The following is a 56548-nucleotide window of genomic DNA, read 5'->3' on the forward strand; positions in this document are numbered from 1 at the left end:
CAACGACAGCGCCCAGGTACAGCTCTTTAGCGATATCAGTGCACGATTCAACCAGGATCTTGGTGACTGGCTGGCCATTGGCGTCAGTCTGGTAAGTCACCAGGCGCTTGCCCAGCCACTGCTGTGCGAATGCCTTGGCGTCTTCTTTGCTGCGAACCAGCTTTACGCCGCCCGCTTTACCGCGACCACCAGCGTGGACCTGGGCTTTGACAACCCACTCGGTGCCGCCGATTTTGTCGCAAGCTTCTGCTGCTGCTTCCGGGGTGTCTACTGCGAAACCCTGGGATACTGGCAGGCCGTACTCAGCGAACAGCTGCTTACCCTGATACTCGTGAAGATTCATGCTTATTACCGTCTTCGTTAGGTACTGCGCATTCGGTGCTGCACTTGTTCAAGTGCCGCACCACCTGTGACTGCTGCTTGCGTAGCCTTTCCGGACAACCGGTGCAGCTACGCAAGACTGCGTCCAGCGGATATTCCGCGGTGAGTCTTGCATGCAAGGCTCACGACGGGCCATACCGCCGTGGTTTCTTATTGTCTTAACGCTTCTTGCGGTTGGCGATGTGGATGGCGCCGCCATTCACAGCCAGAGCAGCTTCGTGCAAGGCTTCAGACAGGGTCGGATGGGAGAAAACCATCATGCCCAGGTCTTCAGCGCTGGTGCCGAACTCCATGCCGATCGCGCCCTGCTGAACCAGTTCTGCAGCGCTCGGGCCAATCACGTGGACGCCCAATACGCGGTCAGTCTTGGCATCAGCAATGACTTTCACGAAACCGCCGGTGTCGTTGGCTGCCATGGCACGGCCACTGGCTGCGAACGGGAAGGTGCCAACGTTAACTTCAACGCCTTCAGCCTTCAATACCTGCTCGGTCTTGCCGACCCACGCGATTTCCGGGTGAGTATAAATAACAGACGGGATCAGGTCATAGTTGATTTGGGCTTTGTGGCCCTTGATGCGCTCAACCACCATGATGCCTTCTTCGGACGCCTTGTGCGCCAGCATCATGCCGCGAACCACGTCACCGATCGCGTAAACGCCCGGTACGCTGGTGGCGCACTGGTCGTCAACGAATACGAAACCGCGCTCGTCGATGTTCACACCGCTGTCGGCAGCCAACAGTTCGGTGGTCACTGGACGGCGACCAACGGCAACGATCAGCTTGTCGAAGGTGATGTTCTGTTCGCCGTTGGCATCGGTGTAGTTCACCACGACTTCGTCGCCGTTCACTTTGGAACCGGTAACGCGAGCGCCCAGCTTGATGTCCAGACCTTGTTTGGTCAGGGTCTTGAAGGCTTCTTTGGAAACGGCTTCGTCAGCGGCTGGCAGGAACTTTTCCAGCGCTTCCAGGACAACCACTTGCGAACCCAGACGCGACCAGACCGAACCCAGTTCCAGACCGATGACGCCAGCGCCGATCACGCCCAGACGCTTGGGAACGGATTGGAATTCCAGCGCGCCGGTCGAATCGACGATGACGTTCTGGTCAACCGGAGCCGGTGGAATGTCGATCGGACGCGAGCCCGAAGCCAGAATCACGTTCTCGGCTTCGATGATTTCAACGGTGCCGTCTGGCTTGGTCAGCTCGACTTTCTTGCCAGCCAGCAGCTTGCCGTGGCCTTGCAGGGAAGTGACGCCGTTCGCCTTGAACAGGGTGGCAACGCCAGAGGTCAGGCCTTTGACGATGTTGGCTTTACGGCCAACCATTGCCGCCACGTCCATGGTCACGCCAGCGTGATTGATGCCGTGGATCGCGAAGCCTTCTTTGGCTTCCTTGTACTTCCAGGAGCTGTCCAGCAGCGCCTTGGATGGAATGCAGCCGACGTTCAGGCAAGTACCGCCGAGGGCCAGTTTGCCTTCCTTGTCGGTGTATTTCTCGATGCAGGCAGTGGAGAGGCCCAGCTGCGCTGCTTTAATGGCAGCCACGTAGCCGCCAGGGCCCGCGCCAATCACTACCACGTCGAATTTCTGAGTCATAAAAAAGGTTCCCTTTTAGCAGCAAGCTTCAAGCCGCGAGCTGCAAGTTGAAGCCCATTCGCATGTTTTGCGCTTGAGGCTTGCAGCTTGCAGCTTGCAGCTGCTTTTTAGATATCCAGCAGCAAACGAGCCGGGTCTTCCAGCAGGTTCTTGATGGTAACCAGGAAGGTCACAGCTTCTTTGCCATCGATCAGACGGTGATCGTAGGACAGAGCGAGGTACATCATCGGACGGATCACGACCTGACCGTTGATCGCCATAGGACGCTGCAGAATGTTGTGCATGCCCAGGATGGCCGCTTGCGGCGGGTTGACGATCGGAGTCGACATCATCGAACCGAAGGTACCACCGTTGGTGATGGTGAACGTACCGCCGGTCATTTCGTCCATCGACAGTTTGCCGTCGCGAGCCTTCTTGCCGAAGGTGGCGATGCCGCCTTCGATTTCAGCCAGGCTCATCAGTTCGGCGTTACGCAGAACCGGTACAACCAGGCCGCGGTCGCTGGAAACAGCCACGCCGACGTCGGCATAACCGTGGTAAACGATGTCGGCACCGTCGATCGACGCGTTGACAGCCGGGAAGCGTTTCAGCGCTTCAGTGGCAGCCTTGACGAAGAACGACATGAAGCCCAGGCGCACGCCGTTGTGGGACTTCTCGAACAGGTCCTTGTACTTCGAACGCAGGGCCATGACTTCAGTCATGTCGACTTCGTTGAAGGTGGTCAGCATCGCCATGTTCGACTGGGCTTCTACCAGGCGCTTGGCCACAGTAGCGCGAACGCGGGTCATCGGAACGCGCTTCTCGATGCGGTCGCCAGCGGCGAACACAGGAGCAGCGGCAGCCGGAGCAGCAGCCTTGGCAGGCGCGGCAGCCGGAGCGGCTTTCTTGGCAGCAACGGCTGCAACCACGTCTTCCTTGGTCACACGACCGCCTTTGCCAGTGCCGGCAACGGAAGCGATGTTGATGCCGTTTTCTTCAGCCAGCTTGCGAGCAGCCGGTGCAGCAACAGGATCGTCTTCGCCTTCGGCGGCTGGCGCAGCAGCTTGTGCAGCAGCCGGAGCCGCGGCAGCAGCTGGAGCGGCAGCAGCGCCGCCCGCTTCGATGGAGCCCAGCACTTCGTCGGACAGAACGGTGTCGCCTTCGTTCTTGACGATAGCGCCCAGCACGCCGTCAGCGGTAGCCAACACTTCCAGCACAACCTTGTCGGTTTCGATGTCGACGATCAGGTCGTCACGCTTTACAGCGTCGCCCGGTTTTTTGTGCCAGGTGGCAACGGTGCCATCGGCAACCGATTCCGGGAAAGTGGGGGCTTTGATTTCGATAGCCATTATCTGTGGGTCCTTAAATTCGGTTTCAGGTGCGCGAAGGCGTTAAACAGTAAAGGCGTCTTGCAGCAGTTTTTCCTGCTGCTCAGCGTGCATCGATGCATAACCACAAGCAGGTGCAGCAGAAGCATCACGGCCGGCGTACTCGAGAACGAGTGCCTTGTTGTGATTGCCCACGATGCGGCGCATGTGGTGCTGGCTGCAGTACCAGGCACCCTGGTTCATCGGCTCTTCCTGACACCAAACGATATGTTTGAGGTTGGTGTACGGAGCCAGGACTTCATTCAAGTCGTCCTCAGGGAACGGGTACAGCTGCTCGATACGCACGATGGCGATGTCATCACGACCTTCGGCACGGCGTTTTTCCAGCAGGTCGTAGTAGACCTTGCCGCTACACAGAACAATGCGCTCGACCTTTTTCGGGTCTTGAACATCGATTTCCGGGATCACGGTCTGGAACGAACCTTCGGCCAGATCTTCCAGGGTCGATATGGCCAGTTTGTGACGCAGCAGCGACTTCGGAGTCAGAACGATCAATGGCTTGCGCAGCGGGCGAATCACCTGACGACGCAGCAAGTGGTAGATCTGGGCCGGCGTGGTCGGTACGGCTACCTGAATGTTGTGCTCGGCGCACAGTTGCAGGTAACGCTCCAGACGCGCCGACGAGTGCTCCGGCCCCTGACCTTCATAACCGTGCGGCAGCAGCATGGTCAGACCGCAAAGACGGCCCCACTTGTGCTCGCCACTGGTGATGAACTGGTCGATAACCACCTGGGCACCGTTGGCGAAGTCACCGAACTGGGCTTCCCAGATCACCAGCGCCTCAGGCGTGGTGGTCGAGTAACCGTATTCGAACGCCAGCACGGCTTCTTCGGACAGGAACGAATCGTACAGGTCGAAACGTGGCTGGCCCTTGTACAGGTTTTGCAGCGGGACGTAGGTCCCCGCGTCTTTCTGGTTGTGCAAGACAGCGTGACGGTGCGAGAACGTGCCGCGACCGATGTCCTGACCCGTCATGCGAATCGGGTGACCTTCGAACGCCAGGGTCGCGTACGCCATGGTTTCGGCGTAACCCCAGTTGATCGGCAGGCCGCCGGCTTGCATCTTCTGACGGTCTTCGTAGATTTTCGAGACCTGGCGCTGAACCACGAAGCCTTCCGGGATTTCCAGCAGCTTGGCGGACAGTTCCTGCAAGGTTTTCAGATCGAAACGCGTGTCGTGACGCGCGGTCCAGGCGTGGCCCAGATACGGACGCCAGTCCACGAACAACTCTTTGTTCGGCTCTTTGACCAGGCTTTTTACAACATGCAGGCCGTTGTCCAGCGCGTTGCGGTATTCGTCGACTTTCGCCTGAACACGCTCTGCGTCGAGTACACCGCCCTGGGTCAGACGATCGGCGTACAGCTCACGGGTGGTGCGCTGCTTGGTGATCTGCTGATACATGATCGGCTGGGTGCCACTTGGCTCGTCGGCCTCGTTGTGGCCACGACGACGGTAGCAGACCAGGTCGATTACCACGTCACGCTTGAACTGCATGCGGTAGTCGATGGCCAACTGGGTCACGAACAATACGGCTTCCGGATCATCACCATTCACATGGAGGATCGGCGCCTGGATCATTTTCGCAACGTCGGTCGCGTACTCGGTGGAACGCGAGTCCAGCGGGTTGCTGATGGTGAAACCGACCTGGTTGTTGATCACGATGTGCACGGTGCCGCCGGTCTTGAAACCGCGGGTTTGCGACATCTGGAAGGTTTCCATCACCACGCCCTGACCGGCGAATGCCGCGTCACCGTGGATGGAGATCGGCAGAACCTTCTCGCCGGTAGGGTCGTTACGACGATCCTGACGGGCGCGAACCGAACCTTCGACCACTGGAGATACGATTTCCAGGTGGGACGGGTTGAAGGCCATCGCCAGGTGAACTTCACCGCCGGTGGTCATGACGTTGGACGAGAAGCCCTGGTGATACTTAACGTCACCGGAACCCAGCTCGACCTTCTTCTTGCCTTCGAACTCGTCGAACAGCTCGCGCGGGTTCTTGCCGAAGGTGTTGACCAGCACGTTCAGACGGCCACGGTGGGCCATGCCGATAACGATTTCCTTGGTGCCGTAGGAACCGGAACGCTGGATCAACTCGTCGAGCATCGGAATCAGGCTCTCGCCGCCTTCCAGGCCGAAACGCTTGGTACCCGGGTATTTGGTGCCCAGGTATTTTTCCAGGCCTTCGCCGGCGGTGACGCGCTCGAGCAGGTGGCTCTTGATGTCGGCGGAGTACGTCGGACGACCACGCACGCTTTCCAGACGCTGCTGGAACCACTGGCGCTGCTCGGAATCGGTGATATGCGTAAATTCAGCGCCGATGGTGCGGCAATATGTCTGCTGCAACGCTTCGTGAATTTCGCGTAGGCTCGCCTCCTCTTTGCCGATGAACAGGTCGCCGGCACGGAAGGTCGTATCAAGATCGGCATTGGTCAAGCCGTAATGATTGATCGACAGGTCTGCAGGTGCAGGACGCTGCCACAGCCCCAGCGGGTCAAGCTGGGCTGCCTGGTGGCCACGCATACGGTAGGCCTGGATCAATCGCAGCACTTCAACTTGCTTCTTCTCGTGCTCACTGCTCACGCTGCCGGCGGAAACCGGTTGGGCGCGGCGCTGGTTCTTTGCCAGCAAGACGAAATGATCGCGAATTGTGGAGTGCGAAACATCGGTGGCAGAGCTGCCGTCAATAGGCAGCTTCTGAAAGTAGGTGCGCCACTCTTCTGGCACAGCGTTAGGGTCGTGCAGGTAGAGCTCATAAAGCTCTTCCACATAGGCAGCGTTTCCACCTGAAAGGTAGGCGCTGTTCCACATGCGCTGCATCACGCTTTCTTGCATGCTTGGTCACCCTCGGTTAGGGGAACACCACCGGCGTCGACACCGAGCAAACTTGCAGAAGTCCGAATGCAGCGACCAAAACAAGCCACTTAGGATCACGCTGATAGTCCGGGTACCAGCCCGGATGCCCCTGCTTGTCTCATTTCTTCAAAATAAGAGCCGCAGCCTTGTAAGCTGCTGCCCAGGTTAAAACTACGGCGCCGGTTGAAGCCTGCGCCGTAGCATCTACGGGTACAGCGGTCTTGCAGTTACAGCTGAATCACACGCCGCTTTGCAGCAGCATGTTACGCACGTGACCGATGGCCTTAGTCGGGTTCAGGCCTTTCGGACAGACGTTGACGCAGTTCATGATCCCGCGGCAGCGGAATACGCTGAACGGGTCATCCAGCGAAGCCAGACGCTCGGCAGTCTTGGTGTCGCGGCTGTCTGCCAGGAAGCGGTACGCTTGCAGCAGTGCAGCCGGGCCCAGGAACTTGTCCGGGTTCCACCAGAAGGACGGGCAAGAGGTCGAGCAGCAAGCGCACAGGATGCACTCGTACAGACCGTCGAGCTTTTCACGCTCTTCCGGGGTCTGCAGACGTTCGATGGCCGGAGCCGGCGTGTCGTTCTGCAGGTATGGCTTAACCTTCTCGTATTGCTTGTAGAAGATGCTCATATCGACGACCAGGTCACGGATAACCGGCAAACCTGGCAGCGGACGAACAATCAGCTTGTTACCTTTTACGACAGAAGACAGCGGCGTGACGCAGGCCAGGCCGTTTTTGCCGTTGATGTTCATGCCGTCGGAACCGCAAACACCTTCACGGCAAGAGCGACGATAGGAGAAACCTTCGTCCTGCTCTTTGATCAGGGCCAGCACGTCCAGCACCATCAGGTCTTTACCACCGGTGTCGACCTGGAATTCCTGCATGAACGGCGCAGCGTCCTGATCAGGGTTGTAGCGATAAACACTGACTTGCAACATGGCGGCCACCCTTAATAAGTCCGAATCTTAGGTTCAAAAGTCGGAACAGTTTTCGGCGAGAAGTTCACGGCACGCTTGGTCACGCGCTTGTCACCCGGGAAGTACAGGGTGTGGCACAGCCAGTTTTCGTCGTCGCGATCTTCGTAGTCTTCACGGGCGTGAGCGCCGCGGGACTCTTTGCGGATCTCTGCAGCGATGGCGGTGGCTTCGGCCACTTCCAGCAGGTTTTGCAGTTCCAGGGCTTCGATTCGAGCGGTGTTGAACGCCTGGCTCTTGTCGTTGATCTTGACGTTGGCGATACGGCCACGCAGGTCAGCCAGCTGGGCAATACCCTTCTGCATGTATTCACCGGTACGGAATACACCGAAGTAGTTCTGCATGCAGCTTTGCAGTTCTTTACGCAGAGTGGCGACGTCTTCGCCTTCTGTACGCGAGTTCAGGCCATCGAGACGAGCCAGGGCTGCATCGATGTCGGACTGGCGAGGACGGGCGTAATCAACGCCTTCTTTCAGGGTCTGCTCCAGGAACAGACCGGCCGCACGGCCGAATACCACCAGGTCGAGCAGCGAGTTGCCACCCAGACGGTTGGCACCGTGAACCGATACGCAGGCCACTTCGCCCACTGCGAACAGACCAGGAATGATCTGGTCGACGCCGTCTGCGTCCTGGGTGATTGCCTGGCCATGAATGTTGGTGGCAACGCCGCCCATCATATAGTGGCAGGTTGGAACGACCGGAATCGGCGCCACGGCTGGATCGACGTGGGCGAAAGTCTTGGACAGTTCCATGATGCCTGGCAGACGACTGTGCAGAACTTCTTCACCGAGGTGATCGAGTTTCAGCATTACGTGGTCGCCATCCGGACCGCAACCGTTGCCGGCGATGATTTCTTTAACCATCGAACGGGCAACAACGTCACGACCTGCAAGGTCTTTGGCGTTCGGAGCATAACGCTCCATGAAACGCTCGCCGTGCTTGTTGATCAGGTAACCGCCTTCACCGCGGCAACCTTCAGTCACCAATACACCGGCGCCGGCGATGCCGGTCGGGTGGAACTGCCACATTTCAATGTCTTGTACCGGCACGCCAGCACGCAGAGCCATGCCGACGCCGTCACCGGTGTTGATCAGGGCATTGGTGGTGGACGAGTAGATACGACCTGCACCGCCAGTCGCCAATACGGTGGCGTTAGCGCGAACGTAGGAAGTTTCGCCGGTTTCGATGCAGATGACGATCATGCCGACAAAGGCACCGTCTTCGTTCTTCACCAGATCCACACCGTAGTATTCGTTGAGGAATACGGTGCCAGCCTTGAGGTTGGCCTGGTACAGGGTGTGCAGCAGTGCGTGACCGGTACGGTCGGCAGCGGCGCATGTACGTGCAGCCTGGCCACCTTTACCGAAGTCTTTCGACTGACCGCCGAACGGACGCTGATAGATGCGGCCCTGTTCGGTACGGGAGAACGGCAAACCCATGTGCTCGAGTTCGAAAACAGCTTCCGGGCCTACGGAACACATGTATTCGATAGCGTCCTGGTCACCGATGTAGTCGGAACCCTTGACGGTATCGTACATGTGCCAACGCCAGTCATCGTTCGGATCTGCCGAGGCGATGGCGCAGGTGATGCCACCCTGGGCGGATACAGTGTGCGAACGAGTAGGGAAAACCTTGGTAACTACGGCAGTCTTGTGACCACCTTGTGCCAGTTGCAGCGCAGCGCGCATGCCAGCACCGCCGCCGCCAATGATGATGGCGTCGAACGAAAGCGTATTAACTGTAGTAGACATGAATCAGATACCCCAGAGAATCTGCACACCCCAGACGAAGTAAGCGAACATCGCAACGCCGCATACCGCCTGAAAAAGGAAACGTATTGCAGTTGCGGACTTGCCGAACGCCATTGGCGTCAGGTAGTCGGTCGCGATGGTCCACATGCCGACCCAGGCGTGAGCGCCGAGGGCAACGAGGGCCAGGAGACTGAAAATACGCATCCAGTTGCTTGCGAACAGTTCATGCCATTGGGCGTAGCCGATGCCAGGGTTGGCGACGACGTATCCGATCAGGAAAATGAAATAAGCCGCGAGAACGACCGCAGACACACGTTGTGCCATCCAGTCATAGAGGCCCGAACGGGACAGGTTCGTGACGTTAGTTACCATATCCAAACTCCTGCCAGAACGATTACCACCACGGAAACGGCGATAACGATTTTCGAGCCCAGTTTGCCGCCTTCAAGCGACTCGCCGATGCCCATGTCCATGATCAAATGGCGCACACCGGCAACCAGGTGATACAGCAAGGCGGACAGGATGCCCCAAATCACTAGCTTGGCTAGCGGACTGGTCAGACACGCTTTCACCTGACCGAAGCCTTCTTCCGAGTCGAGCGACTTGTCCAATGCATAAAGCATGATGGCCAGGCTGACAAAGAGGATGATTCCGGAGATTCGGTGAAGAATGGACGTGTAAGCAGTGACTGGGAGTTTGATGGTCCTTAGGTCTAGGTTTACAGGTCGTTGGCTATTCACGGCTTTTTTTCACACTGAAGAGCCCCTAACAATCAGGGCAAAGTTGTTGGGGAGTGCACTGGTCAGGTACCCACCACCCAGGGAGTGCGACCCCCAGTAAAGCAGGCCCAAAAGCCCCTGGCGGTCGGAGGCCGAGTATAGACAGTTAGGCTACTAATGACAACGCGTTCACCTTCCCCTAATAGCTCATTGCACAAGTTGGATAAAAGGCGTAAATGGCAGTCAATTTCGAGGAAAAAGTCCGGTTAAAGCCTTCTGGAGCAAGACTTTAGGCAAATTGACATTCGAATTTATCTCACTATAGTGGTGCGGGCCCTGCGTGGGGGGTCTGTCTGATGATTTCAAGCATAAATAGGAGGCCACATGGCTGACAAAAAAGCGCAGTTGATCATCGAGGGCGCAGCCCCCGTCGAGCTGCCCATTTTAACCGGCACCGTTGGTCCCGATGTAATCGACGTTCGGGGCCTGACGGCCACGGGCCGTTTCACCTTTGACCCTGGTTTCATGTCGACAGCTTCCTGCGAGTCGAAGATCACCTATATCGACGGCGACAACGGCATTCTGCTGCACCGCGGTTACCCGATCGAACAGCTCGCTGAAAAATCGGACTACCTGGAAACCTGTTATCTGCTGCTCAACGGCGAATTGCCGACCGCAGAACAGAAGGCCCAGTTCGTCAGCACCGTGAAGAACCACACCATGGTTCACGAGCAGCTGAAGACCTTCTTCAACGGCTTCCGTCGCGACGCTCACCCAATGGCCGTCATGTGCGGCGTAGTCGGCGCCCTCTCGGCCTTCTACCACGACTCCCTCGACATCAATAACCCGCAGCATCGCGAAATTTCCGCGATCCGCCTGGTTGCCAAGATGCCGACCCTGGCAGCGATGGTTTACAAGTACTCCATGGGCCAACCCATGATGTACCCGCGCAACGACCTGACGTACGCGGAAAACTTCCTGCACATGATGTTCAACACCCCGTGCGAGATCAAACCGATCAGCCCGGTACTCGCCAAGGCCATGGACCGGATCTTCATCCTCCATGCCGACCACGAGCAGAACGCATCGACTTCCACTGTACGCCTGGCCGGTTCTTCGGGTGCCAACCCGTTCGCCTGTATCGCCGCCGGCATCGCTGCACTGTGGGGCCCTGCCCACGGCGGCGCGAACGAAGCTGTTCTGACCATGCTCGATGAAATTGGCGATGTGTCGAACATCGACAAGTACATTGCCAAGGCCAAGGACAAGAACGATCCGTTCAAGCTGATGGGCTTCGGTCACCGGGTTTACAAAAACCGCGACCCACGCGCTACCGTCATGAAGCAGACTTGCGACGAAGTGCTGAAGGAACTGGGTATCAAGCACGACAAGCAACTCGAACTGGCCATGCGCCTGGAAGAGATCGCGCTGACCGACCCGTACTTCATCGAACGCTCGCTGTACCCGAACGTCGACTTCTACTCGGGGATCATCCTCAAGGCGATCGGCATTCCAACCAGCATGTTCACCGTGATCTTCGCCCTGGCGCGGACTGTCGGCTGGATCTCCCACTGGAAAGAAATGCTCTCCAGCCCGTACAAGATTGGCCGTCCTCGCCAGCTGTACACCGGCTACGAGTCGCGTGACATCACCAAGCTGGAAGACCGCAAATAAGACCTGTCTTGCGATAACGTCTTAAGTTGTACAGGGAACGGCCTCTATTTATATAGAGGCCGTTTTTGTTTGTGCGGTCTCAGCGGCCTTGGGGCCGACTGGGTTTTTGGTTGTGTACATATCCGTTTCTGCGGTAACGGCTACTTATGGTTTCGCTCTTACAGCGAGTCCCTTTTTCAAACGCCAAAAAGAAAACAAAAGGCTTCGCCCCGGCGTACGGCGCCTCGCTGAGGCTCCGCGATCCCTCGCTACGGCGTCCATCAGGGGGCATCGCCTAAGGTCTGCCGAAGGGGCGAGAGAACAAGATCAAGATCAAGATCAACGTCAAAAGCCAAAGCCAAAGCCAAAGCCAAAGCCAAAAGGATCACTGCCTTTGGAAAGCTTGCGTACATCCGCAAGAACAGGTCGGCTGTCAGGCTGCCTTCGCGGGCAAGCCGCGCTCCTACAAGGGGTTCGCTGTACACGCTTCGCTCTTCACCATTCATCAGGCCGAGCGTTAGCTCGCCTGCAGCTTGGCCGTCATCGCTGGCAGGCCAGCTCCCACAGGGTCAGGTGTTCACCTGCAAGTCATTGGTCGGCTGTCAGGCCGCCTTCGCGGGCAAGCCTCGCTCCTACAAGGGGTTCGGTGTAAACGCTTCGCTCTTCACCACTCATCAGGCCGAGCGTTAGCTCGCCTGCAGCTTTTGATCTTGATCCACCCGCCCCTTTCGGGAGGCTGAGTGGAGGTGTTCATACGGGGAGTGGCGCGCAGCGCCGTTCGACGCAGTCGAACACGCTGCATGTAGGTCGTCGCGAAGCAGACCGGAGGGCAGTGTCCCCGGATGGATACCGGAGCGAAGGTACGCCGAGCCTTAGCGAGGGGCCGGACGCTTGGGGCGAGACTTTTTGGTTCCTTTTGTGGCGTTTGACAAAAGGGACTCGCCGTAAGGGCGAAACCATAAGTGGCCGTTACCGCAGGAATGGATATGTACACCCGAGAGAGACAGGCCGCCTTCGCGGGCAAGCCTCGCTCCTACACCAAATACCATCGCCAACAAAAAAAATGCCCCGATCTCTCGACCAGGGCATTTTTCGTTTAACGCAACTTACACAGACAAGCCCGAAGCCTTAGTGAGAAACCGCCCCACTCGCCCCCAAACCGGTCTGCGAACGAACAAACTGCGGGAAGAACAGCGCACGCTCATTAACGCCAGCCGCCGACTTGTCAGTGATCGAGAAGAACCAGATCCCGATAAACGCAATGGCCATCGAGAACAGCGCCGGGTACTCATACGGGAAGATAGCCTTCTCGTGATGCAGGATCTGCACCCAGATGGTTGGACCCAGCACCATCAAACCAACCGCACTCACCAGACCCAACCAGCCGCCGATCATTGCACCGCGAGTGGTCAGCTTCTTCCAGTACATGGAAAGCAACAGCACCGGGAAGTTACAGCTCGCTGCGATGGAGAACGCCAGGCCCACCATGAACGCGATGTTCTGGCTTTCGAACAGAATGCCCAAGCCGATCGCCAGCACTGCCAAAGCGATGGTGGTGATTTTCGAGACACGGATCTCGTCCTTCTCGTTGGCCTTGCCTTTCTTGATCACGCTGGCATACAGGTCGTGAGACACCGCCGAAGCACCGGCCAGGGTCAAACCGGCAACCACCGCCAGAATGGTCGCAAACGCTACCGCCGAGATAAAGCCCAGGAAAATACTGCCACCCACCGCGTTGGCCAAGTGCACCGCCGCCATGTTGTTGCCGCCCAACAGCGCGCCAGCAGCATCTTTAAAGGCCGGGTTGGTGCTGACCAGCAGGATCGCGCCGAAGCCGATGATGAAAGTCAGGATGTAGAAGTAGCCAATGAAGCCGGTTGCATACAGCACGCTCTTGCGAGCTTCTTTTGCGTCACTCACGGTGAAGAAGCGCATCAGGATGTGCGGCAGGCCAGCGGTACCAAACATCAGTGCCAAGCCAAGGGAGAATGCAGACACCGGATCTTTCACCAGACCGCCCGGGCTCATGATCGCTTCGCCTTTGGCGTGAACCTTGATTGCCTCGGAGAACAGTGTGCTGAAGTCAAAGTTGACGTGCTTCATCACCATCAGCGCCATGAACGAGGCACCGGACAGCAACAGCACAGCCTTGATGATCTGCACCCAAGTGGTCGCCAGCATGCCGCCAAACAGCACGTACATGCACATCAGGACGCCGACCAGGATCACTGCTACGTGGTAATCCAGACCGAACAGCAACTGGATCAGCTTGCCGGCCCCGACCATTTGCGCGATCAGGTAGAACGCCACCACCACCAGCGAACCGCAAGCGGACAGCGAGCGAATCTGGGTTTGCCCAAGGCGGTAGGACGCCACATCGGCAAAGGTGTACTTACCCAGGTTACGCAGGCGCTCGGCGATCAGAAACAGAATGATCGGCCAGCCCACCAGGAAGCCGATCGAGTAGATCAGGCCATCGTAGCCGGAAGTGAACACCAGGGCGGAAATACCCAGGAAGGACGCCGCGGACATGTAGTCACCGGCAATCGCCAGACCATTCTGGAAACCGGTGATCTTGCCGCCCGCCGCATAGTAGTCGGCCGCCGAGTTATTTTTCTTGGAGGCCCAGTAGGTGATATACAAAGTCGCGCCGACGAACGCCACGAACATCAGGATCGCGGCGACGTTCAGCGGTTGTTTCTGAACCGCGCCGGTCAGGGCTTCAGCCGCCCAGGCACCCGGTGCGAATGCTGCAACGCTCAATAGAGCCAATAGACGCCGGATCATTGCTGAGCCTCCTTGAGAATCAGATTGTTCAGGTCGTCGAATTCGCCATTGGCGCGTCGTACATAGATCGCTGTCAGGATAAAGGCCGAGAGAATCAGCCCGACACCAATCGGTATGCCCCAGGTAATCGAAGAATCGGGGCTGATTTTCGCTCCCAGAATATGCGGCCCGTAAGCAATCAAAAGGATGAATCCGGAGTAAAGCCCAAGCATGATCGCCGAAAGAATCCAGGCGAACCTTTCTCGCTTACTAACCAGCTCCTTGAAGCGCGGGCTGTTTTGAATCGAGAGGTAAATGCTGTCGTTCATTGTTTTTATCCTCGCAGCACAGATTAAAGTTGGAACGTTATCCACTCTATGCGGCTGCGGGGCAGGTTCCAGACGACCTTAGTATTAGAACGACATGACAGAATCGCCATTTTCTGGTGTGACGCAACTTTTGTAGGAGCCAGGCTTGCCGGCGAAGGCGTCCTCACGATCGCTTTCGCCGGCAAGCCTGGCTCCTACAAAAAAAAACAAAAGGCCCGTTGGCAATATGCCAAGGGGCCTTGAGAGGTGCTGACTAGAGCCGTCAGCTCAAATCACTTGATCCAGTCTGCAACGCGCTCAGGGTGTTTTGCCACCCAATCTTTCGCCGCGGCGTCAGGCTTGGCGCCGTCTTGAATCGCCAACATGACTTCGCCGATTTCGTCTTTCGAGGCCCACTGGAAGTTCTTCAGGAACTTGGCAACTTCCGGCGCCTTGGTGGCCAGTTCTTTGCTGCCGATGTTGTTCACGGTTTCAGCCGCGCCATAAACGCCTTTCGGGTCGTCCAGGAAGCGCAGTTTCCACTTGGCGAACATCCAGTGCGGTACCCAACCGGTCACAGCGATGGATTCGTTTTTCTTCTCGGCACGGGTCAGCTCGGCAATCATGCCGGCGCCGGAACTGGCCTTGAGTTGATACCCGGTCAGATCGTAATCCTTGATCGCCTGCTCGGTTTTAAGCATCACGCCCGAACCGGCGTCGATGCCGACGATGCGTTTTTTGAAGGTGTCGTCAGTTTTCAGGTCATCGATGGTTTTAGCCTTGACGTACTCCGGCACGATCAAGCCGATTTTTGCATCCTTGAAGTTCGGACCGTAATCGACGACTTGATCCTTGTTCTTGGTCCAGTATTCGCCGTGAGTCACCGGCAGCCAGGCGGACAACATGGCGTCGAGTTTGCCGGTGGCCACACCCTGCCACATGATCCCGGTGGCGACGGCTTGCAGTTTCACGTCATAACCCAGCTTTTGCTTGATCACTTCGGCGGCCACATGCGTGGTCGCGACGCTGTCGGACCAACCGTCAACGTAACCGATGCTCAGGGTTTTGCTCTCGGCATTGGCCATTGTGGAGCCAATCGCGAGCACCAGAGCGGCACCTGCGCCTAAAAGTCGTCGCATCTTCATCGTTACTTCCCCGAAAGTGCTGCGCTCGACGGGTGCCGAGTCGCGTCAACGTATTGTTATGGTGCACAGCGCCCCCATCACGCCCACCGCAAACTCGTTCGAACATCAGCGTGATTTTCCATGGGAGCACTGATGCCTCGATAATCAACCTGACGACAACCGGAACCTGTGCTGTCAGCGACCTCAAGGCATCGAGAAACGACATCAGAACGCCATTAATCACGACCGCCTGGAGTGCGCCGACCAATCCGCCCGAACTTTGCATGTCAAAATCATGCAAGCCCCCTAGCGCGGGGCAAATGAAGGTAACATGCGCGGCTTTGCTCCCAGACGGCCTGACCATGCCCGCGACCTCCCGCTTTCCTTTTCTGGCTTATCTCTTCGCTTGCCTGCTGGGGCTGTTTGCCCTTGGCGGCTTTTGGTACGGCCTTGGCAAACCGGTGATTCTGCCGGACGTGGCCAGCGCGACGCACAAGCTGCAATGCGCCTCCTACACCCCGTTCGACAAGGACCAGTCGCCGTTCGACGTGCCGTTCAAGTTGCGCCCCGAGCGCATGGACGCCGACCTCGCGCTGCTGGCCAAAAGCTTCGAGTGCATCCGCACCTATTCCATGACCGGCCTCGAGGCGTTGCCCGACCTGGCGCGCAAGCATGGTCTGAAACTGATGATTGGCGCCTGGGTCAACAGCAACCCGGTGGACACCGAGAAAGAAGTCGACCTGCTGATCGCCTCGGCCAACGCCAACGCGGACGTGGTGACCTCGGTGATCGTCGGCAACGAAACCCTGCTGCGCAAGGAAGTCACGGGTGCGCAGCTGGCAAAGCTGATCAATAAAGTCAAAAGCCAGGTCAAGCAACCGGTGACTTACGCCGATGTCTGGGAGTTTTGGCTCAAGCACCCGGAAATCGCCCCGGCAGTGGATTTCCTGACCATCCATTTGCTGCCGTACTGGGAAGATGATCCCTCGAACATCGATGCCGCGCTGCAGCATGTGGCCGAAGTGCGTCAGGTGTTCGGCAACAAATTCGCGCCCAAGGACGTGGTGATTGGCGAAACCGGCTGGCCGAGCGAAGGCCGTCAGCGCGAAACCGCCCTGCCGAGCCGGGTTAACGAAGCCAAGTTCATTCGCGGTTTTGTCATCATGGCCGAGCAGCAAGGCTGGCATTACAACCTGATCGAAGCTTTCGACCAGCCCTGGAAGCGCGCCAGCGAAGGTGCGGTCGGTGGTTACTGGGGGCTGTTCGATGCCGATCGCCAGGACAAGGGCGTGCTGGCCGGTCCCGTGTCGAACGTGCCGTACTGGTCGCAGTGGCTGGCCGTTGGCGGTTTGATTTTTCTTGGCACGCTGATCCTTGGCGGGCGTGTACGCACCACCCGCGCTGCACTGGTGCTGCCGCTGCTCGGCGCACTGGCGGCGTGCTCGATTGGCGCCTGGGGTGATCTGGCGCGGGTCACGACGCGCTTTGCCAGTGAATGGTTGTGGGTGGCGTTGCTGACGGGGTTGAATCTGTTGGTGCTGGCGCATGCCGCATTGACGCTGAGCGCTCGTACCGGTTGGCGTGAGCGGGCGTTCAATGCACTGGAGCGTCGAGCAGGCTGGCTGGTCGCCGGAGCAGGTTTTGCGGCGGCGGTGATGATGCTTGAACTGGTGATCGACCCGCGTTATCGCAGCTTTCCAAGTGTCGCCTTCATACTGCCGGCGCTGGTTTACCTGTGCCGCCCGGTGAGCGCGGCGCGCCGTGAAATCGCCCTGCTGACCTTCATCATTGGCGCCGGCATTGCACCGCAGCTGTTCCGTGAAGGGTTGCAGAACCAGCAAGCCTGGGGTTGGGCGCTGGTGAGTGTTTTGATGGTGGCGATGTTGTGGCGCTGCTTGCGGGTTCGCAAGGCGTAATCTTCAGCGCAGCTAGGTGGCCTCTTCGCGCGCAAGCCACGCTCCCACAGGATTATTCGGCGAATACAGATGTTGTGTACGACGAAGATCCTGCAGGAGCGAGGCTTGCCCGCGAAGACGGACTATCAGGCGCTACGGGAGGCCCGGACCAGCCGCAACCCGGCAATCACCACCGCAAAAACGGCCAAGGTCGTGTTGTACAACGCCAGCGCCGGAAACCCGAACACCAGCGCCAGCACTGCCAGCCACCACCCTGCCCGGCCCGGCACCACAAACCCGATGATCGCAGCGGCCAGTGCAGCAAAGCCCAACACCTTGAAGTGAATCATCAAGCCCAGGTTCGAACGAATCTGGCATTCCCAGCGGCTCGCCTCGTCCACGCAGATGCCAACCCACTGCGCATCCTCCATAAAGCCATAACGCGCGCCATAACTGGCGGCCAGCCATAATGGCAGCAGAACGAGTAGCAGAATCACGGGCAGACGGCGGGACATGAAGCACTCCAATAAACGAAAACGGCGGCCAGCTTAATCCTCCGGCAGCGCTAAGCAAACGCGCGTAACAGATAATTAGTCACGAAATAGCTGCAAAGTGTATCGTCCAGCTACTATTGATCCGAAATTCGCCCAGATTGGTGCCGCAGCATGGCACTTTGGCGCAAACCCCGTGGTCATAGCCTGCGAACTTCATTCGGCACCTTCCTCTAAGGGATCTAGTCATGCTCCGTTCCTTGCGCTTCGCCGCCCTGTTTGGCGGCCTTATTTTGAGTGCGTCCGCACTGGCGGTCGATATCGACGCCGCCAGTTATGGCTACCCCTTGACCAACCCGTTCGAGGCGACCATTGCCACGACTCCGCCGGACCTGCGCCCGGAGTTACCGCTGGACGACGACATCGATCAGCAGACTCGCAGCGTGACTCTGCGCCCGGAGCGTGCATTCGAACTGCCAGACAATTTTTGGCCGGTCAAAAAGCTGACCTATCGTATTGCCACCCAGGACAAGGCTGCGCCGCTGATCTTCCTGATCGCCGGCACCGGTGCGCGTTATGACAGCAGCCTCAATGAATACCTGAAAAAGCTCTACTACAAGGCCGGTTATCACGTGGTGCAACTGTCGTCGCCCACCAGTTTCGACTTTATGAGCGCGGCCTCACGCTTTGCCACACCGGGTATCACCAAGGAAGACGCCGAAGACATGTACCGGGTGATGCAGGCCGTCCGGGCGCAAAACCCGCACGTCGCTGTCACCGATTACTACCTGACCGGTTACAGCCTGGGCGCGCTGGACGCGGCCTTCGTCGCGCACCTGGACGAAACCCGTCGCAGCTTCAACTTCAAGAAAGTCTTGCTGCTCAACCCGCCGGTCAACCTCTACACCTCGATCACCAACCTGGACAAGCTGGTCCAGACCGAGGTCAAGGGCATCAACAACAGCACCACATTTTATGAACTGGTGCTGAACAAACTGACTCGCTACTTCCAGCAAAAAGGCTACATCGACCTCAACGATGCCCTGCTCTACGACTTCCAGCAGTCCAAGCAGCACCTGACCAACGAGCAGATGGCCATGCTGATCGGCACTTCGTTCCGCTTTTCGGCGGCCGACATTGCCTTCACCTCGGACCTGATCAACCGTCGCGGCCTGATCACCCCACCGAAATACCCGATCACCGAAGGCACCAGCCTCACGCCGTTCCTCAAGCGTGCGCTGCAATGCGACTTCGACTGCTACATCACCGAGCAAGTGATCCCGATGTGGCGCGCCCGCACCGACGGCGGCAGCCTGCTGCAACTGATCGACCAAGTCAGCCTGTATGCCCTCAAGGATTACCTGCACGACAGCCCGAAAATCGCCGTCATGCACAACGCCGACGACGTGATCCTCGGCCCTGGCGACCTCGGTTTCCTGCGCAAGACCTTTGGCGACCGTTTGACCGTTTATCCACTGGGCGGCCATTGCGGCAACCTAAATTACCGCGTCAACAGCGACGCTATGCTGGAGTTCTTCCGTGGCTAAATACCTCCTGCTTATCGCTGCGTTACTCTGTGCAGGCGTCGCCAATGCCGACAACAGCAAAGCCAACGCACCTGTCGTGGTCGACAGTGACGGTTTCAAGGAACCGCTGAGCAAACTCAAGTTCAACCCGGGGCTGGATCAGCGCGAGTTCGAACGTTCCACGCTCAATGCGCTGAACGTCTACGACCCGCTGGAAGAGTGGAACCGCCGGGTTTATCACTTCAACTACCGCTTCGACCAATGGGTGTTCCTGCCGGTAGTCGACGGTTATCGCTACATCACCCCGAGTTTCCTGCGCACCGGAGTGAGCAACTTCTTCAATAACATCGGCGATGTGCCGAACCTGATGAACAGCCTGCTGCAGTTCAAGGGCAAGCGTTCGATGGAAACCACCGCACGCCTGTTGCTCAACACCACCATCGGCATCGCCGGCCTGTGGGACCCGGCCACGGCCATGGGCCTGCCGCGCCAGAGCGAAGACTTCGGCCAGACCCTGGGCTTCTACGGTGTACCGGGCGGCGCTTATTTCGTGTTGCCGATCCTCGGCCCGTCGAACATCCGCGACACCGGCGGCCTGGTGGTGGACTTCAGCGCCGAATCGGCGATCAATTTCCTGAACGTCTCGGAAGTCAGCTCCAACCATCCTGAGGTCTGGGCCCTGCGCGGCGTCGACAAGCGCTACCAGAACAGCTTCCGCTACGGCCAGCTGAACTCGCCGTTCGAGTATGAGAAGGTGCGCTACGTGTACACCGAGTCACGCAAGTTGCAGATCGCCGAGTAATTTCATCGGCAACAAAAAAGGCCATTCGATTCGCGTCGAATGGCCTTTTTTATGAGGTCTCTCAAGCACCAAAAAACCAATGTGGGAGCGAGCCTGCTCGCGATGGGGCCAGCACAGTCAACATCTATGCTGACTGAAACACCGCTATCGCGAGCAGGCTCGCTCCCACACTTGGAAAGTGCCCAGCTTCTAGCCTTTCAGTGTTTTCCAGATTTTGCTCGCTGCCATGACACCCGCCAGCACCACAGCTCCGGCCACAATACCCGCCACCGCATTCAGCAACGTCGGCACGATAAACCCGGCACCGCCCGCCCCTGCACTGACGCTCTCAATCCAGTGATGAACCACCGGCACGCCATGGGTCAGAATCCCGCCGCCCACCAGGAACATTGCTGCCGTGCCGATCACCGACAGGCCTTTCATCATGTACGGCGCTGCGCGCAGAATCCCGCCGCCGATGCTTTTGGCCATCTGCCCGGGCTTCTGGGTCAGCCACAGGCCGAGATCATCAAGCTTGACGATACCCGCCACCAGGCCATAGACACCGATAGTCATGACGATGGCAATACCCGACAGCACGATAACCTGCTGAGTCAACGACGCATCTGCCACGGTGCCGAGGGTGATGGCGATGATTTCCGCCGACAGGATGAAGTCGGTGCGGATAGCGCCCTTGATCTTGTCTTTCTCGAACGCCACCAGATCAACAGCAGGATCGGCCACGGCTTCGACCAGCTCGGCATGTTCGGCCTGATCTTCAGCCTTGCTGTGCAGGAATTTGTGGGCGAGTTTCTCGAAACCTTCGAAACACAGGTAGGCGCCACCGACCATCAACAGTGGGGTGACCAGCCACGGGATGAACACGCTGATCGCCAGCGCCGACGGCACCAGGATCAGTTTGTTGAGAAACGAGCCCTTGGCCACGGCCCAAACGACCGGTATTTCCCGTTCGGCACGCACGCCGCTGACCTGCTGGGCATTGAGCGCCAGATCGTCGCCGAGCACGCCGGCGGTCTTCTTGGCGGCCATTTTGGTCATCAACGCCACATCGTCGAGAACGGCGGCGATGTCGTCGATCAGCATCAGCAAACTGCTTCCTGCCATAAATCAGGTTTCCTTCTTGAATGAATGCCGCGCAGCATAGCGCGACCGAGCGCCACACGGGGCATTCTTGAGCGCCGCGCGAGGCCGGTGATACCATGCGCAACCGCCAGAACAGGCAAGGAACCCCCTGGTTTATGAGCACTATCCGCGAGCGCAACAAAGAACTGATCCTGCGTGCCGCCAGTGAAGAATTTGCCGACAAGGGCTTCGCAGCGACCAAAACCAGTGATATCGCAGCCAAGGCGGGATTGCCCAAGCCCAACGTCTATTACTACTTCAAATCCAAGGAAAACCTCTACCGCGAGGTCCTGGAAAGCATCATCGAGCCGATTCTGCAGGCGTCGACGCCGTTCAACGCCGACGGTGTGCCCAGCGAAGTGCTGAGTGGCTACATTCGCTCGAAAATCCGCATCTCCCGCGACTTGCCTTTCGCCTCCAAGGTATTCGCCAGCGAAATCATGCACGGCGCCCCGCACCTGAGTGCCGACCTGGTCGAACAGCTCAACGGCCAGGCCAAGCACAACATCGACTGCATCCAGACCTGGATCGACCGCGGCCAGATCGCCCCGATCGACCCTAACCACCTGATGTTCAGCATCTGGGCCGCGACGCAGACCTATGCTGACTTTGACTGGCAGATCACGGCCATTACTGGCAAGGCCAAGCTGGATGAAGAGGACTATGAAGCGGCGGCGCAGACGATAATTCGGCTGGTGCTGAAGGGGTGTGAGCCGGATCAGTGAGACTGCGCTGCGGCTTATCGTCAGCAGTCTCACTCCTGCATTTGGAATGCATTCCCCTGTAGGAGTGAGCCTGCTCGCGATCGAGGCGATTCGGTCCCAACTCAAACCCAAATCGCATCCCACAACGGATAATCGCCCAGTTTCTCCACCAGTCCAGCCCGCAACGGGTTGGCCACGACATACCTCGCCAACTTCACCAAATCCTCCTCCCGCCGAAGTGCCCGATCATGGAATCCTCTCTGCCAGAGGCTAATATTTCGACCGGTACGCTGCTTCACCGCTTTGGTACTCATCGACTTGGTCTTTTGCATCAACTCGCTCAAAGAGCCCTGCTGTAATTCAATCAACCAATGAAAATGATCGGGCATGACTACCCACGCCAGTGAGTTCGCCAAGCCTAGATTCTGCGCATTTCGAAATTGATCGACGACCAGCCTGCCCAAGGCAAAATCCTTGAAAACCGGGATCCTGTGAAGTGTATTGCTGGTTAACAAATAAATCCGGCTGGCTTCGGCATAGCGCCCGACTCGCAATCGGTGTGCAGCAGGTAAATCCGGCATTCCTTGCCTCCCATGATCAGGTCAGGAAAAGGCTAGTCCTGTGGATTAAGGAAGACGGGGCAAACTTTTGGCTGGATGTGTCTGGTAGATAGCTATCGCGAGCAGGCTCACTCCTACAGGGGATTTGTGGTGTTCAGACATTTTGTGTCCAACCCCGATCCTTGTAGGAGTGAGCCTGCTCGCGATAGCAATTAATCAGTCACCCCAAATCAAGCCGTAACCCCCGCATCCGCCCTCAACCCCACCGCCTCGATCGCACTGATCGCGCACTGCTCGTCAACATCCGACAGATCCCCGCTGATCCCCACCGCCCCCAGCACATTCCCGTCCTGATCCCGAATCAACACGCCGCCCGGTGCCGGCACGACGCTGCCTTGCCCCAGGCTGTTCAGCGCGGCAAAGAACGCCGGTCGTTGTTGGGCGTCCAGCGCCAGCAGGCGTGAGCCTTTGCCGAGGGCGATGGCGCCCCAGGCTTTGCCGATGGCGACTTGCGGGCGCAGCAGGCTGGCGCCGTCTTCGCGCTGCAAGGTAATCAAGTGCCCGCCGGCATCCAGCACCGCGACGGTCAGTGGAGCCGCGGAGATAGTACGCCCAGCGGTGATGGCCTGATCGATCAGGTTGACTGCAACTTTCAAGGTTAAAGCGCTCATGGTGCCGTCCTCATTTTGTTATAGGGAAAGCCAGTGGACTGCGCGCTTGCGTCGCAGTCCGATGCAACAAATAGAACACAATGAGTTATTTTTTTGTATACAATAATTATCGAAAAGCTCCACATGCGACGAAAAGCCACAGCAGAACGGGCTTCCGACGAATGAAACAGTCGCTTGAGAAAATGGATTGACCTGCGCCGTCCGCCGTGAATACACTCTGCGCAAAGCCACTTGTATACAATTACAAAACGTAAGAGGCACAAAACCATGAGCAAAATGAGAGCAATCGAAGCCGCCGTTCTGGTGATGCGCCGTGAAGGGGTTGATACCGCTTTTGGCATCCCGGGCGCCGCGATCAACCCGCTGTACTCCGCCTTGCAGAAGGTTGGTGGCATCGATCACGTCCTCGCGCGCCACGTTGAAGGTGCCTCGCACATGGCCGAGGGCTACACCCGCACCAAGGCCGGCAACATCGGCGTGTGCATCGGCACCTCCGGCCCGGCCGGCACCGACATGGTCACCGGGCTCTACAGCGCCTCGGCCGACTCGATCCCGATTCTTTGCATTACCGGCCAGGCCCCCCGCGCCCGTATGCACAAGGAAGACTTCCAGGCTGTCGACATCACCGCGATCGTCAAACCAGTGACCAAGTGGGCAACCACCGTCATGGAACCGGGCCAGGTGCCGTATGCGTTCCAGAAAGCCTTCTATGAAATGCGCTCCGGCCGTCCAGGCCCGGTGCTGATCGACTTGCCGTTCGACGTGCAGATGGCTGAAATCGAATTCGACATCGATGCCTACCAACCACTGCCGCTGGCCAAGCCAACCGCTAACCGTGTGCAAATCGAGAAGGCCCTGGCCATGCTCGATCAGGCCGAGCGTCCATTGCTGGTGGCCGGTGGCGGCATCATCAATGCCGATGCCAGCGAGTTGCTGGTGGAATTCGCCGAGCTGACCGGTATCCCGGTGATCCCGACCCTGATGGGCTGGGGCACCATCCCGGACGATCACCCGCTGATGGTCGGCATGGTCGGTTTGCAGACGTCGCACCGTTACGGCAACGCCACCCTGCTCAAGTCCGACGTGGTGTTGGGCGTCGGTAACCGTTGGGCCAACCGCCACACCGGTTCGATCGATGTGTACACCGAAGGCCGCAAGTTCATTCACGTCGACATCGAGCCGACGCAAATCGGCCGCGTATTCAACCCGGACCTGGGCATCGTCTCCGACGCCGCGGCCGCGTTGACCGTGTTCATCGAAGTCGCTCGCGAATGGCAAGCCGCCGGCAAGCTGAAAAACCGCAGCGCCTGGCTGCAAGACTGCCAGCAGCGCAAAGCCAGCCTGCAGCGCAAGACTCACTTCGACAACGTGCCGGTCAAGCCGCAACGGGTTTACGAAGAGATGAACCAGGTGTTCGGCAAAGACACCTGTTACGTCAGCACCATCGGTCTGTCGCAGATTGCCGGCGCGCAGTTCCTGCACGTCTACAAGCCTCGTCACTGGATCAACTGCGGCCAGGCCGGCCCGTTGGGCTGGACCATTCCGGCAGCACTGGGCGTGGTCAAGGCCGATCCGACCCGCAAGGTCGTGGCGCTGTCGGGCGACTATGATTTCCAGTTCATGATCGAGGAATTGGCGGTGGGCGCGCAGTTCAAGCTGCCGTACATCCACGTTGTGGTCAACAATTCGTACCTGGGGCTGATTCGTCAGGCCCAGCGCGGTTTCGACATGGACTACTGCGTACAGCTGTCCTTCGATAACCTGAACGCCCCGGAACTCAACGGTTACGGTGTCGACCACGTCGCGGTGGCCGAGGGCCTCGGTTGCAAGGCGCTGCGGGTGTTCGAACCGGGTCAGATCCAGCCTGCCCTGCGCAAGGCTCAAGAGCTGATCGAAGAGTTCAAGGTGCCGGTGATCGTCGAGATTATTCTGGAGCGCGTGACCAACATTTCCATGGGCACCGAGATCAACGCCGTCAATGAATTCGAAGACCTGGCGCTGGTCGGCAACGACGCGCCAACGGCGATTTCGCTGCTCGATTAACTGCTGATCGTTCCCACTGTGGGAGCGCGCCTGTGTGGCGAGGGAGCTTGCTCCCGCGCCACACAAGCTCGCACCCACAGGGGACTGCACAAATTTACGGGAGACCACCATGCCGCGTTTCGCAGCCAACCTGTCCATGCTGTTCACTGAGCAGGATTTTCTTGCCCGTTTCGAAGCGGCCGCCAAGGCCGGCTTCAGTGGTGTCGAGTACCTGTTCCCCTACGACTTCAGCTCTGCCGAGATCAAGGCCAAGCTCGACGCCAACGGTCTGACCCAAGTGCTGTTCAACCTGCCGGCCGGTGACTGGGCAAAGGGCGAACGCGGTATCGCGTGCCTGCCGGACCGGGTTGAAGAGTTCCGCGCCGGTGTCGATCTGGCGATCGCTTACGCAAAAGTGTTGGGCAACACCCAGGTCAACTGCCTGGCGGGTATTCGTCCACAAGGTGTCGACGATGCCACCGTGGAAAAAACCTTCGTCGCCAACCTCAAGTACGCCGCCGACAAGCTGCAAGCGGCGGGCATCAAACTGGTGATGGAAGCGATCAACACCCGCGACATCCCGGGTTTCTACCTGAACAACACGGCGCAAGCCCTGTCGATTCGCGAACAGGTCGGCAGCGCCAATCTGTTCCTGCAATACGACATCTATCACATGCAAATCATGGAGGGCGACCTGGCCCGCACCATGGCTGCGCACCTGGGCGAGATCAACCACATCCAGTTGGCCGACAACCCGGGGCGCAACGAACCGGGCACCGGTGAAATCAACTACCGCTTCCTGTTCGAACACTTGGACCGCATCGGTTATCAGGGTTGGGTTGGTTGTGAATACAAACCGCTGACCACCACTGAAGCGGGCCTGGGCTGGCTGAAAACCCACAACGCGATCTGATACCGCGTCATCGTTCTTCGCGGGCAAGCCTCGTTCCTACAGGATCAGGTTGATACGCAACAGGGCGACAGACACGTACCCGTAGGAGCGAGGCTCGCCCGCGAAGGCGCCCTCGCCGACACCCAAGAATTTTGCGAACAGAGCAATAAAAACAAGAGGAATTTCTCATGGCTAAAATCGGATTTATCGGCACCGGCATCATGGGCCACCCAATGGCGTTGAACCTGCAGAAAGCCGGTCACAGCCTGTTCCTGTCGGCGCACCACGATGCCGCCCCGGCCGACCTGATTGCCGGTGGCGCCGTCGCCCTGGCGAACCCGAAAGAAGTCGCCCAGGAAGCTGAAGTCATCATCATCATGGTGCCGGATACCCCGCAGGTCGACGACGTGCTGTTCCGCGCCGATGGCGTTGCGGCCGGCGTGGGCAAAGGCAAAATCGTTATCGACATGAGCTCGATCTCGCCGACGGCTACCAAGGCCTTCGCGGCCAAGGTCAACGAAAAAGGCGCTCAATACCTTGATGCGCCAGTGTCCGGCGGTGAAGTCGGCGCCAAGGCCGCGACCCTGAGCATTATGGTCGGCGGTGATGCCGATGCCTTCGAACGCGCACTGCCGCTGTTCCAGGCCATGGGCAAGAACATCACCCTGGTCGGTGGTAACGGCGACGGTCAGACCGCGAAAGTGGCGAACCAGATCATCGTCGCGCTGAACATTCAGGCCGTGGCCGAAGCACTGCTGTTTGCCGCGAAAAACGGTGCCGATCCCGCCAAGGTCCGTGAAGCGCTGATGGGGGGTTTCGCCTCCTCGAAGATCCTCGAAGTACACGGCGAGCGCATGATCAAAGGCACCTTCGACCCGGGCTTCCGCATCAGCCTGCACCAGAAGGACCTGAACCTGGCCCTGCAAGGCGCCAAAGAGCTGAACATCAACCTGCCGAACACCGCCAACGCCCAGCAAGTGTTCAGCACCTGCGCAGCCATCGGCGGCAGCAACTGGGACCACTCGGCGCTGATCAAGGGCCTGGAACACATGGCGAACTTCTCGATTCGCGATAAGTAAGCCCTGCCCAAAACCCTGTGGGAGCGAGCCTGCTCGCGAAAGCGGTTTCACATTCAACATCTATGTTGGCTGACACACCGCATTCGCTAGCAGGTTAGCTCCCACAGGGATCTGAGTTGCACCTTCAAATAACAAGAATTCCGGGAGCCCGCCATGTCGGTCGATCCGCAACAATTCCTGCGCGAGCTGTTCGCCACAGCCATCGACGCCGCCCATCCGCAGCAAGTCCTCGAAGCCCATTTGCCCACAGATCGCAGCGGTCGGGTGATTGTCATTGGCGCCGGCAAAGCCGCGGCCGCCATGGCGCAGGTGGTCGAGCGTTGCTGGCAGGGTGAAGTCAGCGGTCTGGTGGTCACCCGTTACGGCCACGGCGCCCCGTGCGAAAAAATCGAAGTCGTCGAAGCGGCTCACCCGGTGCCGGACGCAGCCGGTCAAGCCGTCGCCAAGCGCGTGTTTGAACTGGTCAGTAACCTGAGCGAAGACGACCGCGTGATCTTCCTGCTCTCGGGCGGCGGTTCTGCCCTGCTGGCCTTGCCGGCCGCCGGCATCACCCTCGCCGACAAGCAGTCGATCAACAAAGCCCTGCTCAAATCTGGCGCGACCATCGGCGAGATGAATTGCGTGCGCAAGCACCTCTCGGCGATCAAGGGCGGCCGCCTCGGCAAAGCCTGCTGGCCGGCCACTGTTTATACCTATGCGATTTCCGATGTGCCGGGCGACCTCGCCACCGTCATCGCGTCCGGCCCCACCGTGGCCGACCCGAGCACGTCGGCCGAAGCCCTGGCGATCCTCAAACGCTACGGCATCGACGTCCCTGCCTCGGTCCGAACCTGGCTGCAGAGCCCGGAATCGGAGACGGTCAAGCCCGGCGATCCGAGCCTGGCGCGCAGTCACTTCCAGTTGATCGCCCGCCCCCAGCAATCGCTTGAAGCGGCGGCCGTGAAAGCGCGCCAGGCCGGTTTCAGCCCGCTGATCCTCGGCGACCTGGAAGGCGAATCCCGCGAAGTGGCCAAGGTTCACGCTGGCATCGCCCGGCAAGTGGTCTTGCATGGCCAACCATTGGCGGCGCCCTGCGTGATTTTGTCGGGCGGCGAAACCACCGTCACCGTGCGCGGCAATGGCCGTGGCGGACGCAACGCCGAATTCCTGCTGAGCCTGACCGACAGCCTCAAAGGCCTGCCCGGTGTCTACGCCCTGGCCGGTGACACCGACGGCATCGACGGTTCCGAAGACAACGCCGGCGCGATCATGACCCCGGACAGCTACGCCCGCGCCGCCGCCCTCGGCCTGAGCGCCAGCGACGAGTTGGACAACAACAATGGCTACGGCTATTTCGAGGCGCTGGACGCATTGATCGTCACCGAGCCGACCCGCACCAACGTCAACGACTTCCGCGCCATCCTGATCCTCGAGAGCCCTAACAATGACGCCTGATAAAAAGGTCAAAATCCTCGCCACCCTTGGCCCAGCCACCGACGGGATCGATGACATCCGTGAGCTGGTGCAGGCCGGGGTCAACATCTTTCGCCTGAACTTCAGCCACGGCGATCACGCTGACCACGCTCAGCGCTATCAGTGGATTCGTGAAGTCGAGCGCCAGCTCAATTACCCCTTGGGCATTCTGATGGACCTGCAAGGCCCGAAGCTGCGGGTCGGCAAATTCGCCGAGGGCAAGGTGCAACTGCATCGCGGCCAGGCCCTGCGCCTGGACCTCGACCCGACGCCGGGCGATCAGCGCCGGGTCAACCTGCCGCATCCGGAAATCATCGCCGCACTCGAGCCCGGCATGGACCTGCTGCTGGACGACGGCAAGCTGCGTCTGCGCGTGGTCACCAAGTACGCCGACGCCATTGACACCACGGTGCTCAACGGCGGCGAACTCTCGGACCGCAAAGGCGTGAACGTGCCCCAAGCGGTGCTGGAACTGAGCCCGCTGACCGCCAAGGATCGCCGCGATTTGAGCTTCGGTCTGGAGCTGGGTGTGGACTGGGTTGCGCTGTCGTTCGTGCAGCGTCCTGAAGACATCCGCGAAGCCCGCGAACTGATCGGCGACAAGGCGTTCTTGATGGCCAAGATCGAGAAGCCATCAGCGGTGACTCAGCTGCGGGAAATCGCCGAGTTGAGCGATGCGATCATGGTCGCTCGCGGTGACCTGGGCGTGGAAGTGCCGGCGGAAAGCGTGCCGCAGATTCAGAAAAACATCATCAGCCTCTGCCGCGAACTCGGCAAACCGGTGGTGGTGGCGACGCAGATGCTCGAATCGATGCGTTTCTCCCCGGCCCCGACCCGCGCCGAAGTCACGGATGTGGCCAACGCCGTGGCTGAAGGGGCCGATGCGGTGATGCTGTCGGCGGAAACCGCCTCGGGCGAGTACCCGCTGGAAGCCGTGCAAATGATGAGCAAGATCATTCGCCAAGTGGAAAACGGCCCGGATTATCAGGCGCAACTGGACGTGAGCCGGCCGAAGGCCGAGGCGACGGTTTCCGATGCGATCAGCTGTGCGATTCGTCGCATCAGTAACGTGCTGCCGGTGGCGGTGCTGGTGAACTACAGCGAGTCCGGGACGTCGAGCCTGCGTGCGGCGCGGGAACGGCCGACGGTGCCGATCCTGAACCTGACGCCGAACCTGCAAACGGCGCGCCGCTTGACGGTGGCGTGGGGGGTGCACTCGGTGGTCAATGACAGGCTGCGGCAAGTGGACGAAGTGTGTTCGACGGCGCTGGAGATCGCGCAGGCCCAAGGCATGGCGCAACGCGGGGATACCTTGTTGATCACGGCCGGTGTGCCGTTTGGGCAACCGGGGTCGACTAACTCTTTGCGTATCGAGACCTTGATTTAGCGTCCTTACCGGCCTTTTCGCGGGCAAGCCTCGCTCCTACAGGATTTGCGTGATCCCGATATTTGGCACGATGCAAACCCTGTAGGAGCGAGGCTTGCCCGCGAAGAACGATTACTCGCTCCTCCTGACTCACAAAAAAATGCCTGCCAACCACTTCAACACCCACTGCCCCGATTGGGCGACTGCCCTGCTCAATGGTTTCAGCCAGATCTTCCTCCAGCGCCATCCGCTGTTTGGTCTGCTGTGCCTGTTGGCGATTCTTTTCACCGCACCTACCCTGCTCGGCGGTGCGCTGCTGGGATGCGTCGCCGGGTTGCTCACCGCGCAACGACGCGGTTACGCCAAGGCCGATCGTCAGGCCGGACTGTTCAGTTACAACGGTGTCTTGCTCGGTCTTTTGCTGAGCCTGTATTTCCCTTGGTCAGCACTGTTGCCGCCGCTGATCATTGCTGCGGGCGGACTGAGTGCGATGCTTACCCAGCAATGGCTCAAACGCGTCCGGGTCAGCCATTACCTGCCTGCCTATACGGCGCCCTTCGTTGGGTTGGGCTGGGTGCTTCTGTGCTTCGCCACTCCCTCGACAAAAGCGCATCTGATCGAAATCAACACGCTGAACATGCTCGCCGCACCGCTGAAAGGCTTCGGCCAGGTGATGTTCCTCGGTCATCCGCTGGCCGGGGCGATGATTGCCGTGGGTTTGCTGATCGCTGATCGTCGCGCCTTTTGCTGGGCGTTATTGGCGTCTGTCGCGGGCATGGGCTGGAGCCTGTTGCATCACGATTTCTATACCGCATTGATCGGCCTCGGCGGCTATAACGCCGTCCTCACCGCCCTCGCCTTGAGCTCGCTGCGCCAGCAGCCGTGGCTGCCGCTGGCTGGCATCGCATCAGCGTTGTTGCTGACGCCGGTGTTTTCCGCCATCGGCCTGCCGACGCTGACCGCGCCGTTCATCCTCGCCTGCTGGCTGGTCCGCACGGTTGTTCAACTGCTCGGCATCACCGCTGTCACCCGTGCGCCTTGCACTATTGAGGAGAATCAACCTAGGCTTCGCTGATCATTGGTTCAGGCGGTATCCATGGACAGCAGCAAAAACTGGCGTGAAGAGCTTTACGTCATGGTTTTCCAGAGCGACACCAAGGCGGGGCGGCGCTTCGACGGCATCCTGCTGTTGATCATCCTTGCTAGCATCGTGATCGTGATGCTCGACAGCATCGACACGGTCCACAAGAACTACGCCGACGTGCTGGCGTACATCGAGTGGGGCTTCACCGTCATCTTCGCCATCGAATATGGATTGCGCCTGTATTGCTCGCCCAAGCCGTTGCGCTATGCGTTCAGCTTTTATGGGCTGGTGGATCTGCTGGCAATCGTGCCCGGCATCCTGGCGCTGTATTACGCCGATGCGCAGTACCTGCTGATCATCCGGATCATTCGGATGCTGCGGATTTTCCGCGTGCTCAAGCTCAGCCCCTACCTCAAGCAAGCCAACTATTTGATGTCGGCGCTGCGCGGCAGCAAACAGAAGATCGTGGTGTTTCTGGTCAGCGTCTGCACGCTGGTGACGGTGTTCGGCACGTTGATGTACGTGATCGAAGGCCCGGAACACGGCTTCACCAGCATTCCCAAAGGCATCTACTGGGCGATCGTCACGCTGACCACGGTGGGCTTCGGCGACATCGTGCCCAAGACGCCGTTGGGCCAAGTGATTTCATCGCTGGTAATGATCACCGGTTACTCGATCATCGCCGTGCCGACCGGTATTTTCACCGCCGAACTGGCCAATGCCATGCGTGGTGAACAGCTGCAACACGACTGCCCGGTGTGCAAGAAAACCAGTCACGAACACGGTGCGGCATTCTGCTCGCGGTGCGGCAACGCTCTGTTTAAGAAACGGGAATAAGCAAAGAGCTTTTTAATCTTTAAGGGTCTATGCGAGCCCGGCTATAGTCGCTGGCAAATTGCCTCACTTTTAAATCAGAACAAGGACTGCGCAGTGAAAAAACTCTTTGGCGCCTCACTTCTGGCCGCTGGCCTGGCATTGACCAGCGTGGCTCAGGCCGCACCGACCCTGCTCAACGTTTCCTACGACGTGATGCGCGATTTCTACAAGGACTACAACACTGCGTTCCAGAAACACTGGCAAGCCGAGCACAACGAGAACATCACCCTGCAGATGTCCTTCGGCGGTTCCAGCAAACAGGCGCGTTCGGTGATCGATGGCCTGCCGGCTGACGTCATCACCATGAACATGGCCACCGACATCAACGCCCTGGCGGACAACGGCAAACTGATCCCGGACAACTGGGTCACCCGCCTGCCGAACAACAGCGCACCGTTCACCTCGGCCACCGTGTTCATCGTCCGCAAAGGCAACCCGAAAGCCCTGAAAGACTGGCCCGACCTGCTCAAGGACGGCGTGCAAGTGATCGTACCCAACCCGAAGACCTCGGGTAACGGTCGCTACACCTACCTGTCTGCCTGGGGTTATGTGCTGAAAAACGGCGGTGACGAGAACAAGGCCAAGGATTTCGTCGGCAAGCTGTTCAAGCAAGCGCCGGTGCTCGATACCGGTGGCCGTGCCGCGACGACCACGTTCATGACCAACCAGCTCGGTGACGTGCTGGTGACCTTCGAAAACGAAGCGGAAATGATCGCCCGTGAGTTTGGTCGTGACCAGTTTGAAGTGATCTACCCAAGCGTCTCCGCTGAAGCCGAGCCGCCGGTGTCGGTGGTCGACAAAACCGTCGACAAAAAAGGCACCCGCGCCGCGGCCGAGGAATACCTGAAGTACCTGTGGTCCCCGGAAGGTCAGGAAATTGCAGCGGCCAACTACCTGCGTCCGCGTGACCCGGCGGTGCTGGCCAAGTACACCGATCGCTTCCCGAAAGTGGACTTCCTGTCGGTGGAGAAGACCTTTGGTGACTGGCGCACCGTACAGAAGACCCACTTCAATGATGGCGGGGTCTTTGATCAGATCTACAGCGGACAGTAATTCCTGAGCCCAACGAGAAAGGCGACCTGAGAAGGTCGCCTTTCTCGTGGTCGAACACAAAACCCAAGTTCACTGAAGATCCTCTGTAGGAGTGAGCCTGCTCGCGATAGCGAAGTGTCATTCAACATTGATATCAACTGACATTCCGCTATCGCGAGCAGGCTCACTCCTACAGGGTTTTTGCCCTGCCTTCACATCGGTGGGGTAACGCCATCCTTGCCCGCCGAGATCGATTGCGCAGTCAGTGTCCCGTCTGCACTTTGGGTGACGAATGTCACGATCTTCACCCCCACCTTCAGCAAACTCCTGTCCCCCGGCATCAAATTCACGATCGGCACATCCTCCGGCACCAGGATCTTCTGCTGCCCGCCCTTGTAGTTGACGGTCAACATCCGGCCATTGCTGACCACCAGATCGCCCACGCTGCCATTGGTCATGCTGCTGCCCTTGACCAGATCGAACGGCCGATGCCCGTCGCCGCTGCCCGCCAGTTCCGGTGGAAAAACGTGGACTTCCAGCGCCTTCAAGGTGCCATCGTCTTGCGGAATGGCCGCCGATCCAACGTAGCTGCCGGGTTTGATGTCTTCGATATTGGCCAGGGTAACGGCGCGGACTTTGGTGTCGTTGGTCAGGTTGATTACCACGTTTTCGCCAGTGTTGACGTGGACTTTCAAGACGTCGGGGCTGACCCCGGTGATCTCGCCGCGCACGCCAATGCGCAGGCCCGGCGCGTCGGCGGCCTGGGCCAGACCTGCCGTGACCAGGCCGATCAAGGTGACCACTGAAGCACCGCGTACAAGGTGACGAAACATCGCATTCATGGAAGTGCCTTCCGGTTATGAATCGTGAAGGAGAACATAAGCACGCTATCGAACAGGATGTAAGTGAATGTATCATCGGAGCTCGATATTTTGACGCAAGGTTTATCGATGGACAGCACTCCTGTCCGTCACTCATTCCGCAAAGGAATGATTGCTATCACTCCAATCCCTCTTCTGCCGAATCCGATACCTCTTTAGCCTGCGCGCATTCCCTTCTGTTCAGCGAGACACGTTATGAACCCAGCGACCCAGGTGCCCCACGGCACCGCGACAATGACCAAAGGCATGGTGCTGCTGTTCGCCTTCTGCTGCGGCGCGATTGTGGCCAACATCTACTACGCCCAGCCGATCATCGGCCTGATCGCGCCGGACATCGGCCTGACCAGCACCATGGCCAGCCTGATTGTTTCGCTGACCCAGATTGGTTACGCGCTGGGTCTGTTCTTTCTGGTGCCGCTGGGTGATCTGCTGGAAAACCGTCGACTGATGATCATCACCACCGTGGTGGCGATTGCCAGCCTGTTGGGCGCGGCGTTCACCGATCAGCCGAACGTGTTTTTGCTGATCTCGTTGCTGGTGGGTTTCAGTTCGGTGTCGGTGCAGATCCTGATTCCGCTGGCGGCGCACCTCGCGCCGGAAGAGTCACGCGGTCGGGTCGTCGGCGGGATCATGGGCGGTTTGCTGCTGGGGATTCTGTTGGCGCGGCCGGTGTCCAGCGTCGTGGCGGACCACTTCGGCTGGCGCGCGATGTTTGTGATCGCGGCGGCGTTGATGGCGGCGATCAGCATCGTGCTGGCGTTGACCATTCCCAAGCGTCAGCCGGATCACAGCGCCTCTTATGGCCAGTTGCTCGGTTCGCTATGGACACTGCTGCGCCAACAACCGGTGTTGCGTCAGCGCGCGTTCTACCAGGGTTGCATGTTCGCCACGTTCAGCCTGTTCTGGACCGCCGTGCCGCTGGAGCTGGCGCGCAATCACGGCCTGTCGCAAACCCAGATCGCGATCTTCGCCCTGGTCGGTGCCATCGGTGCGATCGCCGCGCCGATTGCCGGTCGACTGGCCGATGCCGGCCACACCCGCATCGCCTCCTTACTGGCCCTGCTGTTCGCCAGCCTGAGCTTCCTGCCAGCGTTCATCCATCCGGTCTACAGCGTCATCGGTCTCGCGGTCACTGGCGTGGTCCTCGACTTCTGCGTGCAGATGAACATGGTTCTCGGCCAACGCGCGGTCTACGCCCTCGACGCCAAAAGCCGCAGCCGCTTGAATGCGTTGTACATGACCAGCATCTTCATCGGCGGCGCGTTCGGTTCATCGGTGGCCAGCGCAGTGTATGAGCATGGCGGCTGGCTGTGGATCGTGATCGTGGGCAGCGCGTTCCCGCTGTTGGCGTTGTTGCGGTTTTTGAGTGTTTCGCCGAAGGCTGCGTTGGCGGCTGCATAAGGTCAAAAAGCATCGCGGGCAAGCCACGCGCCCACAGGAATCTGGCTTGCTCGTGACTGATGTGCGACTGATGTTCCGCGCTTCAAATCTTGTTCACCGATGTCGGCACCGGAAGATCCAGCCCCTGTGCTTCCATTTGTTGCAGAAGTATCTGCACGATTTCGACAGCTGCGTCGTATGCCTCCTCGAACGTATCCCCGGCAGTCACAGCACCCGGGATATCCGGTATTTGAATACCCACTCGATCCTCATTCCCCCAAGCACGAATCCTATAACTTCACCTGAGCGCATTTCGCCCCTGCGGTCAGGATGGATCTCACCTGATTCGTTACCGCCAAGGCCAACCCGGATTACACTCAGCGTCCAAAGCCTGAAGCGATGCTGGATGCTGGATGCGATTCGCGGCTGACCCGTTCAACGGCCGCCCGCCCCGGCGGCCTGTGCTTTCAAGGAGTGTGCAATGACTCGACGTACCTTTCTCATTACCGGTGCCAGCAAAGGCATCGGTCGGGCAGTGGCCGAACATCTGGACCGTGCGGGGCATCGGGTGGTCGGGATTGCCCGGACCCCGGACCTGTCGTTCCCCGGCATTCTGTTTCCGCTGGATTTGAGCGACAGGGCGCTGACCCAGGAAGTGCTGGCGGATCTGTCCAGGACGTATGAATTTGATGGGCTGGTCAACAACGTCGGCCTGGTCCGCCCCCAAGTGTTGGGCGAAATCGACCTCGACACCTTTGATGACGTGATGCGGGTCAACCTGCATTCGGCGTTGCAGGCCACTCAGGCGTTGCTGCCAAATATGCGCGCCAAGGGCTGGGGTCGAGTGGTCAATATTTCCAGTCTGACTGTACTCGGCATCACCCAGCGCACGGCCTACGCGGCGGCCAAGGCAGCGTTGATCAGCTTCACCCGCTCCTGGGCGCTGGAACTGGCGCAAACCGGCGTGACCGTAAATGCCGTGGCGCCGGGGCCGACCGAGACCGAGCTGTTTCGCGCCAACAACCCGCCGGGCAGCGAAGGTGAAGCTCGGTATCTGGCGGGTGTGCCGATGGGACGACTGGGGCAGCCACAAGAGATCGCGGCGGCCATTGCGTTTTTGTTGTCCGAGCAAAGCGGGTTTATCACCGGGCAGACCTTGTTTGTCGACGGCGGCTCCTCCATAGGCAAAGCCGCGTTCTGACTCGCCCCCACTGGGGTCTCGACAGTATTTAGAATCGCAAAAAGGACTTGAGATGGACCGCCTCGGCGCAATGGAAACCTTCGTCTACGTGGTGGAAACCGGTTCGTTTTCTGCCGCCGCGCGGCGCCTGAATATCGGCCAGCCCGCCGTGTCGAAAACCATTTCGCAACTGGAGTCGCGTCTCGCGGTTCGACTGCTGTTGCGCTCGACCCGCGGCCTGACGCCCACCGAAGCCGGGCTGGCCTTCTTCGAACGCGCCAAGCGCGCCATCGAAGAAGCCAATGAGGCCGACAACGCAGCACGCGGCGCCGCCAGCGGTCTGACCGGTAACCTGCGGATCTGTGCTGCCGTGACCTTCGGCCGACTGCACATCGTTCCGCACCTCGGACCGTTTCTCGATCAGAACCCGGACCTGAACATCGACCTGATGCTCGATGACCGCAACGTCAATCTGGTCGAGGAAGGCATCGACATCGCCCTGCGCATGGGCACCCTGAGCGACTCCGGCCTCACCGCTCGTAAAATTGCCGAATGCCGGCGCGTCGTGCTGGGCACCCCCGCCTATTTCGAAAAACACGGTGAGCCCACTTGCCCGACCGACCTGAGCAACCACCAGGCAATCGCCTACACCTTGGGCGGCGGTAGCAACTGGCAGTTCAGCAACGGAACAGATGAGCAGTCAGTCATCATCAGCGGGCGAATCCGCGTCAACGCCGCCGAAGGCCTGCGTGCAGCCGTGCTCGCTCATCAAGGGCTGACCCTGGCGTCGGAATGGATGTTTGCGCCGGAACTGGCCAACGGTGCGGTCAGGGAAGTGATGAAGGAGTGGGCCCTGCCGAATCAGGACCTGTGGGCGGTATTTCCCACCGGCAGAATGGCCAGCGCGAAGGCTCGGGCGTTTGTGGAGTTTGTGCAGGGGTTGATGGCCAAGGAGACCTGAATCACCGGGGATCCTTGCAACCCCAGACAGCAAAACGGCGATCCGAAGATCGCCGTTTCTGTTTATTCCCCGAATTGCCGCCCCAACCCACCCGGCACACCATGGATATTGGTCTCTTCCCATGGCCCGTCCGGGCTGATCGACCGGCTCCAGCCGTTGTTCCAGCGGTAGTAGGTGCGCTGGCGGTAGAAGGTGTTTGGCTGGTCATCAAGCACGTACACGCCAAGCTTGGCATCCCAATGGCTGTTGCCACCCGGTGGCGGCGCGAAGCTGGCGGATGTGCGTGGCAAAGGTTTGGCGGGCTTGGCCGGAATGCTCGGCTTGCTCGGTGTCGGTGTGGGGGACGGCGTCGGACGCGGCTGCGACGGCGGGATCGGTGGCAGCCGTTCAGGCGGCTGCGGTTGGACCACACAAGCGCTTAACCCCAAAACCATACTGAGCAGGGTGATACGAGCGATGGTGGTCATAGTGGCGTTTCCTGTCATTTATCCGGGCTGTCGATGGTCAGTTTTTGCGCTGCGGTGGTGCTGCTGGCCAGGGGCTGGCTGCGACCGATCCATTCGCCGGCAGTCGGTTGGCCGGCGCGGGAGACACGCGCAACCAGTTGGACTTCAGGGAAGTTCGACAGTTTCAACTGCGGCATCATTGCGTCGGCATCGCCCAGTTCGACGGTGGCCGGCAGATCGGCCACGGTCAGGCGTTTGGCGGCCAACGGGGCCGGTGGACCTGAGGTGGCGCGGGCGAAGATGAACACGCTGTCGCCGGGCTGGACCTTGGCTTTGAGCTCAGGTGCCAGATCGACGGTGACCTTAAGCTTCGCTGCCGCTTTGGCCACTGGTGCCTGGGCGACTTTGCCGCCGCTGGCTTCGAGTTTCTCGGTGGCTCGCGTGATCCCGCCTTGCAGCGCGGCACGGGAACTGTCCTCCGGCGGCAGTTGCGCCAACAGGCGATTCCAGTAGTCGATGGCGTCCTGATACCGCTGGCTTTCAAACGCCGCGATGCCCAGCAGGCCAAGGCTGGTGACTTCTTTCGGATCGGCTTTCAGTGCTTCGTCAGTCAACGCCTGAATCTTGTCCGACCACTTTTTGCCATCGGCGAAGTACTGGGCCTGGGCCCATTGGCCGAGCAGTTCCGGCTGACGACCGGCCAGGTTCACCGTGCGCTCGAAGATCTTCGCCGCGTCTCCCGGACGGTCCTGAGCCATGTAGGTGCGACCGAGGAAGTACAAGCCTTCAGCCGAATCCGGTTGCGCCGCGACCGCGCGCTCCAGACGCTGGGTCATCTCTTCCATCGACTGCGGCGCCTGGGCGAATTCGCGAGTCAGTTCAACCTTGTCGCTGGCACCGTAATGCAGGTACAAGCCAAGCCCCAGGACCGGCACCAGAATCGCCGCCAGCAAGGGCAACGGTTTGCCCAGGCGTGCCACGCGCGGTGCCTCGACGCCTTCGGTGTCGGCGAGCAACTCACGGGCAGCTTCGGCGCGACCGGTTTCCAGTTGCGCCGCGTTGAGCACGCCCTCCTCCTGCTCGGTTTGCAACTCAGCCACACGCTCCTGATACAGCGCAACGTTCAGGGCAGTACGATCCTCTTCAAGCTGTGCACGACGGCCACGCAAAACGGGGATCAGCAGAAAACTCAGGGCAACCAGAAGCAGCAGACCTGCAGCGAGCCAGAAATCAATCATTCTTGGTTTTATCCAACAGGTGGTCGAGGCGCTCACGCTCCTCGGCAGAGAGCTCATCCTTGGTGTCAGCGCGCTGCACGCGACGACGGCGGACGATCACGGCGATGATCACAAAACCGCCCAGCAACAGGCCGGCGGGGCCGAACCAGAGCAGAGCGGTCTTGGCGTTCAGAGCGGGTTTGTAGCGGACGAAATCACCGTAGCGATCAACCATGAAGTCGATGATCTGCTGATTGTCCTTGCCCTCGCCCAACATGCGGAAAATCTCTTTGCGCAAGTCGGCGGCGATCGGTGCGTTGGAATCGGCGATGTCCTGGTTCTGGCACTTGGGGCAACGCAGCTCTTTGGTCAGCTCGCGAAAACGCTCGCGATCGCCTTCTTTGGCGAACTCGTAGGTGTCAATGGCGGCGTGGGCAACACCGGCCATGCTCAAACCCAATACAAGGGCGGCTATCCAGTGCTTCATGGCTTGGCCTCATCGACCAGCGCCTGATACCGGGCCGCCAGTTTTTCGCGCCAGACCTGTTCGTCGATCACCCCGACGAACTTGTCGCGGATGATGCCTTTGGCGTCGATGAAAAAGGTTTCCGGGGCGCCGTAGACACCGAGGTTCAAGCCCAGCGAGCCGTCCGCGTCACTGATCCCCAACTGGTACGGGTTGTGGAACTCCACCAGCCACTTCTTAGCGTCGGCGTTGACGTCCTTGTAGTTGATGCCATAAATCGTTACGCCCTGCTGGGCCAGCTTGTTCAATACCGGATGCTCGACCTTGCAGGCGATGCACCAGGTGGCCCAGACGTTGACCAGCGCCGGTTTACCGAGAATGTCGGCCTTGGTCAGGGTCTTGTCGCCTTCCACGGTCGGCAGGGAAAACGCCGGGAACGGCTTGCCGATCATCGCCGAAGGCAACTCGGCCGGGTCCAGGTACAACCCGCGATACAGGAAAACAGCCACCACCAGAAAAATCGCCAGTGGCAACAGCATTAACCAACGTTTCATGCAGTGGCTCCCGACATACCGAGTGCTTCCCGCACGCGGCTTTTTACCTTGACCCGATAACGGCGATCCAGCGCCGCCAGCAACCCGCCGAAACCTGTCAGCAGCCCGCCGAACCAGATCCAGCGCACGAACGGCTTGACGTGCACGCGCACGGCCCAGGCGCCATCGCCCAGCGGTTCGCCAAGGGCGACGTAAATGTCACGGGTGAAACCGGCGTCGATCCCGGCTTCGGTCATCACCGAGTTCTGCACGGTGTACAGGCGTTTTTCCGGGTGCAACACGCTGACTTCCTTGCCGCCCTTGATCACCCGGACGGTGCCCTTGTCGGAGGTGAAGTTCGGGCCTTCGTAGTGCTTGGCGCCTTCGAACACGAAGTGATAACCGGCCAGGTCCATGGACTCGCCCGGCGCCAGGCGCAAATCGCGTTCGGCACTGTTCTGGCTCGACAGCACGACGCCAAGGGCGCACACGGCGATGCCCAAGTGCGCGATCTGCATGCCCCAGTAGCTGCGGGTCAGGGTCGGCAGGCCTTTGATCAGGCCTTTGTGGCGGGTCTTGTCGAGGATGTCGCGCACACCGGCCAACAGCACCCAGGCCGCGAGCATGAACGTGGCGAGCACCGCCCAGTTGAAATCGCCGTAAGCGACGCCGGCCACCACGGCCAACGCGGCACTGCCAAGCAACACCGGGGTCAGCATGCTTATCAGCCATTTGACCGGGGTGTCTTTCCAGCGCACCAGCATGCCGACGGCCATCACCATCATCAGCAACGCCATCAACGGAATGAACAGCGCGTTGAAGTATGGCGGGCCGACGGACAGCTTGGCGCCGGTCATCGCATCAAGGATCAGCGGATACAAGGTGCCCAGCAGAATCATCGACGCCGCCACCACCAACACCAGGTTGTTGCCCAGCAGCAGGGTTTCCCGGGACCACAGGTTGAAGCCGACGTGGCTTTTCACCACCGGAGCGCGCAGGGCGAACAGCGTCAGCGAACCGCCGACCACGAACAGCAGGAAAATCAGGATGAACACACCGCGCTCCGGGTCGGAGGCAAAGGCGTGAACCGAGGTCAGCACGCCGGAACGTACCAGGAACGTACCGAGCAAGCTCAACGAGAACGCGGCAATGGCCAGCAATACGGTCCAGCTTTTGAACACGCCCCGTTTTTCCGTGACCGCCAACGAGTGAATCAGCGCCGTACCGACCAGCCAAGGCATGAACGAGGCGTTTTCCACCGGGTCCCAGAACCACCAGCCGCCCCAGCCGAGTTCGTAGTAGGCCCACCACGAACCCAGGGTGATGCCGATCCCGAGGAAAGCCCAGGCAACGATGGTCCATGGACGCGACCAACGCGCCCACGCCGCATCAAGACGACCGCCCATCAGCGCCGCGATGGCGAAGGCGAAGGCCACGGAGAAACCGACGTAACCCATGTACAGCATCGGTGGGTGAACGATCAGGCCGATGTCTTGCAGCAACGGATTGAGGTCGGCGCCATCGCTGGGCACTTGCGGCAGGATGCGCTTGAACGGGTTGGACGTGAGGATCAGGAACAGCAGGAAACCGGTGCTGATCATGCCCATCACCGCCAGCACCCGGGCCAGCATCACTTGCGGCAACTGCCGGGAGAATACCGACACCGCAAAGGTCCAGCCGCCGAGGATCAAGGCCCATAGCAGCAGCGAACCTTCGTGAGCGCCCCACACCGCGCTGAACTTGTAGTACCACGGCAAGGCGCTGTTGGAGTTGCTGGCCACGTAGGCGACGGAAAAGTCATCAGCCATGAACGCGTAGGTCAGGCAACCGAAGGCGAACAGCAAAAAGGCGAACTGGCCCCAGGCCGCTGGTTGCGCGAGGCTCATCCACAAACGGTCACCGCGCCAGGCGCCGAGCAACGGCACGATGGCCTGGACCAGCGCGAAACACAGCGCCAGGATCATGGCCAGGTGGCCGAGTTCAGGGATAAACAGTGCGGATGTCATCGATCAACCCTCCTTCACGGGCGTTGGAGCAGATTGACCGCTGTCTTTCAAAGCCTTGGTCACTTCCGGCGGCATGTACTTTTCATCGTGCTTGGCCAGCACTTCGTCGGCCACCACCACGCCGTCGGCGTTCAGTTTGCCCAGCGCCACGATGCCTTGCCCTTCACGGAACAGGTCCGGGAGGATGCCGCGGTAGCTGATGGTCACGGACTTGTTGAAGTCGGTGACGATGAATTTCACGTCCAGCGAATCGCCGGAACGTTGCAGCGAGCCCTTCTCGACCATACCACCGGCGCGGATGCGCGTGTCTTGCGGGGCTTCGCCGTTGGCGATCTGGGTCGGGGTGTAAAACAGATTGATGTTCTGCTGCAGGGCGCTCAGGGCCAGGCCGACGGCAGCGCCGACACCCACCAGGATCGCGAGAATGATGATAAGACGCTTTTTGCGCAGCGGATTCACTTGCCGTTCTCCCGGCGCAAACGACGCGCCTCTTGTTGCAGATACCGCTTGCGGGCCAGGATCGGCGCCGCCACGTTGAGGATCAGCACCGCCAGGCAGATGCCATAGGCTGACCAGACATACAGGGCGTGATGGCCCATGGCGAGGAAGTCGCCGAATGAAGCAAAACTCATCGAACGGCCTCCAGACTGTTCTGCACTTCAGCTTTCACCCAACTGGCCCGGGCTTCGCGCTTGAGCACTTCAAGACGCATGCGCAGCAACAGCACCGCGCCGAAGAAACAGTAGAAACCCAGCACCGTCAGCAACAATGGCAGCCACATCTCGGCGGGCATCGCCGGTTTTTCGGTGAGGGTGAAGGTCGCACCCTGGTGCAGGGTGTTCCACCACTCCACCGAGTATTTGATGATCGGGATGTTGATCACGCCGACAATCGCCAGCACCGCGCAGGCCTTGGCCGCACTGTCACGATTGCTGATCGCGTTGCCCAGTGCAATGAGACCGAAGTACAGGAACAGCAGAATAAGCATGGACGTAAGTCGCGCATCCCAGACCCACCACGAGCCCCACGTCGGCTTGCCCCAGATCGCGCCGGTGACCAGCGCCACGGCGGTCATCCAGGCACCGATGGGCGCCGCGCATTGCAGGGCGACATCGGCCAGTTTCATTTTCCAGACCAGCCCGACGATGCCGCACACTGCCAGCATGACGTAGACGGACTGCGCCAGCATGGCGGCCGGAACGTGGATATAAATGATGCGAAAGCTGTTGCCTTGCTGGTAGTCAGGCGGCGCGAAGGCCAGGCCCCAAACGACACCGACGCCGATCAGCAGCACTGCGGCAATGCTCAGCCACGGGAGCAATTTGCCACTGATGCCGTAAAACCATTTGGGCGAGCCGAGCTTATGAAACCAGGTCCAGTTCATTACTGTTTCCATCACGGTTGCTCTTCGCTATGAAGAGCCAAAGGGTCTTTACTGATCAAAAAATGACCAGACCTCATTATTCGCCGACGCTGATCTTCAGGCCAGCAGCTATTGCAAACGGTGTCAGGGTTATCGCCAGGGCGGTCAGGCTACCAAGCCACAAGAGATAACCGGTCGCCGGCATGCCCTGCAGGGCCGCCTGCAAGGCGCCACTGCCGAGAATCAACACCGGGATGTACAGCGGCAGAATCAGCAGCGCCAGCAACAGGCCGCCTCGCTTCAATCCCACCGTCAGGGCTGCGCCCACCGCACCGAGCAGGCTCAGCACCGGTGTACCCAGCAATAAAGAAAGCAGCAACACCGGCAGACAGGCGGTTGGCAAACCGAGCATCAATGCCAGCAGTGGAGCGAGCAAAACCAGTGCCAGGCCAGAGAAGGCCCAGTGTGCCAGTACCTTGGCCAAAACCAGAAGAGGCAGGGGGTGCGACGAAAGGACCCACTGTTCCAGCGATCCGTCCTCGAAATCACTGCGGAAGAGCCCGTCCAGCGAGAGCAGGACCGATAAAAGTGCCGCGACCCACACCAGTCCCGGAGACAAGGTTTGCAACAATTGAGACTCGGGACCGACCGCCAACGGGAACAGCGAAACGACGATCGCGAAAAAAACCAGCGGATTGGCCAGCTCAGCCGGACGGCGGAACAGCAGACGGGACTCACGGGCGACCAGCAGGCCGAAAACACTCATACGGCCCACTTCCCCAGGTCGATATCGCGATAGCTGGCCGGCATCCGGCTCAGCGTGTGGTGAGTGGTCAGCACCACCATGCCGCCGCGCTCGCAGTGGGCGGCCAGGTGTTCTTCGAGTTGCGCCACGCCTTGTTTATCGAGCGCGGTGAACGGCTCGTCGAGGATCCACAGCGGCGGACTGTCGAGGTACAGGCGCGCCAATGCCACACGGCGTTTCTGCCCGGCGGACAACGTATGGCAGGGAACATCCTCGAAACCGCGCAATCCGACATCGGCCAGCGCTTGCCAGATCGCCTCGTGGGGAGCCGGTTGATGCAGGGCGCAGAGCCAGATCAGGTTCTCCTCCGGCGTCAACAAGTCCTTGATCCCGGCGGCATGACCGATCCACAGCAGGTTGCGCGCCAGTTCAAGGCGCTGATCGTTCAGCGGCTTACCGTTGAGCAGCACTTGACCGGCGGTCGGCTGCATCAGGCCGGATAACAGCCGCAGCAGGCTGGTCTTGCCGCTGCCGTTGGGGCCACTGATTTGCACCATTTCGCCACTGGCCAGTCTCAATTCGAGATTTTCGAAGAGCAGCCGAAGGTCTCGCTCACAAGCAAGGGCAACGGTTTGCAGGACAGGACTGGTCAAGAGATCACGGGCCTTTTGCGGTTCAAGTCGGCGGCGGAGCGGCCGCTAAAGAGATGCAGCATAGATGCATTGGCGGCCTGTTCTAGAGAGCTGCGTCAAACAAATGCAATGTTTTCGCCACTCCCCGAAGGACGGGCGGCATTATACATGCCATACCCTACTCTAAAGAGTGCATTTTCCTCAGGTTGTGACCGCGTATGACAGGCGAAATGAACATCCTCCCGGTACCGCAGACCACGCCCGCGACTTCGCGGCCGCTGGTAGTGAGCGGCGATCTGCTCAAGCTGCTGTCGCCGATGGAGGGCCTGATCACCCCCGGCCAGACCGCCAAGGCTGAAGTGCTGTCGCTCAAGCAGGCGGATCAGACCTTTCAACTGCTGCTTAAAGTCACCCTCGACAGCGGCCGCCAGACCACGGTCCAGGCCACCAGCACCCAGCCGCTGCCCCAAGGCACCAGTCTGGCGATCACCCAACCGTCAGCGAGCAATCTGGCGATCACGGTGCAACAGGCCATTGCTTCCAGCGTCGCCACCCTCACCCGCATCGACACCGCGCAATTGCCGGTCGGGACGTTGTTGCAGGGCAAAGTACTGACCTCGCAAGTGCTGCCGCAGGTGCCGGGCCAGCCGACGGTGTTTCGTTCGATGGTGAGCCTGCTCAACACCGCGTTGAGCGGCAGCACGCTGAGCATCGACAGTCCGACGCCGCTGCGCATCGGCACGCTGTTGAGTGCCTTGGTGCAGGACACGCAAACGCTGAAGTTCGTGCCGTTGAGTAACCGTCAGGAGCAACTGGCGATCACCCAGCAATTGGTCAGTCAGCAGAGCCGCCAAGGCTCGCTGGATGGTTTGATCAAGCTGCTGCAAAACCTGCCTCCATCGGATCAGACCTCCAGCGACCTGCGGGCCGCGGTGGAAAAACTGCTGGCCGGTTTACCGGACGTTCAGCAACTGAGTACGTCAAAAGGCCTCGCTCAGGCGCTGGCCAATAGCGGGCTATTCCTCGAAGCGAAATTGCTGACCGGGCAAAATCCGACACTGGCGCCCGACATGAAAGGCGATCTGCTCAAGCTGATTGCGCAATTGACGCCAGGGCTGCCGGCCAACACCAATCTCAATGCGATCATTGCCGCCAACACGCTGGTCCAGTCCATGCCGAGTTTCGTGCGCAGCGCCCTGGGCATGCTCGGCCAGGTCAGCGCCAAGCCGTTGCCGACCAGTTTCCCGCTGCCCGAACGGCTGCTGCAAAGCCAGGACGGTGAAAACGATCTGGAGCATTTGCTGCGTCTGGCTGCGGCGGCGGTTTCGCGCCTGCAAAGCCATCAGTTGTCGAGTCTTGAGCAGACCGGCGTCACTGACGATGGCCGCCTGCTCAGCACCTGGCAGCTGGAAATCCCGATGCGCAATTTGCAGGACATCGTGCCGCTGCAGGTCAAGTTCCAGCGCGAAGAAGCGCCGGAGAAAGAACAACCCCATGAACGCCGGGACGAACGCGAACCGAAGCAGCAACTGTGGCGCGTGGACCTGGCGTTCGACATGGAACCGTTGGGCCCGATGCAGATTCAGGCGCAGCTGATCAAGGGCAGCCTGTCCAGCCAGCTCTGGGCCGAACGGCCGTACACCGCCAGCCTGATCGAAAGCAATCTGGCTGCACTGCGCCAGCGCTTGCTGGATTCCGGGCTGAACGTCGGCGATCTGGATTGCCACCTCGGTAAACCGCCACAAGGCCCACAAACCCGCCTCGAACAACGCTGGGTCGACGAAACCGCATGAGAAACCCCAACACCCCACGCCAGGCCATCGCCCTCAAATACGACGGCACCCACGCCCCTACCCTCACGGCCAAAGGCGACGAAGCACTGGCCGAAGCCATTCTGAAGCTTGCCCGTGATTATGAAGTGCCCATCTATGAAAACGCCGAGCTGGTGAAGCTGCTGGCGCGGATGGAACTGGGGGAAAGTATTCCGGAAGAGTTGTACCGCACGATTGCCGAGATTATTGCGTTCGCGTGGAACTTGAAGGGCAAGTTTCCGGCGGGGCATGATCCGGAGGCGACCATGGTTGAGAAGGACATCACTGATCGCGGTGACGACTACTGATCGTTCCCACGCTCTGCGTGGGAATGCAGCCCGTGACGCTCTGCGTCACATTCAACAGCGGAATGCGGAGCGTCCCCAGAGATCGTTCCCACGCGGGGAACGATCTCTGGCAGGCGTCAGTTCTTGTGAAGCTTGCGCATCAACTCCGCCTCAGCCTGGGTCAACCCGCAGGACTGAGTCAGTTCATCAACGGTAGCCCCCATGCCGACCAGGCGCGCCGCCTGGGCAAACGACAGGCTCGACGGATCGCGCTGTTCCAGTTGGGCCAGTTTGTCCGGCAAGGGACTGACGACGGCGCGCAGTTCGTGCAGGTCTTCACCCATGCGCACGTTGCCGCTTTGATAGTCGTCGACGCGTTTGGCCAGGTCCTTGATGCGCTGATCGCGCAGCGCATCACCCTGGGCCTGTTGCGCGGCAATTTGCCGTTGAGCGCGAATGTACGCCAGAAACATTGCCAGCGTGCCTGCCCAGAAAAGGAACAGGACAATGACCGCTACCTCAAGAATCAATCAGATGTTCTCCAGGTCCGACCATTCTTCTTCGCTCATCATCTTGTCCAGTTCGACCAGGATCAGCAGTTCATTGTTCTTGTTGCACACGCCTTGAATGAACTTGGCGGACTCTTCGTTACCGACGTTTGGCGCGGTTTCGATTTCCGACTGACGCAGGTAAACCACTTCGGCCACGCTATCGACCATGATTCCGACCACTTGCTTGTCGGCTTCGATGATGACGATGCGGGTGTTGTCGCTGATCTCGGCATTCATCAGGCCGAAGCGCTGACGGGTGTCGATCACAGTAACCACGTTACCGCGCAGGTTGATAATGCCCAGCACGTAGCTCGGGGCACCCGGGACCGGGGCGATTTCGGTGTAACGCAGGACTTCCTGAACGCGCATCACGTTGATGCCGTAGGTTTCATTGTCCAGTTTGAAGGTTACCCATTGCAGGATCGGATCTTCGGAACCTTTTGCATTCGTCGCTTGACTACTCATACCCTGACCCCTCGAAAAACCGCTTCTGGCGGTGTGTGTTCTGTGTGGCGGCATTCAACAATGCCGTCGCATACTTGTTATGTCGGCAGCTATGTCGGTTTGTGTAGCGGCTTGCTGCCGCCCATGTGCTTTGCCCCACCGCTGGCGATCAACTCGGCCAGGGCGGAAACGTCCAGCAGCGCACACATGTGCTCAATCACCGTGCCGGCGAGCCATGGCCGCTGACCTCGATGACTTCTCCATTTGATTTCGTTCGGGTCCAGGCGCAACGAGCGGCTGACCTGATGCACCGCCAGCCCCCACTCGTAGCCCTGAACCGAAATAACGTATTGCAGGCCCTGGCGGAAATCATCGCGGTAGCGGTCGGGCATGACCCACCGCGCGGTGTCCAGGACTTTCAGGTTGCCGGCCTGACTCGGCAGGATTCCGAGGAACCATTCGGGCTGGCCGAACAGTGGCGTCAGCTCGTGACCGGCCAGCGAATAAATCGAGCCCAGGCACACCAGCGGCACCGCCAGGGTCAACCCGGCGACATCGAACAGCAGGCATTCGAACGGCTCGGCGGCCCACGCCGGGCGACCGTCGGTTTCCACCGGTGGCGGCGTGTTGCTCGGCGGCAGATGGACTTCGACCAGCGGCGGCACCAGGGTTTGCAGCAACGGTGCGAGGGTCGAGACCGGCGCCAGGATCGGTGCCGGCGCATCTTCGATCACCACCGGGGCTTTTGCGACCGCAGCGACCACTGGCGCGACGACAGGCGCAGCTGCCACAACGGACTTCTGCGCATCACGCGCCTGCTCTTCAAGCACGGCTGCCTGGAACTCGTCCAGCGCAGCCTCAACCTCTACCGCTTCAACGACCTCGATGACTTCAGCCACCGCTTCCACTTCCAGCGGCAACTCTTCAGTCGCTTCCATCAGCAGGCTGTCCAGATAAGACTGGAGCGCCAGTTGCGGACGCGAGGTGATTTTCACCGGCCGATTCATCTCAGGCCACCTGCGGGACAAGTTGTGCCGCCAGCAAATGCTTGAGCAAGGCGCGATAAGCGAGAACCCCACGGCTCTTGCCGTCGAATTGCGAAGGCGTCAGCCCGGCCCGGCTCGCATCCCGCAGGCGCGTGTCGATCGGGATGTAGCCTTGCCAGATTTCTTCCGGGTATTTGTCGCGCAGCACGCGAAGGGTCCCGAGGGACGCTTGGGTGCGGCGGTCGAACAAGGTTGGAATGATGGAGAACGGCAAGGCCACTTTGCGTGAGCGGTTGATCATCGCCAGTGTATTGACCATGCGCTCCAGACCTTTGACGGCCAGGTGCTCGGTCTGCACCGGAATCACTAATTGCTGGCTCGCCGCCAAGGCATTGACCATCAGTACGCCGAGCAACGGCGGGCTGTCGATCACGGCGTAATCGAAGTCCTGCCACAGTTGCGCCAGGCTCTTGGCAATCACCAGGCCCAAACCACTCTGGCCCGGCGACTGACGTTCAAGCGTGGCCAGAGCGGTGCTCGACGGCAACAACGAAATGCGTTCATCGCTGGTCGGCAACAGCAACTGCCCGGGCAAGCCTTGCGGCACGCTGCCCTTGTGCAGGAACAGGTCGTAGCTGCTGTGCTCCAGGCTGTCGGGATCGTAGCCGAAGTAGCTGGTCATCGAGCCGTGCGGATCGAGATCGACCACGACCACGCGCTTGCCCGCCTCGGCCAGCAAGCCGGCTAAAGCGATAGAGGAAGTGGTTTTACCAACACCACCCTTTTGATTGGCAACGGCCCAGACTCTCATTCGGATTGTTCCTCCCGGTCGATATGCTCGACCGAGAAATAGCTCAACGTGTTAATGCAGGTGACGGAGAATTGACGGCGCTCTCTCGTACCGGCGACTTGACCGGGGTCGGTGCAGTTTGTGTGCCAGCACGCTTCAACGCGGCATCCGGTTGCGCATGGGCGGTCCCGGTGCCCGTGAGGCTGCGGCGTACATCAAGATTTCGCGACACGACCAGCACCACGCGACGGTTACGCGCCCTGCCCTCAGCGGTGGCGTTGTTGGCCACCGGCTGGAACTCGCCGTAACCCACCGACGCCAGGCGGCCAGGGTTTACGCCCTGCATCGCCAGCATGCGCACGATGCTCGCCGAACGGGCCGAAGACAGCTCCCAGTTGGTCGGGTATTGCGCGGTGCGGATCGGCTGATCGTCGGTGAAGCCTTCGACGTGGATCGGGTTGTCGAACGGCTTGAGGATTGCGGCCACCTTGTCGATGATATTGAACGCCATGTCACTGGGCATCGCATCGCCGCTGCCGAACAACAGGCTGGAATTGAGTTCGATCTCGACCCACAACTCGTTGCCGCGCACGGTCATCTGATTGGACTTGATCAAGTCGCCGAATGCCGCGCTGATGTCATCGGCGATGCTTTTCAATGGATCACTGGCACCGGCCACGCCGGCATCGACCTGCTCGCTGTCCTTGACCAGGGGCTTGGCCGGGGTCACGGTCTTCGGCCGCTCTTCACCGATCGGGATCGGCTTGAGGGCGCGATCGCTGTCGGTAAACACCCCGATCAGCGCCTCGGAAATGACTTTGTACTTGCCCTCGTTGATCGACGAGATCGAGTACATGACCACGAAGAATGCGAACAGCAACGTGATGAAGTCGGCGTAGGAAACGAGCCAGCGTTCGTGATTGACGTGTTCTTCAGGTTGCCGACGACGAGCCATAGTCCGTTACTCCCATCAATCCATGAAGCCCTGAAGCTTCAACTCAATAGAGCGAGGGTTTTCACCTTCGGCGATCGACAGGATTCCTTCCAGCAACATTTCGCGATAACGCGACTGGCGCAAGGCAACGGACTTGAGCTTGGCGGCAATCGGCAGCAACACCAGGTTGGCACTGGCCACACCGTAGATGGTGGCGACGAAGGCGACGGCGATGCCGCTGCCCAGTTGCGTCGGATCGGCCAGGTTGCCCATGACATGGATCAGGCCCATCACCGCACCGATGATGCCGATGGTCGGCGCGTAGCCGCCCATGCTTTCAAAGACTTTGGCCGCTTCGATGTCGCGGGCTTCCTGGGTGTAGAAATCCACTTCCAGAATGCTGCGAATCGCTTCCGGCTCGGCGCCGTCGACCAGCAGTTGCAGACCTTTGCGCGAGTAGCTGTCAGGTTCGGCATCGGCCACCCCTTCCAGACCGAGCAGGCCTTCCTTGCGCGCGGTCAGGCTCCAGTTGACGACGCGGTCGACGCCACCGGCCAAGTCAACGCGAGGCGGAAACAGAATCCAGCCAATGATTTGCATGGCACGCTTGAAGGCGCTCATCGGTGATTGCAGCAATGCCGCGCCGATAGTCCCACCGAGTACGATCAGCGCCGCCGGGCCGTTGGCCAATGCGCCGAGATGACCGCCTTCAAGGTAGTTGCCGCCAATGATGGCGACAAACGCCAAGATGATCCCGATAAGGCTTAAAACATCCATCAGATACACGCCTCGACCAAGTGCCTGCCAATATCGTCCAGACCGTAGATCGCGTCGGCGAGGTCGGCTTTGACGATGGCCATCGGCATGCCGTAGATCACGCAGCTGGCTTCATCCTGAGCCCAGATCGCGCTGCCGCCCTGCTTGAGCAGGCGCGCGCCTTCACGACCGTCGGCGCCCATGCCGGTCAGTACGACCGCCAGAACTTTGTCGCCGTAGGACTTGGCTGCCGAACCGAAGGTGATGTCCACGCACGGTTTGTAGTTCAGACGCTCGTCGCCCGGCAGGATTTTCACCGCGCCACGGCCGTCGATCATCATTTGCTTGCCACCCGGCGCCAGCAGCGCCAGGCCCGGACGCAGAATGTCGCCATCCTCCGCTTCCTTGACGCTGATGCGGCAGAGCTTGTCCAGACGTTCGGCGAAGGCCTTGGTGAAGGCCGCCGGCATGTGCTGGATCAACACGATCGGCGCCGGGAAGTTGGCCGGCAACTGGGTCAACACCCGTTGCAGGGCAACCGGACCGCCCGTGGACGTGCCGATAGCCACCAGTTTGTAGGCTTTGCGTTTTGGCGCAGGCGACGACGGTCCGGACGATGCCGGGGCCGATGCCGGGGCGTAGCTACGCGCCGGAATCGGTGCCGGAGCCGGACGCGCAGGCGTGCTGCTGCCGTAACTGCTGACGCTCGAAGGCGCAGGCGTCGGGGCTGGCGCGGCGGCCGGGGCCGGTGCGCTGTAGGTGCTGGCACGACGGTTACTGCGCGAGATGCTGAGAATTTTCTCGCACAGCAGTTGCTTGACCTTCTCCGGGTTACGGGAGATGTCTTCGAAATTCTTCGGCAGGAAATCCACCGCGCCGGCGTCCAGCGCGTCGAGGGTTACCCGAGCGCCTTCGTGGGTCAGCGAGGAGAACATCAACACCGGGGTTGGGCAACGCTGCATGATGTGCCGCACTGCCGTGATGCCATCCATCATCGGCATCTCGTAGTCCATGGTGATCACGTCTGGCTTGAGGGCCAGCGCCTGATCGATCGCCTCTTTTCCGTTGGTCGCCGTACCGACGACCTGGATATTCGGATCCGCTGAAAGAATTTCCGAGACGCGGCGGCGGAAAAACCCCGAATCGTCCACCACCAGGACTTTGACTGCCATAAACACTCCGTTAGGACGGAGCGAGGCTTAGTCGCCCCGCTCCACCAGAATCAAATACGCCGTGCGGCGTAACGCTTGAGCATGCTCGGAACATCGAGAATCAGCGCGATGCGACCGTCACCGGTAATGGTGGCGCCCGACATGCCTGGGGTTCCCTGGAGCATTTTGCCCAATGGCTTGATGACCACTTCTTCCTGGCCCACCAGCTGGTCGACGACGAAGCCGATCCGCTGAGTACCCACCGAAAGGATCACCACGTGGCCTTCGCGCTGCTCTTCGTGAGCGGCGGAGCTGACCAGCCAGCGCTTGAGGTAGAACAATGGCAGTGCCTTGTCCCGCACGATCACCACTTCCTGGCCGTCCACCACGTTGGTGCGCGACAGGTCGAGGTGGAAGATTTCGTTGACGTTCACCAGCGGGAACGCGAACGCCTGGTTGCCGAGCATGACCATCAGCGTCGGCATGATCGCCAGGGTCAACGGGACCTTGATGACGATCTTCGAGCCTTTGCCCTTGGTCGAATAAATATTGATGGTGCCGTTGAGCTGGGCGATTTTGGTTTTCACCACGTCCATGCCCACGCCGCGTCCGGAGACATCGGAAATTTCGGTCTTGGTCGAAAAACCCGGCGCAAAGATCAGGTTGAAGCAGTCGGACTCGCTGAGGCGATCCGCGGCATCCTTGTCCATCAGCCCTTTCTTCACAGCAATGCCGCGCAGAACATCGGCGTCCATGCCCTTGCCGTCATCGGAGATGGACAGCAGGATGTGGTCGCCTTCCTGTTCTGCGGACAGGATCACCTTGCCGCTGCGAGGTTTGCCCATCGCTTCGCGCTCGGCCGGCTCTTCAATGCCGTGGTCGACCGAGTTGCGCACCAAGTGGACCAGCGGGTCGGCCAGGGCCTCGACGAGGTTCTTGTCGAGGTCGGTTTCTTCGCCGACCAGCTCCAGGTTGATCTCTTTCTTGAGCTGGCGAGCCAGGTCGCGAACGAGGCGCGGGAAGCGCCCGAAAACTTTCTTGATCGGTTGCATCCGGGTCTTCATGACCGCGGTCTGCAGGTCGGCCGTGACCACGTCGAGGTTCGACACAGCCTTGGACATGGCTTCGTCGCCGCTGTTGAGGCCCAGACGGACCAAGCGGTTACGCACCAATACCAGTTCGCCGACCATGTTCATGATTTCGTCGAGACGCGCGGTATCAACCCGCACGGTGGTCTCGGCTTCACTGGCCGGTTTTTCCGGTGGCGGCGCGGACGGTGCGCGGGCTGGAGCCGGTGCAGCGGCAGCCGCCGGTTTCGGCGCTTCGGCTTTCGGCTCGGGCGCCTTGGCAACCGGTTTCGGTGCAGCAGCCTTGGCGGCTGGAGCAGCCACCGCAGCACCTGTGCCGACTTCAGTGAATTTGCCTTTGCCATGCAATTCGTCGAGCAGCGATTCGAACTCGTGATCGGAGATCAGATCACCACCGGCCGCTTTCGCGGTTGGCGCAGCCGAGGCGGGTACGGCGGCAATGGCCGACTCCAGCGCGTCCACCGCAAAGTTGCCCTTGCCGTGCAACTGGTCGAGCAGTGCTTCGAATTCGTCGTCGGTAATATCAGAGCTGTCGCCGGCCGCTTTCGGAGCAGCCGGTGCAGTGGACGGTGCCACCGCGTCGACGGCGAACTGGCCTTTGCCATGCAGTTGATCGAGCAACGACTCGAACTCGGCATCGGTGATTTCGTCGCCGGCCGCCGAATCGGCAGCCGCTACTGGAGCAACCGCCGGCGCTTCGGCTTGAGCCTTGACGGCGTTCAGCGAGTCCAGCAATTGCTCGAATTCGTTATCAGTGATGTCGCCCGATTCTTCAGCAGCAGGTGCTTCAACCACTTCAGCAACCGGTGCAGATTCATCAGCCGTTTGCGGCTCGGCCAGACGGGCCAGTGCCGCGAGCAATTTAGGCGTGGCAGCCGTAATCGGGCTGCGTTCGCGGACCTCGGTGAACATGCTGTTCACCGCATCCAGCGCTTCGAGAACCACGTCCATCAGTTCCGAGTCGACGCGACGTTCACCCTTGCGCAGGATGTCGAACACGTTCTCGGCGATGTGACAGCACTCCACCAGCTCGTTGAGCTGGAGGAAGCCGGCGCCCCCTTTTACAGTGTGAAAACCGCGAAAAATTGCATTGAGCAAGTCCGCATCATCCGGTCGGCTTTCAAGCTCGACCAGCTGTTCGGACAGTTGCTCTAGAATCTCGCCGGCCTCAACCAGGAAATCCTGAAGGATCTCTTCATCGGCGCCGAAGCTCATTAAGGGGGTGCTCCTGAGGTCTAAAAACCTAAAAAACCTAAAATGCTAAAACTCTAAAATCCTAGGCTGGATAACAAATCGTCCACATCGTCCTGACCGGACACAACGTCTTCTCTTTTATCGGCATGAATCTGCGGACCTTCACCCTGAGAGAGATGTTTTTGCGGATCTTTTTCAGCGAGCATCGCTTCACGGTCATGTTCGATACCCGCAAAGCGGTCTACCTGACTGGCCATGAGCACAAGCTTGAGCAGGTTGCTTTCAACTTCGGTGACCAATTGGGTCACGCGTTTGATCACTTGACCGGTGAGGTCCTGGTAATCCTGGGCCAGCAATATGTCGTTGAGGTTGCTCGACACCGTGCGATTGTCTTCGCTGCTGCGTGTCAGGAAACCGTCGACTCGCCGGGCCAGTTCGCGAAACTCTTCAGCCCCGACTTCGCGACGCATGAAGCGCCCCCAGTCGGTGCTCAATGCCTGAGCTTCAGCGCTCAGGCCATTGACCAGCGGCGTGGCGTTTTCCACCAGGTCCATGGTGCGGTTGGCCGCAGCCTCGGTCAGCTTGACCACATACCCCAGTCGCTCGGTGGCGTCCGTGATCTGCGACACTTCCTCGGCTTGCGGCATGTTCGGGTCAATCTGGAAATTGACGATCGCGCTATGCAGCTCGCGAGTGAGCTTGCCCACTTCCTGGTACAGGCCGCGGTCACGGGTCTGATTGAGCTCATGGATCAGTTGCACAGCGTCGCCGAACCTGCCCTTTTCAAGGCTTTCGACCAGTTCGACCGCGTGTTTTTTCAGGGTCGATTCAAAATCGCCCAGTGAAGATTCGTTATGCTCCATAGCTCCCCCGTGGCGCAGTGGATCAACCGATGCGTTCGAAAATCTTCTCGATTTTTTCTTTCAACGCCTGGGCCGTAAAGGGTTTGACCACATAGCCGTTAACACCGGCCTGGGCTGCTTCGATAATCTGCTCGCGCTTGGCTTCGGCGGTCACCATCAGCACCGGCAGGTGCTTGAGCTTTTCATCGGCGCGCACGTGACGCAGCAGATCGATACCGGTCATGCCAGGCATGTTCCAGTCCGTTACCAGAAAGTCGATGCTCCCGCTGTTGAGAACCGGAATGGCAGTAGTGCCATCGTCGGCCTCGACCGTGTTGGTGAACCCAAGGTCACGCAACAGGTTTTTTATGATCCGCCGCATCGTTGAGAAGTCATCAACGATGAGGATTTTCATGTTCTTGTCCAATTCGACCTCCAAGCAGTCTTAAACGCGCCCAGCACCTGGACGCGCCATTTCAATCAATCCGGCAATGCACTCGATGACTGTCTGGAGCACAACAGATCGCGACCGGTGCAGCTCAACACCCCACCGGCCTCGTTCGCAGTGTCCCCACACTGCCTTCAGCGCGCTCGCCACTCCCCCAAACGCCCCCGCAAACGGGCCGCGCACTGGCTATGTAACTGGCTGACCCGCGATTCGCTGACCCCCAGGACCTCACCGATTTCCTTGAGGTTCAGCTCTTCGTCGTAGTACAGCGCCAACACCAGTCGCTCACGCTCCGGCAAATTGGCAATCGCGTCCGCCAGCGCGGCCTGGAAGCGTTCATCTTCCAGATCGCGTGACGGCTCCAGATGTGCACTCGCGCCATC

At 59.7% G+C, this 56548-nt stretch carries 56 protein-coding genes and 1 pseudogene (2 of these 57 cut by a window edge); 18 read left to right on the forward strand and 39 right to left on the reverse strand.

The window, feature by feature from the left end:
* The 8 genes from sucC to sdhC all read right to left on the reverse strand — a co-directional run.
* A protein-coding gene (sucC, locus tag AC1ROI_RS24050) for an ADP-forming succinate--CoA ligase subunit beta (protein WP_008148602.1) crosses the window boundary here: on the reverse strand, positions 1 to 343 show its 5' end (the start). 824 nt of this gene lie to the left of the window's left edge; only the first 343 of its 1167 coding nucleotides appear in the window; it begins with the start codon at positions 341 to 343; its stop codon lies off the left edge, out of view.
* A 196-nt stretch (positions 344 to 539) separates the two neighbouring features.
* Complete coding sequence (gene lpdA / locus AC1ROI_RS24055) at positions 540 to 1976, reverse strand: dihydrolipoyl dehydrogenase (RefSeq protein WP_077749772.1); 1437 nt, start codon at positions 1974 to 1976, stop codon at positions 540 to 542.
* A gap of 107 nt (positions 1977 to 2083) precedes the next feature.
* Complete coding sequence (odhB, locus tag AC1ROI_RS24060) at positions 2084 to 3304, reverse strand: 2-oxoglutarate dehydrogenase complex dihydrolipoyllysine-residue succinyltransferase (protein ID WP_010456848.1); 1221 nt, start codon at positions 3302 to 3304, stop codon at positions 2084 to 2086.
* A 42-nt stretch (positions 3305 to 3346) separates the two neighbouring features.
* The gene (locus AC1ROI_RS24065; RefSeq protein WP_102595535.1) at positions 3347 to 6178 is read right to left on the reverse strand and encodes a 2-oxoglutarate dehydrogenase E1 component; all 2832 of its coding nucleotides are present in this window, start codon (positions 6176 to 6178) and stop codon (positions 3347 to 3349) included.
* A gap of 259 nt (positions 6179 to 6437) precedes the next feature.
* Positions 6438 to 7142, reverse strand: coding sequence for a succinate dehydrogenase iron-sulfur subunit (locus tag AC1ROI_RS24070; RefSeq protein WP_010456852.1), 705 nt, complete (start codon positions 7140 to 7142; stop codon positions 6438 to 6440).
* An 11-nt stretch (positions 7143 to 7153) separates the two neighbouring features.
* Positions 7154 to 8929, reverse strand: a complete 1776-nt coding sequence (sdhA, locus tag AC1ROI_RS24075; RefSeq protein ID WP_008032662.1) for a succinate dehydrogenase flavoprotein subunit — start codon at positions 8927 to 8929, stop codon at positions 7154 to 7156.
* A gap of 3 nt (positions 8930 to 8932) precedes the next feature.
* Positions 8933 to 9301, reverse strand: a complete 369-nt coding sequence (gene sdhD / locus AC1ROI_RS24080) for a succinate dehydrogenase, hydrophobic membrane anchor protein (protein ID WP_007945134.1) — start codon at positions 9299 to 9301, stop codon at positions 8933 to 8935.
* Complete coding sequence (sdhC, locus tag AC1ROI_RS24085) at positions 9295 to 9669, reverse strand: succinate dehydrogenase, cytochrome b556 subunit (protein ID WP_010456855.1); 375 nt, start codon at positions 9667 to 9669, stop codon at positions 9295 to 9297. The genes sdhD and sdhC overlap by 7 nt, the downstream gene beginning before the upstream one ends.
* A 363-nt stretch (positions 9670 to 10032) precedes the next feature.
* On the opposite strand from sdhC, the gene gltA reads away from it, so the two are divergent.
* A complete protein-coding gene (gene gltA, locus AC1ROI_RS24090) occupies positions 10033 to 11322 on the forward strand; it encodes a citrate synthase (RefSeq protein WP_010456856.1) in 1290 nt (429 codons plus the stop codon).
* 260 nt (positions 11323 to 11582) lie between these two features.
* Here gltA and AC1ROI_RS24095 read toward each other — a convergent pair whose 3' ends face one another.
* From AC1ROI_RS24095 to AC1ROI_RS24110, 4 genes are all read right to left on the reverse strand, one after another.
* The gene (locus tag AC1ROI_RS24095; RefSeq protein WP_146012951.1) at positions 11583 to 11786 is read right to left on the reverse strand and encodes a hypothetical protein; all 204 of its coding nucleotides are present in this window, start codon (positions 11784 to 11786) and stop codon (positions 11583 to 11585) included.
* A 643-nt stretch (positions 11787 to 12429) separates the two neighbouring features.
* The gene (locus tag AC1ROI_RS24100) at positions 12430 to 14088 is read right to left on the reverse strand and encodes a cation acetate symporter (RefSeq protein ID WP_010456858.1); all 1659 of its coding nucleotides are present in this window, start codon (positions 14086 to 14088) and stop codon (positions 12430 to 12432) included.
* Entirely contained in the window at positions 14085 to 14396 is a 312-nt protein-coding gene (locus tag AC1ROI_RS24105) for a DUF485 domain-containing protein (protein ID WP_010456859.1), read from the reverse strand. The genes AC1ROI_RS24100 and AC1ROI_RS24105 overlap by 4 nt, the downstream gene beginning before the upstream one ends.
* Positions 14397 to 14668: 272 nt before the next feature.
* Positions 14669 to 15520, reverse strand: a complete 852-nt coding sequence (locus tag AC1ROI_RS24110; protein ID WP_010456861.1) for a glycine betaine ABC transporter substrate-binding protein — start codon at positions 15518 to 15520, stop codon at positions 14669 to 14671.
* A gap of 299 nt (positions 15521 to 15819) precedes the next feature.
* Here AC1ROI_RS24110 and AC1ROI_RS24115 point away from each other — a divergent pair, with 299 nt between their 5' ends.
* The gene (locus tag AC1ROI_RS24115) at positions 15820 to 17415 is read left to right on the forward strand and encodes a glycoside hydrolase family 17 protein (RefSeq protein WP_083376006.1); all 1596 of its coding nucleotides are present in this window, start codon (positions 15820 to 15822) and stop codon (positions 17413 to 17415) included.
* A gap of 125 nt (positions 17416 to 17540) precedes the next feature.
* Here the strand turns inward: AC1ROI_RS24115 and AC1ROI_RS24120 are convergent, their stop codons facing one another.
* On the reverse strand, positions 17541 to 17909 hold the full coding sequence (locus AC1ROI_RS24120; RefSeq protein ID WP_010456864.1) for a hypothetical protein: 369 nt from the start codon (positions 17907 to 17909) through the stop codon (positions 17541 to 17543).
* A gap of 224 nt (positions 17910 to 18133) precedes the next feature.
* Here AC1ROI_RS24120 and AC1ROI_RS24125 point away from each other — a divergent pair, with 224 nt between their 5' ends.
* Both AC1ROI_RS24125 and AC1ROI_RS24130 read left to right on the forward strand, forming a co-directional pair.
* Positions 18134 to 19432 carry a serine/threonine protein kinase gene (locus AC1ROI_RS24125; RefSeq protein ID WP_077748649.1) on the forward strand — a complete coding sequence of 433 codons (1299 nt, stop codon included), beginning with the start codon at positions 18134 to 18136 and terminating at the stop codon, positions 19430 to 19432.
* Complete coding sequence (locus tag AC1ROI_RS24130) at positions 19425 to 20213, forward strand: MlaA family lipoprotein (RefSeq protein ID WP_010456868.1); 789 nt, start codon at positions 19425 to 19427, stop codon at positions 20211 to 20213. Before AC1ROI_RS24125 ends, AC1ROI_RS24130 begins: the two co-directional genes overlap by 8 nt.
* Positions 20214 to 20402: 189 nt before the next feature.
* Here the strand turns inward: AC1ROI_RS24130 and AC1ROI_RS24135 are convergent, their stop codons facing one another.
* Positions 20403 to 21317: a DUF808 domain-containing protein gene (locus AC1ROI_RS24135; protein ID WP_102595850.1), complete on the reverse strand. Its 915-nt coding sequence runs from the start codon at positions 21315 to 21317 to the stop codon at positions 20403 to 20405.
* A 134-nt stretch (positions 21318 to 21451) separates the two neighbouring features.
* On the opposite strand from AC1ROI_RS24135, the gene AC1ROI_RS24140 reads away from it, so the two are divergent.
* Entirely contained in the window at positions 21452 to 22060 is a 609-nt protein-coding gene (locus AC1ROI_RS24140; RefSeq protein WP_083376004.1) for a TetR/AcrR family transcriptional regulator, read from the forward strand.
* A 101-nt stretch (positions 22061 to 22161) separates the two neighbouring features.
* Here AC1ROI_RS24140 and AC1ROI_RS24145 read toward each other — a convergent pair whose 3' ends face one another.
* Both AC1ROI_RS24145 and AC1ROI_RS24150 read right to left on the reverse strand, forming a co-directional pair.
* Positions 22162 to 22620, reverse strand: a complete 459-nt coding sequence (locus tag AC1ROI_RS24145; protein WP_010456874.1) for an REP-associated tyrosine transposase — start codon at positions 22618 to 22620, stop codon at positions 22162 to 22164.
* A gap of 209 nt (positions 22621 to 22829) precedes the next feature.
* On the reverse strand, positions 22830 to 23270 hold the full coding sequence (locus AC1ROI_RS24150) for a GlcG/HbpS family heme-binding protein (RefSeq protein ID WP_102616818.1): 441 nt from the start codon (positions 23268 to 23270) through the stop codon (positions 22830 to 22832).
* Between the two features lie 267 nt (positions 23271 to 23537).
* Here AC1ROI_RS24150 and gcl point away from each other — a divergent pair, with 267 nt between their 5' ends.
* The 8 genes from gcl (at position 23538) to AC1ROI_RS24190 (ending at position 33094) form a co-directional block, all read left to right on the forward strand.
* Entirely contained in the window at positions 23538 to 25313 is a 1776-nt protein-coding gene (gcl, locus tag AC1ROI_RS24155; protein WP_010456878.1) for a glyoxylate carboligase, read from the forward strand.
* Between the two features lie 109 nt (positions 25314 to 25422).
* On the forward strand, positions 25423 to 26205 hold the full coding sequence (gene hyi / locus AC1ROI_RS24160; protein WP_010456880.1) for a hydroxypyruvate isomerase: 783 nt from the start codon (positions 25423 to 25425) through the stop codon (positions 26203 to 26205).
* A gap of 167 nt (positions 26206 to 26372) precedes the next feature.
* Positions 26373 to 27263, forward strand: coding sequence for a 2-hydroxy-3-oxopropionate reductase (locus tag AC1ROI_RS24165; protein WP_010456882.1), 891 nt, complete (start codon positions 26373 to 26375; stop codon positions 27261 to 27263).
* Positions 27264 to 27416: 153 nt separating this feature from the next.
* Positions 27417 to 28697: a glycerate kinase type-2 family protein gene (locus AC1ROI_RS24170; protein WP_102593828.1), complete on the forward strand. Its 1281-nt coding sequence runs from the start codon at positions 27417 to 27419 to the stop codon at positions 28695 to 28697.
* Positions 28687 to 30102 (forward strand): pyruvate kinase, encoded by a 1416-nt coding sequence (gene pyk / locus AC1ROI_RS24175; protein ID WP_010456886.1) that lies wholly within the window; start codon positions 28687 to 28689, stop codon positions 30100 to 30102. Before AC1ROI_RS24170 ends, pyk begins: the two co-directional genes overlap by 11 nt.
* 139 nt (positions 30103 to 30241) lie before the next feature.
* Positions 30242 to 31156 (forward strand): urea transporter, encoded by a 915-nt coding sequence (locus AC1ROI_RS24180; protein ID WP_102593829.1) that lies wholly within the window; start codon positions 30242 to 30244, stop codon positions 31154 to 31156.
* 21 nt (positions 31157 to 31177) lie between these two features.
* On the forward strand, positions 31178 to 32002 hold the full coding sequence (locus AC1ROI_RS24185; protein ID WP_010456890.1) for an ion transporter: 825 nt from the start codon (positions 31178 to 31180) through the stop codon (positions 32000 to 32002).
* A gap of 93 nt (positions 32003 to 32095) precedes the next feature.
* Entirely contained in the window at positions 32096 to 33094 is a 999-nt protein-coding gene (locus AC1ROI_RS24190; RefSeq protein WP_010456892.1) for a sulfate ABC transporter substrate-binding protein, read from the forward strand.
* Between the two features lie 191 nt (positions 33095 to 33285).
* On the opposite strand, the gene AC1ROI_RS24195 is transcribed toward AC1ROI_RS24190, so the two are convergent.
* Positions 33286 to 33915 (reverse strand): DUF5666 domain-containing protein, encoded by a 630-nt coding sequence (locus AC1ROI_RS24195; protein ID WP_169856647.1) that lies wholly within the window; start codon positions 33913 to 33915, stop codon positions 33286 to 33288.
* A 234-nt stretch (positions 33916 to 34149) separates the two neighbouring features.
* On the opposite strand from AC1ROI_RS24195, the gene AC1ROI_RS24200 reads away from it, so the two are divergent.
* Positions 34150 to 35355: an MFS transporter gene (locus AC1ROI_RS24200; RefSeq protein WP_010456896.1), complete on the forward strand. Its 1206-nt coding sequence runs from the start codon at positions 34150 to 34152 to the stop codon at positions 35353 to 35355.
* Between the two features lie 97 nt (positions 35356 to 35452).
* Here AC1ROI_RS24200 and AC1ROI_RS24205 read toward each other — a convergent pair.
* Positions 35453 to 35623: pseudogene (locus AC1ROI_RS24205) on the reverse strand (type II toxin-antitoxin system HicB family antitoxin); the annotation flags it as partial.
* Positions 35624 to 35815: 192 nt separating this feature from the next.
* Between AC1ROI_RS24205 and AC1ROI_RS24210 the strand changes: the two are divergent.
* Positions 35816 to 36535: an SDR family oxidoreductase gene (locus AC1ROI_RS24210; RefSeq protein ID WP_010456900.1), complete on the forward strand. Its 720-nt coding sequence runs from the start codon at positions 35816 to 35818 to the stop codon at positions 36533 to 36535.
* Between the two features lie 52 nt (positions 36536 to 36587).
* The gene (locus AC1ROI_RS24215) at positions 36588 to 37475 is read left to right on the forward strand and encodes a LysR family transcriptional regulator (RefSeq protein ID WP_102593831.1); all 888 of its coding nucleotides are present in this window, start codon (positions 36588 to 36590) and stop codon (positions 37473 to 37475) included.
* A 62-nt stretch (positions 37476 to 37537) separates the two neighbouring features.
* Here AC1ROI_RS24215 and AC1ROI_RS24220 read toward each other — a convergent pair whose 3' ends face one another.
* From AC1ROI_RS24220 to ccmA, 10 genes are all read right to left on the reverse strand, one after another.
* A complete protein-coding gene (locus AC1ROI_RS24220; RefSeq protein WP_010456904.1) occupies positions 37538 to 37942 on the reverse strand; it encodes a hypothetical protein in 405 nt (134 codons plus the stop codon).
* 14 nt (positions 37943 to 37956) lie between these two features.
* Entirely contained in the window at positions 37957 to 39159 is a 1203-nt protein-coding gene (gene ccmI / locus AC1ROI_RS24225) for a c-type cytochrome biogenesis protein CcmI (protein WP_010456906.1), read from the reverse strand.
* Entirely contained in the window at positions 39152 to 39625 is a 474-nt protein-coding gene (locus AC1ROI_RS24230; protein WP_102593832.1) for a cytochrome c-type biogenesis protein, read from the reverse strand. Before AC1ROI_RS24230 ends, ccmI begins: the two co-directional genes overlap by 8 nt.
* A complete protein-coding gene (locus AC1ROI_RS24235) occupies positions 39622 to 40158 on the reverse strand; it encodes a DsbE family thiol:disulfide interchange protein (protein ID WP_010456909.1) in 537 nt (178 codons plus the stop codon). The genes AC1ROI_RS24230 and AC1ROI_RS24235 overlap by 4 nt, the downstream gene beginning before the upstream one ends.
* Positions 40155 to 42143 carry a heme lyase CcmF/NrfE family subunit gene (locus AC1ROI_RS24240; protein ID WP_010456911.1) on the reverse strand — a complete coding sequence of 663 codons (1989 nt, stop codon included), beginning with the start codon at positions 42141 to 42143 and terminating at the stop codon, positions 40155 to 40157. The genes AC1ROI_RS24235 and AC1ROI_RS24240 overlap by 4 nt, the downstream gene beginning before the upstream one ends.
* Before the next feature lie 3 nt (positions 42144 to 42146).
* Entirely contained in the window at positions 42147 to 42602 is a 456-nt protein-coding gene (gene ccmE / locus AC1ROI_RS24245; protein WP_010456913.1) for a cytochrome c maturation protein CcmE, read from the reverse strand.
* Positions 42599 to 42775, reverse strand: coding sequence for a heme exporter protein CcmD (ccmD, locus tag AC1ROI_RS24250; RefSeq protein ID WP_010456915.1), 177 nt, complete (start codon positions 42773 to 42775; stop codon positions 42599 to 42601). Before ccmD ends, ccmE begins: the two co-directional genes overlap by 4 nt.
* Entirely contained in the window at positions 42772 to 43527 is a 756-nt protein-coding gene (locus AC1ROI_RS24255) for a heme ABC transporter permease (protein ID WP_010456917.1), read from the reverse strand. Before AC1ROI_RS24255 ends, ccmD begins: the two co-directional genes overlap by 4 nt.
* Before the next feature lie 76 nt (positions 43528 to 43603).
* Positions 43604 to 44272: a heme exporter protein CcmB gene (gene ccmB / locus AC1ROI_RS24260; RefSeq protein WP_010456919.1), complete on the reverse strand. Its 669-nt coding sequence runs from the start codon at positions 44270 to 44272 to the stop codon at positions 43604 to 43606.
* A complete protein-coding gene (ccmA, locus tag AC1ROI_RS24265; RefSeq protein ID WP_010456921.1) occupies positions 44269 to 44904 on the reverse strand; it encodes a cytochrome c biogenesis heme-transporting ATPase CcmA in 636 nt (211 codons plus the stop codon). The genes ccmB and ccmA overlap by 4 nt, the downstream gene beginning before the upstream one ends.
* A gap of 197 nt (positions 44905 to 45101) precedes the next feature.
* On the opposite strand from ccmA, the gene fliK reads away from it, so the two are divergent.
* Both fliK and AC1ROI_RS24275 read left to right on the forward strand, forming a co-directional pair.
* Positions 45102 to 46676, forward strand: a complete 1575-nt coding sequence (gene fliK / locus AC1ROI_RS24270) for a flagellar hook-length control protein FliK (protein ID WP_102593833.1) — start codon at positions 45102 to 45104, stop codon at positions 46674 to 46676.
* On the forward strand, positions 46673 to 47002 hold the full coding sequence (locus AC1ROI_RS24275; protein WP_010456924.1) for an EscU/YscU/HrcU family type III secretion system export apparatus switch protein: 330 nt from the start codon (positions 46673 to 46675) through the stop codon (positions 47000 to 47002). Before fliK ends, AC1ROI_RS24275 begins: the two co-directional genes overlap by 4 nt.
* A 116-nt stretch (positions 47003 to 47118) precedes the next feature.
* Here the strand turns inward: AC1ROI_RS24275 and AC1ROI_RS24280 are convergent, their stop codons facing one another.
* The 11 genes from AC1ROI_RS24280 to fliA all read right to left on the reverse strand — a co-directional run.
* On the reverse strand, positions 47119 to 47511 hold the full coding sequence (locus tag AC1ROI_RS24280) for a DUF2802 domain-containing protein (RefSeq protein WP_010456926.1): 393 nt from the start codon (positions 47509 to 47511) through the stop codon (positions 47119 to 47121).
* A complete protein-coding gene (locus tag AC1ROI_RS24285) occupies positions 47512 to 47997 on the reverse strand; it encodes a chemotaxis protein CheW (RefSeq protein WP_010456928.1) in 486 nt (161 codons plus the stop codon). It lies immediately after the preceding gene.
* Positions 47998 to 48086: 89 nt separating this feature from the next.
* Entirely contained in the window at positions 48087 to 48983 is an 897-nt protein-coding gene (locus AC1ROI_RS24290) for a CheW domain-containing protein (RefSeq protein ID WP_010456930.1), read from the reverse strand.
* A gap of 1 nt (position 48984) precedes the next feature.
* Positions 48985 to 49773, reverse strand: coding sequence for a ParA family protein (locus AC1ROI_RS24295; protein WP_010456932.1), 789 nt, complete (start codon positions 49771 to 49773; stop codon positions 48985 to 48987).
* 43 nt (positions 49774 to 49816) lie between these two features.
* Complete coding sequence (gene motD / locus AC1ROI_RS24300) at positions 49817 to 50707, reverse strand: flagellar motor protein MotD (RefSeq protein ID WP_010456934.1); 891 nt, start codon at positions 50705 to 50707, stop codon at positions 49817 to 49819.
* 15 nt (positions 50708 to 50722) lie between these two features.
* The gene (locus AC1ROI_RS24305; RefSeq protein WP_010456935.1) at positions 50723 to 51463 is read right to left on the reverse strand and encodes a flagellar motor protein; all 741 of its coding nucleotides are present in this window, start codon (positions 51461 to 51463) and stop codon (positions 50723 to 50725) included.
* On the reverse strand, positions 51463 to 52614 hold the full coding sequence (locus AC1ROI_RS24310; RefSeq protein ID WP_102593835.1) for a protein-glutamate methylesterase/protein-glutamine glutaminase: 1152 nt from the start codon (positions 52612 to 52614) through the stop codon (positions 51463 to 51465). The genes AC1ROI_RS24305 and AC1ROI_RS24310 overlap by 1 nt, the downstream gene beginning before the upstream one ends.
* A 50-nt stretch (positions 52615 to 52664) precedes the next feature.
* Positions 52665 to 54896, reverse strand: a complete 2232-nt coding sequence (locus AC1ROI_RS24315; protein WP_102593836.1) for a chemotaxis protein CheA — start codon at positions 54894 to 54896, stop codon at positions 52665 to 52667.
* 53 nt (positions 54897 to 54949) lie between these two features.
* Positions 54950 to 55738, reverse strand: coding sequence for a protein phosphatase CheZ (locus AC1ROI_RS24320; RefSeq protein ID WP_102593837.1), 789 nt, complete (start codon positions 55736 to 55738; stop codon positions 54950 to 54952).
* A gap of 22 nt (positions 55739 to 55760) precedes the next feature.
* The gene (locus tag AC1ROI_RS24325; protein ID WP_003183998.1) at positions 55761 to 56132 is read right to left on the reverse strand and encodes a chemotaxis response regulator CheY; all 372 of its coding nucleotides are present in this window, start codon (positions 56130 to 56132) and stop codon (positions 55761 to 55763) included.
* 167 nt (positions 56133 to 56299) lie between these two features.
* Positions 56300 to 56548, reverse strand: partial view of an RNA polymerase sigma factor FliA gene (fliA, locus tag AC1ROI_RS24330; RefSeq protein ID WP_007894214.1) — the 3' portion only. It continues 492 nt past the right edge of the window; only the last 249 of its 741 coding nucleotides appear in the window; its start codon lies off the right edge, out of view — the gene reads right to left on this strand; it ends in the stop codon at positions 56300 to 56302.

Source organism: Pseudomonas sp. GW823-FHT02C02, assembly GCF_058797635.1.

What these genes read in the sequence shown, in the direction of transcription:
- AC1ROI_RS24140 (WP_083376004.1), top strand. Translation starts at nt 21,452, where the DNA reads ATGAGCACTATCCGCGAGCGCAACAAAGAACTGATCCTGCGTGCCGCC.
- AC1ROI_RS24115 (WP_083376006.1), top strand. Translation starts at nt 15,820, where the DNA reads ATGAAGGTAACATGCGCGGCTTTGCTCCCAGACGGCCTGACCATGCCC.
- gltA (WP_010456856.1), top strand. Translation starts at nt 10,033, where the DNA reads ATGGCTGACAAAAAAGCGCAGTTGATCATCGAGGGCGCAGCCCCCGTC.
- AC1ROI_RS24170 (WP_102593828.1), top strand. Translation starts at nt 27,417, where the DNA reads ATGTCGGTCGATCCGCAACAATTCCTGCGCGAGCTGTTCGCCACAGCC.
- AC1ROI_RS24220 (WP_010456904.1), bottom strand. Translation starts at nt 37,942, where the DNA reads ATGACCACCATCGCTCGTATCACCCTGCTCAGTATGGTTTTGGGGTTA.
- AC1ROI_RS24290 (WP_010456930.1), bottom strand. Translation starts at nt 48,983, where the DNA reads ATGAATCGGCCGGTGAAAATCACCTCGCGTCCGCAACTGGCGCTCCAG.
- ccmB (WP_010456919.1), bottom strand. Translation starts at nt 44,272, where the DNA reads ATGAGTGTTTTCGGCCTGCTGGTCGCCCGTGAGTCCCGTCTGCTGTTC.
- AC1ROI_RS24285 (WP_010456928.1), bottom strand. Translation starts at nt 47,997, where the DNA reads ATGAGTAGTCAAGCGACGAATGCAAAAGGTTCCGAAGATCCGATCCTG.
- AC1ROI_RS24180 (WP_102593829.1), top strand. Translation starts at nt 30,242, where the DNA reads ATGCCTGCCAACCACTTCAACACCCACTGCCCCGATTGGGCGACTGCC.
- AC1ROI_RS24105 (WP_010456859.1), bottom strand. Translation starts at nt 14,396, where the DNA reads ATGAACGACAGCATTTACCTCTCGATTCAAAACAGCCCGCGCTTCAAG.
- AC1ROI_RS24150 (WP_102616818.1), bottom strand. Translation starts at nt 23,270, where the DNA reads ATGAGCGCTTTAACCTTGAAAGTTGCAGTCAACCTGATCGATCAGGCC.
- AC1ROI_RS24135 (WP_102595850.1), bottom strand. Translation starts at nt 21,317, where the DNA reads ATGGCAGGAAGCAGTTTGCTGATGCTGATCGACGACATCGCCGCCGTT.
- AC1ROI_RS24275 (WP_010456924.1), top strand. Translation starts at nt 46,673, where the DNA reads ATGAGAAACCCCAACACCCCACGCCAGGCCATCGCCCTCAAATACGAC.
- AC1ROI_RS24210 (WP_010456900.1), top strand. Translation starts at nt 35,816, where the DNA reads ATGACTCGACGTACCTTTCTCATTACCGGTGCCAGCAAAGGCATCGGT.
- AC1ROI_RS24230 (WP_102593832.1), bottom strand. Translation starts at nt 39,625, where the DNA reads ATGAAGCACTGGATAGCCGCCCTTGTATTGGGTTTGAGCATGGCCGGT.
- AC1ROI_RS24110 (WP_010456861.1), bottom strand. Translation starts at nt 15,520, where the DNA reads ATGAAGATGCGACGACTTTTAGGCGCAGGTGCCGCTCTGGTGCTCGCG.
- sdhA (WP_008032662.1), bottom strand. Translation starts at nt 8,929, where the DNA reads ATGTCTACTACAGTTAATACGCTTTCGTTCGACGCCATCATCATTGGC.
- AC1ROI_RS24200 (WP_010456896.1), top strand. Translation starts at nt 34,150, where the DNA reads ATGAACCCAGCGACCCAGGTGCCCCACGGCACCGCGACAATGACCAAA.
- sdhD (WP_007945134.1), bottom strand. Translation starts at nt 9,301, where the DNA reads ATGGTAACTAACGTCACGAACCTGTCCCGTTCGGGCCTCTATGACTGG.
- AC1ROI_RS24195 (WP_169856647.1), bottom strand. Translation starts at nt 33,915, where the DNA reads ATGAATGCGATGTTTCGTCACCTTGTACGCGGTGCTTCAGTGGTCACC.
- AC1ROI_RS24065 (WP_102595535.1), bottom strand. Translation starts at nt 6,178, where the DNA reads ATGCAAGAAAGCGTGATGCAGCGCATGTGGAACAGCGCCTACCTTTCA.
- AC1ROI_RS24315 (WP_102593836.1), bottom strand. Translation starts at nt 54,896, where the DNA reads ATGAGCTTCGGCGCCGATGAAGAGATCCTTCAGGATTTCCTGGTTGAG.
- motD (WP_010456934.1), bottom strand. Translation starts at nt 50,707, where the DNA reads ATGGCTCGTCGTCGGCAACCTGAAGAACACGTCAATCACGAACGCTGG.
- AC1ROI_RS24145 (WP_010456874.1), bottom strand. Translation starts at nt 22,620, where the DNA reads ATGCCGGATTTACCTGCTGCACACCGATTGCGAGTCGGGCGCTATGCC.
- ccmD (WP_010456915.1), bottom strand. Translation starts at nt 42,775, where the DNA reads ATGAGTTTTGCTTCATTCGGCGACTTCCTCGCCATGGGCCATCACGCC.
- AC1ROI_RS24100 (WP_010456858.1), bottom strand. Translation starts at nt 14,088, where the DNA reads ATGATCCGGCGTCTATTGGCTCTATTGAGCGTTGCAGCATTCGCACCG.
- AC1ROI_RS24240 (WP_010456911.1), bottom strand. Translation starts at nt 42,143, where the DNA reads ATGACATCCGCACTGTTTATCCCTGAACTCGGCCACCTGGCCATGATC.
- AC1ROI_RS24215 (WP_102593831.1), top strand. Translation starts at nt 36,588, where the DNA reads ATGGACCGCCTCGGCGCAATGGAAACCTTCGTCTACGTGGTGGAAACC.
- AC1ROI_RS24235 (WP_010456909.1), bottom strand. Translation starts at nt 40,158, where the DNA reads ATGAAACGTTGGTTAATGCTGTTGCCACTGGCGATTTTTCTGGTGGTG.
- hyi (WP_010456880.1), top strand. Translation starts at nt 25,423, where the DNA reads ATGCCGCGTTTCGCAGCCAACCTGTCCATGCTGTTCACTGAGCAGGAT.
- gcl (WP_010456878.1), top strand. Translation starts at nt 23,538, where the DNA reads ATGAGCAAAATGAGAGCAATCGAAGCCGCCGTTCTGGTGATGCGCCGT.
- ccmI (WP_010456906.1), bottom strand. Translation starts at nt 39,159, where the DNA reads ATGATTGATTTCTGGCTCGCTGCAGGTCTGCTGCTTCTGGTTGCCCTG.
- odhB (WP_010456848.1), bottom strand. Translation starts at nt 3,304, where the DNA reads ATGGCTATCGAAATCAAAGCCCCCACTTTCCCGGAATCGGTTGCCGAT.
- lpdA (WP_077749772.1), bottom strand. Translation starts at nt 1,976, where the DNA reads ATGACTCAGAAATTCGACGTGGTAGTGATTGGCGCGGGCCCTGGCGGC.
- AC1ROI_RS24305 (WP_010456935.1), bottom strand. Translation starts at nt 51,463, where the DNA reads ATGGATGTTTTAAGCCTTATCGGGATCATCTTGGCGTTTGTCGCCATC.
- AC1ROI_RS24320 (WP_102593837.1), bottom strand. Translation starts at nt 55,738, where the DNA reads ATGGAGCATAACGAATCTTCACTGGGCGATTTTGAATCGACCCTGAAA.
- AC1ROI_RS24295 (WP_010456932.1), bottom strand. Translation starts at nt 49,773, where the DNA reads ATGAGAGTCTGGGCCGTTGCCAATCAAAAGGGTGGTGTTGGTAAAACC.
- AC1ROI_RS24185 (WP_010456890.1), top strand. Translation starts at nt 31,178, where the DNA reads ATGGACAGCAGCAAAAACTGGCGTGAAGAGCTTTACGTCATGGTTTTC.
- AC1ROI_RS24120 (WP_010456864.1), bottom strand. Translation starts at nt 17,909, where the DNA reads ATGTCCCGCCGTCTGCCCGTGATTCTGCTACTCGTTCTGCTGCCATTA.
- fliK (WP_102593833.1), top strand. Translation starts at nt 45,102, where the DNA reads ATGACAGGCGAAATGAACATCCTCCCGGTACCGCAGACCACGCCCGCG.
- pyk (WP_010456886.1), top strand. Translation starts at nt 28,687, where the DNA reads ATGACGCCTGATAAAAAGGTCAAAATCCTCGCCACCCTTGGCCCAGCC.
- AC1ROI_RS24255 (WP_010456917.1), bottom strand. Translation starts at nt 43,527, where the DNA reads ATGAACTGGACCTGGTTTCATAAGCTCGGCTCGCCCAAATGGTTTTAC.
- AC1ROI_RS24165 (WP_010456882.1), top strand. Translation starts at nt 26,373, where the DNA reads ATGGCTAAAATCGGATTTATCGGCACCGGCATCATGGGCCACCCAATG.
- AC1ROI_RS24325 (WP_003183998.1), bottom strand. Translation starts at nt 56,132, where the DNA reads ATGAAAATCCTCATCGTTGATGACTTCTCAACGATGCGGCGGATCATA.
- AC1ROI_RS24070 (WP_010456852.1), bottom strand. Translation starts at nt 7,142, where the DNA reads ATGTTGCAAGTCAGTGTTTATCGCTACAACCCTGATCAGGACGCTGCG.
- AC1ROI_RS24310 (WP_102593835.1), bottom strand. Translation starts at nt 52,614, where the DNA reads ATGGCAGTCAAAGTCCTGGTGGTGGACGATTCGGGGTTTTTCCGCCGC.
- AC1ROI_RS24125 (WP_077748649.1), top strand. Translation starts at nt 18,134, where the DNA reads ATGCTCCGTTCCTTGCGCTTCGCCGCCCTGTTTGGCGGCCTTATTTTG.